Origin of the sequence: Bacillus sp. SW14 (assembly GCF_047608225.1) — a bacterium.
In the GTDB taxonomy this organism is placed as follows: domain Bacteria; phylum Bacillota; class Bacilli; order Bacillales; family Bacillaceae; genus Bacillus; species Bacillus subtilis_G.
The window spans coordinates 3847071-3904278 of record NZ_JBLKRW010000001.1 but is presented as its reverse complement, the minus strand read 5'-3'; the positions used below and the strand labels follow the sequence as shown (position 1 = coordinate 3904278).

Below are 57208 nucleotides of genomic sequence, written 5' to 3'. Positions count from 1 at the left end.
ACAGCACAATCGCTGTGATGTCGAGAGCTGAAGAGCCTGTGTCTTCGGAATCGTCTTCCGTTTTCGTGGCGCCGTGTTCATCTGTCACTTGTTTTGCAGCAGTGATGTTTGTAATGGAATGAGGCGTATCCGCATCCTCGTCACCTGTCCATTCGACAATGCTGCCGTCCTTGTAATATTGGTATGCGTCCCAAGCGGCTTCCTCCGCTTTGTCAGGGTTTTTGGCAACAAAGGTAAACCGCTGGAACTGTCCTTCCTGAATGCCGCCGTCAGTCGCCTCCCATGTGACGGAAACTGATTGATCATCGTGTTTCTGGGTGGATATCTTCCAGCCCGGAATCGGCTCGTACTGTTGGAACTCAACATCCTTCGGCATTTTGAGGACAACCTTTGTTGTCGGCAGGTTTTTTTCAGAAGGAACCTTCATTGTATAGGTTTCCCATGAACCTGCAGCAGATTCAGCGGGCTTTACAGTAACGTGCGCGCTGGCAGGGGCCGTAAAGAATAAAAGTGAGCCGACAATAGCTGGACATAGTGTGAATGCGATTTTTTTTAACAACGTAAAACACTCCTCTAATTGGTTTTTGTAAACATCATATTGATTTCATTAAAGTCACCGGTCAAACCGTGGACTTTAATCTTCCAGTTTCCTTTTTCATTAATGGATAGGTTTTCATCCTGGAAGACGCCCTTTGCTTTCTCTTTTAATTGGAAGGCGTTTTTGTTTTCGCTGCCTGACAGACCTGTTTTATAAACGGTTAACGTGATTTGCTGGATGTTTTTCACCGGGTCGCCGTTATGGTCGGTGACTCGCAGCTCAAATACGTTTTTGCCGGGCTGGTTCGGGCTGATGCTGAGAGAAACGCTTTGCCCGTTCTCAATCGCTTTGGTTTGGTAGAACGGTTCCGGCACCGGCTCAGGCGGGCTCGGCAGGCTGGTAAACACGGCCGCTGTGATCAATACAGCGATGCCGATTGCCCATTCCGCTTTCACGGTCCGGCTGATTCCTGCGCGGTGCTGTTTTCTGGTGAGCAGAAAATGAACCGCGCCTAAGGCCAGCATCAACACAAACAATCCGCTTTTAACTAAAAGAGCTTGGCCGTACGCTGTGCGGAACAGTGAATCCATCGAACGAATGATGAAAAATCCATTAAGCAAACCTGAAAATAAAATGACGCCGACTGCAGTAAGCGCCCACGGCGAGAAGCGGCTTACCGTTTCCCATGCGAGCGTTTTGTCAGGCTGCTTCCATTCGTTTGCGAGCAGCAAAACGAGTGCCGCTATTCCGCCGACCCAGATGGAAGCGGATGATAAATGAAGGAAATCCATCAAAATCCCGACCGCTTTTTCTTCAACGACAGCAGCATGGCCGGTAAACGCTTTGGCAAGCAGGAGACCGAAAAAGAAAATGAGCGGCGCTGTCCAATAGCCAAAGGACGAATAGCGGTTTTTGCGTATCACAGGGATCACAGACAGTGCTAGCAGCACGAACAGCGCGGCCTGTATGATCCAAATGGTGCCACCTGCTGTCTCAAACAGTGTCTCTCTGATATAGATCGGCTGGAAGGCGCTGCCCCAGCCGCCTGCGTTTGCTTTTGTCTGAATCGGAAGCTGAAGCAAAAGCGCCAGGCCCAATGCGGTAATCGAGACGATCAAGATGCGTCTCGTCCGTTTGGCGAGTTGTTCTGAATCCCCTTTATACCAGAAGAGATGGAAGAAAACCGTCCCGATAAACAAAGATAAGGCTGTATACAGCATCGCTCGGTCTGCGGCTGTTTCCGGGTTCAGCGGTGAACCTGCTGCTTTTTGGCTGCTGAATCCGCCTTCCGCTTTCCCGATGCTGAACGGTATGACGCCGGAGACCGGATGCCCGTCCGCGGACACGGCATTCCATTCCGCTCTGTACACATCATGCGGCAGATTCTTTTTCAGCTTCACTGTCATGATGTGATTGTTATCTTTTTTGATTTCAGTCTTGCCGTTATCCACCCGTTCGCCGTTTGAATTATAGACTTTAATGTAATGAAACCCTTCTTCTACCGGTTCATTAAATTCGATTTCTGCATGTGCAGGTGCGCTTTTTAATTCGCTGTTTTCACTAGGTGAAGATTTGACGATATAGGCGTGAGCAAAGCTTGTTTTCGGCAGGAAAACAAGAAAAAGCAGAAAGATGATCCACCATCTGTTTCGCTTCATCACTCAGACACCACCTTCCGCTGTATATGTTGTGTTTAATTCTTGGTGCAGGTGCAGCGCTTTTTTCTGTCCTGAAGCATATCTTCCAGCGCCTGATCGAAGGTGCGGACGGCTCCGCCGAATCCTTTTTGAAACCGTTTGGCATGATCGAGTGTCGCAAACGGAATCGCCTGCGGCTGGCAGCAGTGCAGGTTTAATTCAGCATTTACCACAAAATAAGCCGAACCGGCACTGACGGTTGTGTGTAACAGAAAATCCCGGCAAATCAAGTGTGAAATCTCTTCCGTTTTATCTGCGTAACGCAAAAACGCACAATGTGCGCAGCACAGCTGTTCAATGTCTTGGTTTACCGTAATCAGCTGAACCGAATGGACTTGATTGACCGGTTTTAGGCAATAGCTGCACATATGATCCGCTTGAGGTGTTGGGGCTGGGAGCGTAATGCCGCCGGCCGTTTTGATGACCTGATTTGACTGAACGAGCTGATTGACATCTCTGTATACCGTCATTTCAGAAACGCCGAACCGTGCGCTGATATCAGTAATTTTGAGCGCGCCTTCTTCTTTCAGCCACTTCAGTATGTGTTGCTGTCTATTAATCGGAAGCATTCATACATCCCCTCCATTAAGATCTATTTAAGCGTAGAGGATTTTAGAGACAGAGACAAGTAAGCTGATGATAAAAAATGTGAAAATGTGTTGAACAGCAACAAAACGAAACAGAAGGGACTCTGGTATAATAGACATATGGAATGGAAAGTGAGGAATACCCTATGAAAGAAACTCTATGCCCCAATTGCGGCAAACCTTTGACAGGCGACATGGTCAGATCATCCAATGTGCCTTGCCAATTTCGCTGCGGACACTGCCGGGAACGGCTTTATGAATATAAAGTATCAGCTCCGATGATGCTGGTGTCACTAGCGGTCATCGTGCTGCTCATTTATCTGTTGCTGCTCCTCCGCAATGCGGCAGGATCAATGCTGCCGGCCGTACAGCACGTCCCGATGGCTGTTTTTGCGCTTGTGTGCGCGTATCCTGTTTTTATTGTAAGTGAACGGATGATCGCAAAGTACGTGATTCAAAACGGCAACATTATTTATAGAGGTAAGAGAAAAGGCTCCTGATATCAGGAGCCTTTTTATTTTTAAAAAAATGTCACACCCATGTGCCAAAGTCCTCTTTACTTTCAATTGTATAGGAACTGTAAGCGTTTTAACATAGAGTCAAAGGGAAGCAAAATTCTCTGAATCTATTTTTATAGCTTACAGCGACAACAAGGAGGGTTTATATATGCAGCAAGAACAGCAAGGCGGCATGAAAGTGAAAGTGCAGCGCTTCGGCAGTTATTTGAGCGGAATGATTATGCCGAATATCGGCGCGTTTATCGCGTGGGGCATCATTACCGCGCTGTTTATTCCGGCGGGATGGATTCCGAATGAACAGCTGAATACACTTGTCAGCCCAATGATCACATATTTACTGCCGCTTTTGATAGCGTATACAGGCGGAAAAATGATTTACGACCACCGCGGCGGAGTCGTCGGGGCGACAGCGGCAATCGGGGTGATTGTCGGGTCGGATATTCCAATGTTTTTAGGTGCAATGATCATGGGACCGCTTGGCGGATACCTCATTAAACAGACTGATAAATTGTTCAAGGATAAAGTCAAACAAGGCTTTGAAATGCTGATCAACAACTTTACGGCGGGGATTGTCGGGGCGGCTTTAACGATTCTCGCGTTTTACGCCATCGGTCCGGTTGTCCTGACGTTAAATAAATTGCTGGCGGCAGGTGTGGAAGTCATTGTACACGCTAATTTACTGCCTGTAGCCAGCGTTTTTGTGGAACCGGCGAAAGTGTTGTTCCTCAATAACGCCATTAACCATGGAATCTTAAGTCCAATCGGAATCGAGCAAGCAGCCCAAACGGGAAAATCGATTCTGTTTTTAGTAGAAGCAAACCCTGGGCCAGGGCTCGGCATTTTGCTGGCGTACATGTTCTTTGGAAAAGGTTCTTCAAAATCAACGGCTCCCGGAGCGGCGATCATTCATTTCTTCGGCGGGATTCACGAGATTTACTTCCCATACATTTTGATGAAACCGGCCCTGATTCTGGCGGCCATTGCCGGCGGAGCAAGCGGACTGTTAACATTCACGATCTTTCATGCCGGACTTGTCGCAGCAGCGTCACCGGGCAGCATTATCGCATTGATGGCGATGACGCCAAGAGGCGGCTACTTCGGCGTATTGGCGGGTGTATTGGTCGCAGCAGTTGTTTCGTTCATCGTCTCAGCGGTGATCCTGAAATCTTCAAAAGCAAGCGAAGAAGACCTCGCTGCCGCAACAGAAAAAATGCAGTCCATGAAGGGGAAGAAAAGCCAAGCAGCCGCTGCTTTAGAAGCGGAGCAAACGAAAGCTGAGGAAGCGTCTGAGCTGTCTTCTGAAAGCGTAAACAAAATCATCTTCGCATGTGATGCGGGAATGGGATCAAGCGCGATGGGAGCATCGATTTTAAGAAACAAAGTGAAAAAAGCGGAGCTTGATATCAGTGTGGCCAACACGGCCATTAACAATCTGCCAAGCGATGCGGACATTATCATCACCCACAAAGATTTAACAGATCGCGCGAAAGCGAAGCTGCCGAACGCGACACACATATCAGTGGATAACTTCTTAAACAGTCCAAAATATGACGAGCTTCTTGAAAAGCTTAAAAAGTAATCTTATAGAAAGAGAGTGATACCCATGCAAGTACTCGCAAAGGAAAATATTAAACTCAATCAAACGGCATCATCAAAGGAAGAAGCCATCAAAATGGCAGGCCAGACGCTGATTGATAACGGCTATGTGACAGAAGATTACATTGGCAAAATGTTTGAACGTGAAGAAACATCATCTACTTTTATGGGGAATTTCATAGCCATACCACACGGCACAGAAGAGGCGAAAAACGAGGTGCTTCACTCTGGAATCTCAATCATACAGATTCCAGACGGTGTCGAGTACGGCGCAGGCAACACGGCAAAAGTGGTATTCGGCATTGCGGGCAAAAATAATGAGCATTTAGACATTTTGTCTAACATCGCCATCATTTGCTCAGAAGAAGAAAACATTGAACGCCTGATCTCTGCTAAAAGCGAAGAAGATTTGATCGCCATTTTCAACGAGGTGAACTGACATGATCGCCTTACATTTCGGTGCGGGAAATATCGGAAGAGGGTTTATCGGCGCGCTGCTTCACCACTCCGGTTATGATGTGGTGTTTGCGGATGTGAACGATACGATGGTCAGCCTCCTTAATGAAAAACGGGAATACACAGTGGAGCTGGCAGAAGAGGGCCGCTCATCAGAGGTCATAGGCCCGGTCAGCGCCATTAACAGCGGGAGCCAGGCGGAGGAGCTGTATCGGCTGATTAATGAAGCGTCGCTCATCACAACAGCGGTCGGCCCGAATGTGCTGAAGCTGATTGCTCCGTCTATCGCAGAAGGTTTAAGTCGAAGAAAAGCTGCAAACATACTGAATATCATTGCCTGCGAAAATATGATCGGCGGCAGCAGCTTCCTGAAGAAAGAGATATACAGCCATTTAACGGAAGCAGAGCAAGAGTCCATCAGTGAAACGGTCGGTTTTCCGAATTCGGCTGTTGACCGGATCGTGCCGGTTCAGCATCATGAAGATCCGCTCAAAGTATCGGTTGAACCGTTTTTTGAATGGGTCATTGATGAATCAGGCTTTAAAGGGGATACACCGGCCATAAACGGCGCGCTGTTTGTTGATGATTTAACGCCGTATATCGAACGCAAGCTGTTTACCGTCAATACCGGCCACGCAGTGACCGCCTATGTCGGCTATCAGCGCGGATTAAAAACCGTAAAAGAAGCAATCGATCATCCGGAAATCCGCCGTGTCGTTCATTCGGCGCTGCTTGAAACCGGTGACTATCTCATCAAAACGTATGGCTTTAAGCAAACCGAACACGAACAATATATCAAAAAAATCATTGGACGCTTTGAAAATCCATTCATTACGGACGATGTGACCCGCGTGGCGAGATCGCCTCTCAGAAAGCTGGGAGAGCATGATAGACTCGTAGGCCCTGCAAAGAAAATAAAAGAGCCGAATGCGCTGGCGGAAGGGATTGCCGCAGCGCTGCGCTTCAATTTCACCGGTGACCCTGAAGCGGTGGAACTGCAAGAGCTGATCCAAGAAAAAGGATACAGCGGCGTGCTTCAAGAGGTGTGCGGCATTCAGTCCCATGAACCGCTTCATGCCATTGTTTTAAAGAAACTCAACCAATAACCGACCCGTGACAGCATGTCACGGGCTTTTTTTGCCATCTTGCAATCTAGTATAATAGTAAGCGCTTACGATAATAGGGGGAGGAGAATGACACAATGAAACAATTCGAGATTGCGGCAATACCCGGAGACGGAGTAGGAATAGAGGTTGTGGCGGCTGCGGAAAAAGTGCTTCATACAGCAGCCGAAGTTCACGGAGGTTTGTCATTCTCATTTACGCCTTTTCCATGGAGCTGTGATTATTATATGGAACACGGCGAAATGATGCCTGAAGACGGAATACATACGCTCACTCAATTTGAAGCGGTTTTTTTAGGAGCGGTCGGAAATCCGAAGCTGGTTCCCGATCATATGTCATTATGGGGGCTGCTGCTGAAAATCCGAAGGGAGCTTGAGCTTTCCATTAATATGAGACCTGCCAAACAAATGGCCGGCATTATGTCACCGCTTTTACATCCAAATGATTTTGACCTCGTGGTGATTCGTGAAAACAGTGAAGGCGAATACAGTGAGGTCGGCGGTCGCATTCACAGGGGTGATGATGAAATTGCCATCCAGAATGCCGTGTTTACGAGAAAAGCGACAGAGCGTGTCATGCGTTTTGCCTTTGAATTGGCGAAAAAGCGGCGCGGCCATGTGACGAGTGCAACAAAGTCCAATGGCATTTATCACGCGATGCCGTTCTGGGATGAAGTCTTTCAAAAGACTGCTGCGGATTACAGAGGAATTGACACGTCATCCCAGCACATTGATGCGTTGGCCGCTTTCTTTGTCACACGTCCTGAAACCTTTGACGTCATTGTAGCGAGCAACTTATTCGGTGACATTTTAACAGATATCAGCTCCAGTCTCATGGGGAGCATCGGCATTGCCCCATCTGCAAACATCAACCCGTCCGGCAAGTATCCATCCATGTTCGAACCGGTCCACGGATCAGCTCCCGATATCGCCGGCAAAGGCCTCGCGAACCCAATCGGCCAGATTTGGACAGCAAAGCTGATGCTTGATCATTTCGGAGAGGAAGAACTGGGGGCGAAGATCCTCGATGTGATGGAACAAGTAACGGCAGACGGCGTCAAAACACGCGACATTGGCGGACAAAGCACAACGGCAGAGGTCACGGATGAAATCTGTGCTCGTTTGAGAAAACGTTGACGAAACGGCCGGGGCGGATGGTTGCCCCGGCCAATCAATTTCCTTGCAAAAATATCCGAAAAAAAACTAACCAAGAAGATCCAAATGCTGTATAATAATTTGGGATTCTTAGGAAGGTATTGGGTGAAGGAAGTTGAATGCGAAAAAAATCACATTAAAGAAAAAAAGAAAAACCAAATGGATCGTTGTATTCAGTATCGTTTTGATCGCTGCGCTTATTTTGACGATCAGAATGGCGTTTTACAGGCCCTTTCTCGTTGAAGGCTTGTCAATGGCTCCAACGCTTCAGGACTCAGAAAGAATTTTGGTTGACAAAGCAGCCAAATATACAGGCGGTTTTCACAGAGGCGACATTATCGTCATTCATGACAAAACAAGCGGCCGTTCATCAGTCAAACGTTTAATCGGTTTGCCTGGTGACAGCGTAAAAATGAAGGATGACCAGCTATACATAAACGATAAAAAGGTGGAAGAACCGTACCTAAAGGAACATCAACAAGAAGCCAAAGAAATAGGTGTAAGCTTAACCGGTGACTTCGAAGCTGAGGTTCCTTCCGGCAAATATTTCGTAATGGGAGATAACCGCCTCAATTCGATGGATAGCAGAAACGGAATGGGTATGCCTTCTGATGAAGAAATCGTCGGTACGGAATCTCTCGTCTTTTATCCGTTCGGTGAGATGAGACAAGCAAAATAAAAATCTTATGGAACGAGTCACGGCTGTGGTCACTGACGACCATTTGTGCGCGTTTAAGAACAATCTGATGAAACAGGGCGGGGCGGTTTTTCTGCCTCGTTTTTTATGATGGAAAGCGCTTTGAAGAAGAGTGCCCTGTCGAAAGTATCAGAGTCAGGATTGGCAAAGCCGTGAAGAGCTTTAAATTGATAAATCTCCAAATCGGGATGCTGTTTTTCCCGCAGTTTTTTGATGAGAAGCGTAACATCAAACGACGGTTCAAATGAAGGGAAAAACAATAGGACCGGGCAGACTGGCACGTGATGAAGAGAATCGCGTATCCGGGAACCGTAATAGCAAACAGCTCCGCTCACCTCAGGCATACTGCTGCATTTCCATGCGATCGTTGCGCCCGCGCTGAATCCAACCACAAAGATGCGCCGTCCGGTGTTTTGCCTGATCAAGCTCTGAATGATGGTTTCTCCTGTTTTCAGCCGTTCGTGTTTTGTAAATTGATCGTATGCGATTTTTTCCTCTTGCAATGTGTAGACTTCACCATCCCCGAGCAGGTTAGGCGTCACCACATCATATCCAGCCATTTTTATCAGCCGGGCCATCTTTTTCATATGGCTGTTAACACCGTATATTTCGTGTGCGAGAATGACGAGCGGTTTTGGGGGCATAACGGTCTCCTTTGCGTTTTTTCCATTATATCCTATTGTTCAGCTTTTGGCTGATATATAATAGTCAAAAAAGGAGAAATAGAATGAACTCATTATTTTTGCCTCATCGCTATCCGTTTTTGTTTATTGATGGCGTGACGGAAAGCAAGCCCGGCAAACATGCGGCAGCGTATAAGCTGATCAGTGAGAACGACTGGTTTATCAATGATAAGCAAACAGAAATGCCGTTTTCACTTGTGATTGAAGCACTTGCGCAAACAGCGGCTTTTACAGGAGTTACAGATCAGAACAGCTTGGGTTTATTGTCTTCCGTGAAGAAAGCGGAAAAACTGGGCGCGGCCGAGCCTGGTGACCGGCTTGATCTTACGTTTGAAGTTACGCGCAACCGACGCGGGTTTGTGTTCGGGCATGGCAAGGCGTCAGTGGGCGGACAGCCTGTTGCTGAAGCTGAAATCGGCATTTATATCGAAAAATGAAAAAAACCCTTCACAACGATTTGTGAGGGGTTCTATTACTTCGTATCGTAATCCCGTTCGCTTTGTGAGTCATCTCTTTGCTGCCGTTTGTGTTTTTCATCCTTCATGTTTTCCTTCAGCTCTTCATTCGGAATCGGATCGGTTAAGTCATTGTGTTCAGGATTTTCATTTGGTTTGTTTTGCTGTTTTCTTTCTGTCATCTTTGATCACCTCACCGTTTGTTTTCCTTTTATCAGGACGCCTCAAACATGTGAAATCGCTTTTTTGTTCCGATGGGTATAATGTATTAGAATAGAAAGATGCACAATTAAAAGATAAAGAGAGGTACATATATGTCTGTTCAAAGAGAAAATGTAGATATCAAGCTGATCGCAATTGATATGGATGGAACGCTGCTGAATGACGAGCAGCTGATCTCCGATGAAAACCGTAAAGCCATTCGTGAAGCCGAGGATAAAGGCGTGTACGTGGTGATCAGCACGGGCCGGACGCTGATGACCTGCCGGGAGCTGGCGGAATCGCTGAAGCTGTCATCCTTTTTAATCACGGCAAACGGCAGCGAAATTTGGGATTCGAATTTTAATTTGGTGGAACGCAAGCTGCTCCATACGGATCACATTCAAATGATGTGGGATTTGCGGAATAAGCACAACACTAATTTCTGGGCTTCTACCGTAAATAAAGTATGGAGAGGCGAGTTTCCGGAAAACATTACGGATCATGAATGGCTCAAATTCGGCTTTGACATTGAGGATGACGACATCCGAAACGAAGTGCTGGAGGAGCTGAGGAAAAACAAAGAGCTTGAAATCACCAATTCAAGCCCGACAAACATTGAGGTCAACGCGCTTGGCATCAACAAAGCCGCGGCTCTTGCGAAGGTTTCTGAAAAACTCGGCTTTACGATGGAGAATGTGATGGCGATGGGTGACAGCCTCAATGACATTGCGATGATCAAAGAAGCGGGTCTGGGTGTTGCGATGGGAAATGCGCAAGACGTCGTGAAAGAAACGGCTGATTGGACCACGGATACAAATATTGAGGATGGTGTCGCTAAAGCGATTCGCCATTGGGTACTATAAAAAAGGGAGTCCTAAGATGGACTCTTTTTTTAGTTTGGGAGGTTTTCTTCTGGGACCATGGGAGGTTTTCTGACAAAAGGATTTCACAAACTGATAGGTTTGAATTATAATAAAGCAAAGTTCAAAAATTCGGAATAGTCGTTCCGAATTTCGGAACAATGATAACATAAAGCATATTGTTTGCTTTGGCTGGAGGGATTCTGTGTTTCAGGTTGATTTGAACTGTGATTTAGGAGAAAGCTTCGGAGCCTACACGATTGGCCTTGACCAAGATATTTTAGAGCATGTCACATCAGCGAACATCGCATGCGGATTTCATGCAGGAGACCCCGGTATCATGCGGAAAACCGTCGCGCTTGCGGCAGAAAAAGGCGTAAAAATCGGCGCGCATCCGGGTTTGCCGGATTTACTCGGTTTCGGCCGCCGCAATATGGCAATTTCACCTGAGGAAGCGTATGATCTTGTCGTCTATCAAATTGGCGCGCTCTCTGGTTTTTTAAAAGCAGAAGGACTTCGCATGCAGCACGTCAAGCCGCATGGCGCTTTATACAATATGGCGGCAGTCGATCAAAAGCTGTCTGACGCCATCGCAAAAGCTGTCTGCAAGGTTGATCCCGGCCTGGTTCTTTTCGGTCTTGCTGAGAGCGAGCTCGTAAAAGCGGGAGAACGGATCGAACTGCAAACAGCAAGTGAAGTGTTCGCCGACAGAACATACCAAGCGGACGGCACACTGACGCCGCGATCCCAGCCGGACGCACTCATTGAAAGCGATGATGCCGCCGTCACCCAGGTGATCAAAATGGTGAAAGAAGGGGCGGTCAAATCTCAGCAAGGCCATGATGTGTCATTAAAAGCGGACACGGTTTGCATTCATGGAGACGGAGCCCATGCGCTGACATTTGCGCAGAAAATCAGAAAAGAGCTCAAAGCGGCGGGAATTGAAGTGGCCGCTATTTCAGCACAGAAGTCAACATAAAGGAGGAACAATAGATGGAGCAGCAGAAAAAAACAGCAGGGAAAAAGGCGGGCAGCTGGTCATTGCTGATGGGGGCCGCCTTTTTAATGGCGACATCAGCGGTCGGCCCGGGATTCCTGACACAAACCGCAACTTTCACAAACACACTCGCGGCAAGCTTTGGTTTTGTCATTATCATATCTATTATTTTGGATATTTTCGCCCAAACCAACGTATGGCGCATCATAGCGGTTTCTGGAAAACGCGGTCAGGAAATTGCGAATATGGTGCTTCCGGGATTGGGTTATTTCATCGCCATTCTCGTCGTGCTTGGCGGATTGGCTTTTAATATCGGGAATATCGGAGGTGCCGGACTGGGGCTTCAGGTATTGTTTGGCATTACACCAACAACAGGCGCTTTGATCAGTGCTGCCGTTGCCATTTTAATCTTTTTAATTAAAGAAGCGGGAAAAGCGATGGACCGTTTTACGCAAATTGCCGGTTTTGTCATGATCCTTTTAACTTTGTATGTCGCGATCACGACAGCTCCTCCTGTTGGAGAGGCTGTGGCGAATACGATTGCGCCGGAGCAAATCAGCATTTTTGCTATTGTCACGCTTGTGGGCGGAACCGTCGGCGGTTATATCACATTTGCCGGAGGACACCGCTTGCTGGATGCCGGAATAAAAGGGAAGGAATCCATCCCGCAGGTGACAAAAAGTTCGGTTGTCGGTATTTTAATTACATCTGTCATGCGTATTGCTCTTTTCCTCGCGGTGCTTGGCGTTGTTTCAAAAGGCCTGCATATCGATGAAAGCAACCCGGCGGCTTCTGTTTTCAAGCTGGCTGCTGGAAATGTCGGTTATAAAATTTTCGGATTGATCATGTGGTCTGCGGCCATTACCTCTGTCATCGGAGCAGCTTACACGTCTGTCTCCTTCTTTAAAACCTTTTCTCCGAAAATTGAAAAAAATTCACGGGGCATTATTATCGGGTTTATCGTGATTTCCACGTTAGCTTTTGTCACAATCGGACAGCCTGCGAAAATCCTCGTGCTTGTCGGTTCGCTGAATGGCTTAATTCTGCCGATTGCGCTCGGAACGCTGCTGATTGCCGCATATAAGAAAAAGATTATCGGTGATTATAAGCATCCGCTTTGGCTGACCGTTTCAGGTTCACTTGTGGTGGTCGTAATGGCTGTGATGGGTGTCTACATGTTATTTACACAACTTCCTCAATTGTGGAGCTGATAAAGGTGGAGCAATTAAATAAAATGGCGCCGCAGGATGTGCGCGCCCTGATACGAGAAGGAAAAATAAACGGGCCGACCGCAGGAATGTCCGGAGGCTATGCCCAAGCGAATCTTGTGATCTTGAAGAAAGACCTTGCGTTTGACTTCCTGCTGTTTTGCCAGCGGAATCAAAAGCCATGCCCTGTGCTGGATGTGACAGAAGCGGGTTCGCCTGTGCCATTTCTGGCAGCGCCGGATGCCGATATCAGAACGGACTTTCCGAAATACCGTATTTACAGGCATGGTATCTTGACGGAAGAAGTATCTGATATTACGCCATACTGGGAGGATGACTTTGTCGGCTTTCTGATCGGATGCAGTTTCTCCTTTGAACAGGCGCTGATCAATAATGGAATAGCTGTCCGGCATATTGATGAGGGGACGAACGTTCCGATGTATAAAACGAATATCGATTGTGTTTCAGCGGGGGTGTTTCAAGGAAAGATGGTTGTCAGCATGAGACCCGTTCCAGAACGGCTGGCTGTACGCGCTGCACAAGTGACCTCGCGTTTTCCGGCAGTGCACGGAGGGCCGGTTCATATCGGCAATCCGGGAGCAATCGGCATTGTTGATGCGGACAAACCGGATTTCGGAGATGCCGTTTCCATTCGTGAAGGCGAGGTTCCTGTTTTTTGGGCATGCGGTGTGACCCCGCAAGCCGTGGCTATGAATGTAAAACCTGAAATGGTCATCACACATGCGCCGGGGCATATGCTCATCACAGATATTCGAGACGAGTCGCTTGCGGTGCTGTAACCTCTCGTCCTCCAGATGAATGAGAAATAAAAGAGGTGAGAAAGATGACTGTACGATGTCAAATCGAACAGCTCGGTGATTCTGCAATGATGATCCGATTCGGAGAAGAAATAAACGAACAGGTCAACGGTTTTGTCCATGCTGCGGCCGCTTATATAGAAGAACAGCCATTTCCGGGGTTCATTGAGTGTATCCCGGCTTTTACAAGTCTAACGGTATTTTATGATATGTATGAAGTGTACAAGCATTTGCCTAAAGGCATGAGCTCACCTTTTGAGAAGGTAAAACTTGATGTCGAAGAGGGGCTGAAGGAAATAGCTAAAGACTATGAAAATAGCCGCCGTATTGTAGAAATTCCAGTATGCTATGGCGGTGAATTCGGGCCCGATTTAGAAGAGGTGGCGAAGATCAATCAGCTCTCTCCGGAGGAAGTCATTGAGATTCATACAAGCGGCGAATATGTGGTGTATATGCTTGGTTTTGCTCCTGGTTTTCCTTTTTTAGGCGGGATGTCCAAACGCATTGCCGCTCCAAGAAAATCATCGCCAAGACCTTCGATTCCCGCAGGTTCGGTAGGAATTGCGGGATTGCAGACAGGCGTTTACCCGATTTCGACGCCGGGCGGCTGGCAGCTGATCGGCAAAACGCCGCTGGCTCTTTTCCGGCCGCAGGAAAACCCGCCGACATTACTGCGGGCGGGAGACACTGTGAAATTCGTGCGCATCTCAGAAGAAGACTATCACGCCTATAAGGAGGAGTCCAATTGAGCATGAAAGTGTTAAAGCCCGGACTGCTCACAACGGTTCAGGATATAGGCAGAACGGGTTATCAAAAATACGGTGTACTGGCAAGCGGAGCCATGGACACGGTTTCGCTGCGCATTGCCAATCTGCTGATCGGCAACAGCGAAAATGAAGCCGGTCTTGAAATTACGCTGATGGGGCCCGGTCCGTCGTTTTATTTTACAAAAAAGACGTTGATTGCGGTGACAGGAGCGGACTTCACGCTACGTATTAATGACGAGGAAGCACCTTTATGGAAGCCTGTGCTCGTCAAGGAAAACAGCACAGTCAGTTTTGGTCCCTGTAAACTTGGCAGCCGTGCTTATTTAGCGGCGGCCGGCGGTTTCGATGTGCCTGACGTCATGGAAAGCAAAAGCACGTACGTCAGAGCAGGAATCGGCGGACTTCATGGCAGAGCGCTTCAGAAGGAAGATGAACTGTCCATTGGAGAAATATCATCTCTTTCGCAAACCATCCTTTCCCAATTAAATCTCCAGCTTGGAAAGCGGGAATTTGTAGCACCGAAATGGTCGGTTAGCCGCGGCAGGTTTCTGCCATTAAAAAAGAATCCCATTATCCGTGTACTGGAAGGAAAACAATTCGGCTTTTTCACAGAAGAATCGAAAACACGTTTTTATGCAGAAACGTTTCGGGTCACGCCGCAGTCCGACCGTATGGGTTACAGGCTCAAAGGAGAACCGCTCGAACTGAAGGCGCCGCTTGAGATGGTGTCGGAAGCGGTTTCGTTTGGAACTGTTCAGGTGCCGCCTGACGGCAACCCGATTATCCTGCTTGCAGACCGGCAAACGACCGGCGGCTATCCGAGGATCGCGCATATCATATCCGCTGATCTTCCGATTGTCTCCCAAATTATGCCGGGCGAGCACGTCCAGTTTGAGCCTGTATCCCTTCAAGAAGCGGAAGCGTTTGCGATAGAACGGGAACAGCATATAAAAGAACTGAAAACGAGAATGAAGATGGAATGGCTGACGTAATAAAGGAGATCAATGATGCAGAATAAAAACAAAACCGTAGTCAAATCTATGACTCTGCTTAATTTGTTTTTGCATGAACCAAGCCTTACCTTAAGTGAACTGGTGTCGCTGTCAAAAATGCCGAAAACCTCTGTTCACCGGATGGTCAGCTCTTTGGAGGAAATGGGGTTCCTCAATCGGGATTCGTCCGGCGCTTATTCGCTGGGACTGGTGTTTCTTGAATTTGGACAGCTTGTCGCTGACAGGCTCGATATCAGAAAAATAGCGAAACCGGTGATGGAAGAGCTGTGCCGGGAAGTGGATGAAGCTGTGCAATTGATCATGAGGGACGGCAATGATGCGATATACGTTGAGAAAATCGAAGGAACACAGACTGTACGGCTGTACACGGCGATCGGCAGGCGTTCTCCTCTGTATGCGGGAGCGTGTGCGAGAAGCATTTTGTCCTTTCTTCCCCGTGAAGAAATCGAAACATACATCAAACAAACAGAGTTCATTTCAATTGGGGCCGGGACGATTACCGATCCGGAAAAGCTGCTGAAGGAGATTGATGCCTCCGTGCAGAATGGCTATACCGTCAGCTATTCAGAGCTCGAAAACTATACGGCGGCCATCGGCGCCCCGATCTTTAACCATAAGCGGCAAGTGGCAGCCGGCATCAGCATTGCAGGCTTTGAAGCAAGATTTACAGAAGACAGGCTTCCTTATTTAACAGAAAAGGTGAAGGATGCCGCTATGCAGATTTCCAGAAAAATAGGGTATTCTTGAGTAGCCGATCTTTTCCCCGCTGCGTACATTAACGTATCGACGTTCAGGAGTGGAGGAAAAAACATGGTGCTTCAATATACAGCACTGGGGGATTCTTTGACGACAGGGAGAGGAGCCGGGCTGTTTTCCCCCGGATTCGTCCAACGTCTGGGAGACATGATGGAAGCTGACTTGAAAACAAAAACGGCCATCTCCATCTTTGCCAAATCGGGCCTTAATACAGAAGAAATTCTGGGGCTCCTGTCACATCCCCATGTGCAAAAATGCATTCAAGCTGCTGGCATGATAACGATCACAGGGTGCGGAAATGATCTTATAGATTCAGTCTTTGCTTACCAAACGTCTAAAGATGAAACGACTTTCAGCCGAGCATCCGCTCATTGCCATGAGAATTTTGAAAAGATGATTGCCAAAATCGCCGAAATCAAAGGAGAAAACCCGTCTCCGTACGCCATCCGTGTGTTCAACTTATACAATCCGTTTCCCGGCATTGACATCGCTGGCAAATGGATCACATCTTTTAATTCGCATTTAGAAACACTTGCGGCGGCGCCCCATGTCAAAATCGCGGATGCCTATAGCATTTTCAAAGGAAAAGAGCAGGAATATCTGTCCTTTGACGGTGTCCATCCGAACAGCAAAGGCTATCAAGCAATGGCTCAAGCCGTTCACAAGCTGGGTTATAAAGAATTGCCAGTTTCATAGAAACGCGCCTTATGACAGAGCGCGTTTTTTTATATGTGATTGAAACATTAAAAGAAACTTAAAATTCCCTGTCTCCTGTTCTACAGACAAAAAAAGTGCGCTAGAATAATGGAGGACGTAGGCAAATATAGCCATAACGTTCAATATTTCTTATATAAGGAAGGATGGTCCTTTTGTTTCGGATTTTTAAAATGTCTTTTGCGGTTATCATAATTATTCTGGCGCTCGTTGCTTTTAACTATACGGAACACACCTCTGTTATCCAATCGGTCATGCTTGTCTTTCTTGGCGCAGTCATGTTTATGCAGGGGCTTGAAGAGCGTAAAAAAGAAAACGACGGCTCAGGTGCGTTTAATATTTATACCGCCGTTTTCGTATGGTCTGTCTCTCTCATCGGTTTTACTCTTCATATTATATAAGTCTATTACACATCCTGAAAATGCTCGACCGTCGGGAACGGGGTATAGAACCGATGAAGCAAGGCTTTCCACTCTTGATACTCTGAAGAACCGCGAAAGCCTTCCGTGTGGTCCTCGAGTGTTTCCCACTCCACAAGCAGCAGATATTTATGTGTTTCTTCCATGCATTTTGATAACGAGTGCGTGATATAGCCCTTCATGCCGGAAATAATCGGCGCCGCTTGCCGGAACGCCTCCTCAAACTCTTGTTCAAGCCCCTCTTTAATGTGAAGTATCGCTGCCTCTCTGACCATGTCATCCCTTCTTTCCTTCTTTTCAAATAGTCTACAGCAAACGACAGGAGATTTCTGCAAAATCGGTGAACCTTTTCCTTCATTTTCAAAAAAATCTTGCGCGCACCAATTCATATAAGAGAAAATAACAAGTGGAAGGCAGGGGAAAGTCATGTTAAAAAAGTGTATTCTACTAGTATTTCTATGCGTCGGATTGATTGGGTTAATCGGATGCTCCAAGACAGATTCACCAGAGAATCGCATGGAAGCATTCGTGAAACAGTGGAACGATCAGCAATTCGATGACATGTATCAAAGCCTGGCCAAAGATGTCAAAAAAGAAATCTCCAAAAAAGATTTCGTCAGCAGGTATAAAACCATCTATGAGCAGGCAGGCGTGAAAAATCTGAAAGTCACTGCGGGAGAAGTGGATGAGGGCGACAAAGATAACAAGACGATGAAGCACATCCCGTATAAAGTCAGCATGGACACAAATGCGGGCAAAGTCAGCTTCAAAAATACCGCAGTGCTGAAAAAAGAAAAAACTGATGACGAGAAGTCATGGAATATAGATTGGGACCCATCGTTTATTTTCAAGCAGCTGGCTGATGATAAAACAGTGCAAATCGCCAGCGTTGAACCAAAACGCGGCCAAATCTACGATAAAAACGGGAAAGGTTTAGCCATCAATACAGATGTGCCGGAAATCGGCATTGTTCCCGGAGAGCTTGGCGACAAAAAAGAAAAAGTCATAAAAGAACTCGCGAAAAAACTTGATTTGACTGAAGACGACATCAAGAAAAAGCTGGATCAAGGCTGGGTGAAAGACGATTCGTTTGTGCCGGTCAAAAAGGTCAAGCCGGACCAAGAAAAGTTAGTGTCTGAGGCGACTTCATTAAAAGGTGTAACGAGAACGAATGTCAGCTCCCGCTATTATCCGTATGGCGAAAAGACAGCCCATTTGACAGGCTATGTCCGCGCCATTACTGCGGAAGAGCTGAAGAAAAAGAAAGACGGAGCATACAGCGATACGTCTAACATCGGCATCACCGGACTTGAAAATGTGTATGAAGACAAACTAAGAGGCGCAACTGGATGGAAAATCTACGTTCCGCAAACCGGAGAAGTCATCGCTGAAAAGAAAGCGAAGGACGGCGAGGATCTTCACCTCACCATCAATATCAAGACGCAAACGAAGCTATATGATGAATTGAAGGACGACAGCGGGGCGGCGGTTGCGCTTCAGCCGAAGACAGGCGAAACACTCGCGCTTGTCAGCGCGCCTTCTTACGATCCAAACGGATTTATTTTCGGCTGGAGCGATAAGGAATGGAAAAAACTAAACGAAGATAAGAACAATCCGTTTTCAGCGAAATTCAACAAGACATACGCACCGGGTTCGACAATTAAACCGATTGCCGCTGCCATCGGAATTAAAAACGGCACCCTAAAAGCGGATGAGAAGAAAACAATCAAAGGAAAAGAGTGGCAAAAAGATTCAAGCTGGGGCGGCTATTCAGTGACACGTGTGTCTGAGCGCCTTCAGCAAGTCGATCTGGAAAATGCCCTCATTACGTCAGACAATATTTATTTTGCGCAGAACGCGCTTGATTTGGGAGCAGACAATTTTACAAAAGGGTTGAAAACGTTCGGCTTTTCAGAGGACATTCCGTATGAGTTCCCGATCCAGCAATCGTCTATCGCAAATGACAAGCTCGATTCAGACATTTTGCTTGCGGATACAGGATACGGACAAGGACAAATGCAAATGTCTCCGCTTCACTTGGCAGCTGCTTACACGCCATTTGTCGACAACGGAGATCTCGTCAAACCGACGCTGATCAAACAAGACTCGCAAACAGCTGATGTCTGGCACAAGCAAGTGGTCACGAAGGAAGGAGCGGCAGACATTACGAAAGGTCTGAAAGGCGTTGTGGAAGATGCGCGCGGATCAGCGTACCGGCCTGTCGTGAAAGGAATCACCGTTGCCGGAAAAACAGGAACAGCCGAGCTGAAAACATCAAAAGATGATAAAGACGGCACGGAAAATGGCTGGTTCGTCGGCTACGATTACAAAAACAAAGACCTGCTTGTCGCCATGATGATCCAAAATGTGAAGGACCGCGGCGGCAGCCACTATGTTGTTGAGAAAGCGAAAAAGCAATTTCAATCGAATTAAAATACCCTTCGCGGTAAACACGCTGGCATACAAGTTTGATCAGGATCAGTGGTTCCGCATTTTTACAGCCGCACAGGGTTGCGATATACCTTAACAAAAAGCATCAGCTTAGCAGCTGGTGCTTTTTCAATATTGTCACACCGCTTGATGCCAAATTCCCATTTATAAGTGATTGAATCTCGTTTGAAAGCGTTTTATATTATAAAGAAAACCTCTCTTATTCCTCTCCTGTATCTCCTTGCGACTTCATCCGCACATCACGACTGTCTAGGAGGCCTTTTTGATGTATATGACTGCCAGAGAACAAAAGCTTTTAAAGCACTTATTATTACAAAACCGGTATGTAACCGTAACTGAGCTTGCTGAGCTGATGGAAGTCAGCACGAGAACCATTCACAGGGAGCTCAAATCAATTAAGCCGCTGATGGAACCCGTCGGGCTTACGCTCGATAAACAGCCTGGCAAAGGGTTGAAGGCAGTGGGAAGTCCCGAGAATAAACAAAAGCTGCTTACCGACTTAACATATGAACAGCATGAATACAGCGCGGATGAACGAAAGCTGCTCATTCTCTGTTCGCTATTAGAGTCTCAGGAGCCCGTCAAGCTGTACACGCTTGCCCATGACCTGCAGGTGACGAATGCCACGGTCAGCTATGATTTAGACGAGCTGGAGAAATGGATTTCTCCCTTTAGATTGACACTGATTCGTAAAAGAGGTATTGGCATCCAGCTCATAGGGCCGGAGAATGCGAAACGTAAAATTGTCGGCAACCTGATTGTGAACCGCCTCGACATCCAAATGTTTTTAGAAGCGGTAGAATTAAACATCAAAGGTAAAGCTGATTCTTCAGAGAAAATGTTCGGCGTAGTCAGCAAAGGCGAGCTGTTAAAAATGGAGCGTATCCTATTTCAGCTGAAAGAAGAAATCGCCTTTTCATTGTCCGACAGCTCTTATATAGCACTCGTCGTCCATCTGACGTATGCAATCGAGCGGATCAAGCTTGGGGAAACCATTGCTATGGAGCAAAATGAGCTTGAGGAACTGAAGAATGCGAAGGAATACAGCTCAGCTCTTGAAATCGCGGACGAACTTGAACATGCCTTCGGCGTGACGATTCCGGAGGCGGAGGTGGGCTATATTACAATCCACCTTCGAAGCGCCAATCGAAAGTACAAAACAGAATACAAAGCGCAGGAAATCGAACTGGAAACAGCCCTGCATACAAAGCGGCTCATTGCTTTTATTTCAGACAAAATCAGAATGGATCTTACGAAAAACTATTCTTTATATGAAGGACTGATTGCCCATTTGGAGCCGGCTGTCAGCCGCATAAAAGAAAATATCGAAATATACAATCCGATGAAGGAACAGATCAAACGCGATTATTTTCTGCTTTATATGGCGATCGAAGAAGGCGTGGAAAAGTATTTTCCGGGCATGTCCTTTTCTGATGATGAGATCGCTTTTATCGTCCTTCACTTCGGCTCGGCCCTTGAAATCAAAAAAGAAGAAGCCAAAGTGAAAGCGCTTGTCGTCTGCTCAAGCGGGATCGGGTCTTCGAAAATGCTTGCTTCCAGACTGAAGAAAGAGCTGCCGGAAATTGAATCGTTTGATATGTCATCCTTGATCGAGCTGAAGGGCAGGAAAGTTCAAGCCTATGATATGATTGTTTCCACCGTGCCGATTCCTTACGAAAACATCGATTACATTATGGTTAGTCCGCTTTTAAATGAGGAAGACGCAAATCAGGTAAAACAGTATATCAAGCGGAAAATTCCGCTCATTCTTGAGAAAAAAAGAACGCCTAAGGAAGAGGCGCAGCAAGCTGACGTGCCTGACATGCTGGCAGCATCGGAAAGCATGGGGCGGTACATGGCCGTCATTCAAGATGTTCTGCGCCACTTTACACTTAATCAACTCCAAACAAACTCGGATCATAGCAAGCTTCTGTCAGAGCTTTTTCAACAGCTGAAGGAGGATGGCTTGATCCGTGATCCGAAAAAAGCCGCGGTTTGTCTGGCGGAGCGGGAGAAACAAGGGGGATTGGGAATTCCGGGGACCAACATGGCGCTTTATCATCTCAAAAATGATGAAATCGTCCTGCCTTTTTTCAAAATGTATGATCTCAGCACCTCTTATGAAGTGAATGGCATGGACGGAAATACCCTCAGTATGACACGCATTCTCGTGATGATGGCGCCTGGCTCATTATCTGCTGAAGGATCGGAGATTTTAAGCGCGATCAGTTCCGCCATTATCGAGAGCAGCGAAAGCATGGCGGGGTTTCAGGGAGAGGGAGAACAAGGACTGTATCAACGATTAAACCGCATATTCTTCACATGGATGAAAGAAAAAAACATATTGTAATCCCGCATGGCACACGTCAAAAAATTGGCGTGTGTTTTTATGTGGATGGTGTACAAAATGACAAAATGCGGGACTATTTTATCATTCATTAATGGAATAGTTCCAAAATGAAATAGTTTTACAAGTTATCTTTTTTGGGTTAAAATGGGTGAGGTGAGGAAGAAAACCTAACAAATTATTGAAGATTCAAGAGAATATAGGAGATGACAATATGGAAACATTACAGCATCTGATTCTGCATGACATGCCGAATAGCGAAGAAATAGAGGCTGTAAAAAGCGGAGGCCATACACTGACATATGCAGGTTACCGCAAACGGATTAATCAGCTGGCGAATGCCCTGCTGCAAAAAGGAATTCAAAAAGGCGACCGTGTTGCATTGCTTTGCAAAAACGGACATCCCGCCTCAACTATTATGTTCGCCGCGCTTGAAATAGGCGCTGTTGTCGTACCTGTCAGCTGGCAGCTCAAACCATATGAAATGACAGGCATTTTAAAAGCTAGTGAACCGAAAGCGCTGTTTTACGGAGCGGAGTTTAAAGAGAAACTGGACGAAGTTCTTCCTGAACTGAGCTCATTGTCTGTAACGATGGCAACTGGAACAGCTTACGAAACGTCTGCTGAATTTGAAGCTCTGTTTGCCGGTCCTGATCATTTGCCTGAAACTGAAATGGTTTCCCCTAATGATACAGCGCTTCTGATGTTTACGTCCGGCACAACCGGAAACCCGAAAAGATGCATGATCACACATGGCGGCATATATAGATACGTAACAGGGTCCAAAAGTTCAACAACACGTATGAAGGGCCTGCGTTTTCTCGCGTGCCATCCGATTTATCATACGAGTGCGCTCATTTGCATCATGCTGGGAACTTTTGCAGAAACAACCTTTATTTTTACAAAGGATCAAGATCCTGTTGATATGCTGAAAATCATTGAAGAAGAAAAGGTTCAAACCGTGATGGCTCTTCCCGTGTTTTACACGTATTTGCTTGAAGCATGGGAAACACACCAAACCGACCTATCTTCGCTTGTTATTTTAATGACTGGCGGAACAAAAGTGCCGAGCAGCCTGATTCGCCGCTATCTTGATATCGGCATCCCGCTCGCACACGGCTATGGAAGCACTGAGGCTTGGGGAATCAGCACATGGATGCCTGAAATGGGAATGGATAAAGCCGCATCTGCGGGAAAACCTGTGGCAGGTGTGAAAGTTAAAGTGGAAGATCCTCAGACGGGAGAAGAACTCCCTCAAGGGGAAATCGGCGAAATCGTTGTTCACACGCCATTTTTATTTAAAGGCTATGAAGACAATCCTGAAGCGACAGCGAAAGTGCTGCAAAACGGCTGGTTCAAAACCGGAGATTCAGGCTATGTAGATGAAGATGGTTTTATTTTCATTACTGGACGCTACAAGGATGTCATTATTTTCGGAGGAGACAACGTCTATCCGGATCAGGTTGAAGAAGTCATCCAGCAGGTCCCGGGAATCCTTGAAACAGCGGTGGTCGGTATACCAGACCCGCTGTACGGGGAAAAACCAAAAGCATTTATTGTGGCAAACGGCGGCCAGCGTCTAACGGAAGAGGAAGTTATCGCATATTGTAAAGAACGCCTGTCCGCTTACAAAATACCCGAAGTGGAGTTCGTTAACGAACTGCCGAAAAATAACCTCGGCAAGGTGAAAAAAGACGTCTTGCGCAAGCAGGCCGTGCATTCGTAAAAAAATGCCCGTCACTTATGTGGCGGGCTTCTTTGCTGTTGCACAGACAGAAAGCTCAGGCTTAATGTGTTTAAATTGCAACTCAATGTCTTCGAAGCCGGCTGTTTTGAAGTCGGCAATCATCTGTTTTGCAAATGATTTGGTTCTCTCAGGGCTGGCGTCCGCTTCCCGCGGCTGCATCGTAATCGCTGCTCTGCCCCCGGGCTTTAGCGCCCGATAAATCTGTTTCACGCCTTTTGTCTGGTCATTCCAAATGGTGTAGTTGTTAACAGAAATCACTTTATCATAAAACGAGGCGGTGAGAGGAAATGTCTCGATGCTTCCCTGCATTAAGCGCACACCTTTCGATTTTACTCTGCGGGCGGCCAGCTTCAGCATCGTCTCTGACACATCAATCCCATGGAGCTGAACGTCCTTTTCGCGTTTCAGCATCTGCTGCATGCAGTATCCCGGTCCAAATCCGACTTCTAAAATACTGTCCCCCCGTGTGATTCCCAGCTGATTGATTGTCCACTGATTCAGTGTCTGATTTTCAGCAGCCATGATGTACCCGGCAATCATACCGATTACGCCCTTTGGCCTGCTGAATGTTTTAGAAAGCATGTTCATCATTCAGCAACCTCCTTTGCAAGTTATTTCCTCCTTGCGTTTCATGTGAAACATTTTTCTGATAAAGCAATGTGAAGATGCCAATCCATGTTTATCCAAAGGCTGTCTGAGGTACAAAACAAATAGACATGAAAACAAAGGAGGAGAATCATCATGGCCAATTATCCAAAAGAACTGCCGGCACAAACCCAAAATCGCCAGCCGGGGATTGAAAGTGAAATGAATCCAAGTCCGGTGTATGAGTACGAGGATTATAAAGGAGCGGATAAATTAAAAGGAAAAACAGCGCTCATTACAGGCGGCGACAGCGGGATCGGGCGCGCGGTATCCGTCGCTTACGCAAAGGAAGGCGCTGACATCGCCATTGTGTATAAGGATGAGCATGGGGACGCCGAAGAGACGAAGAAGCGTGTAGAACAAGAAGGCGTAAAATGCCTGCTGATCGCTGGTGATGTAGGCGAAGAGGATTTCTGCAATGAAGCGGTTGAAAAAACGGCCAAAGAACTTGGCGGCCTTGACATCCTTGTAAACAATGCCGGTGAACAGCATCCGAAGGAAAGCATCAAAGAGATTACGAGCGAACAGCTTCACCGCACATTCAAAACAAACTTTTATTCTCAATTTTATTTGACTAAAAAAGCAATTGATTACTTGAAATCGGGCAGCGCTATCATCAACACGACATCCATCAACCCATATCGGGGGAACCCGTCGCTGATTGATTATACAGCGACAAAAGGGGCGATCAATGCCTTTACAAGAACAATGGCGCAGGCGCTTGTCAAAGACGGCATTCGCGTCAATGCAGTCGCACCGGGTCCAATCTGGACACCGTTAATCCCATCTACGTTCTCTGAAGATAAAGTCGCTCAATTTGGACAAAATACGCCGATGGGCCGTCCGGGTCAGCCTGTTGAGCATGTCGGCTGTTATGTGCTGCTGGCTTCAGATGAGTCATCTTACATGACAGGCCAGACGCTGCATGTCAACGGCGGAGATTTTGTGACGACGTAAGAGGGAGTGAGACACATGAGCATCACGAAAGAGGAAGTGAACAGCTATTATCAAAAAGCCGGTATTGTATTAACGGATGAGGAAGTAGACCAAATCCAGCTAATGGACTACGGCTTAGGCAAAGAAAGAAAAGTCGGGCTCCAGCTCTTCGTCTACGTCAATACAGACCGTTATTGCTCAAAAGAACTGGTGCTGTTTCCTGAACAGACTTGCCCGGAACACCGCCATCCGCCGGTCGACGGCCAAGAAGGCAAGCAGGAGACATTCCGCTGCCGCTACGGAAAAGTGTATCTTTACGTAGAAGGCGAAAAAACGCAACTTCCAAAGGTTCTTCCGCCGCATGAGGACAGTGAACACTATACGGTCTGGCACGAAATTGAACTTGAACCGGGCGGGCAATACACGATTCCGCCGAACACAAAGCATTGGTTCCAAGCCGGGGAAGAAGGTGCCGTGGTGACGGAAATGTCTTCGACGAGCACAGATAAACATGATATCTTTACCGATCCAAGAATATAAGGATGAGGCTTAACAGCCCATCCTTTTTTGTATTGAAAAAAACGGAATCATCGTTATAATGGGTAAAAAAGGAAAGAGGGCGAGGGAATGTTCACCTGCAAGGTAAATGAGCGCATCACCATCCGATTATTGGAGCCAAAGGATGCGGAGCGGCTTGCCGAACTCATTATCCAAAATCAGGAGAGGCTTAGCAAGTGGCTGTTTTTTGCGGAAAATCCAAGCAGCGCTGAAACGTACAGAGAAACGATCATTCCAGATTGGCGGCGCCAGTATGCCGACCTGAACGGCATTGAGGCGGGGCTCCTTTATAACGGCAGCCTATGCGGCATGATCGGCCTGCATAACCTTGATCAAGTAAATCGAAAAGCGGAAATCGGATACTGGATTGCCAAAGAATATGAAGGCAAAGGCATCGTTACCGCTGCTTGCCGAACACTCATCACGTACGCTTTTGATGAGCTTGAGCTGAATCGCGTTGCTCTCTGTGCGGCTGTCGGAAACCAAAAAAGCAGAGCGGTCCCTAAGCGGCTCGGCTTTCAAGAGGAAGGAACGGCACGGGATGGCTTATTCATTGAAGGCAGGTATCATGACCTTGTTTATTACAGCTTGCTGAAGCGTGAATGGAAAGGATTAAAATAAAGGCGCATTTTCTTGTTTAAATCTTCCCCGGATGTGGAAAAGTAACAGCGGAGACGTTAAAAAGGAGTGATTCATGATGAATCAGCAAGACATTAAACAAAAGGTGCTTGATGTTCTAGATCATCACAAAGTAGGCTCGCTCGCAACGGTTCAAAAGGGCAAGCCGCATTCCCGCTACATGACTTTTTTCCATGATGGGCTGAAGATTTACACACCCACAAGCAAGGAAACACATAAAGCGGAAGAAATTGAGAACAACCCCAATGTCCATATTTTATTAGGCTATGATTGTGAAGGCTTTGGCGACGCGTATGTCGAAGTTGCCGGAAAAGCCAAAATCAACAATTCGGCAGAACTGAAGGACAAAATATGGAATCCTAAGCTAGAGCGTTGGTTTGACGGCAAGGATGACCCGAATCTGGTGATTCTTGAAATTGAACCGGAGGATATCAGATTAATGAATGCCGGAGAGAAAACGCCAGTCTCACTTGATTTATAAAAAGTTGTAATTGCAGGGGCGATATGTTATCATGAATAGCTAAGCAAGAAATAAGCAAATAAAAAAGAAAGTAAACTTCTTTTTTCTGTTTTGAGAGAGAAGCTTTACCGCTTCCCAAGCAGCACATCAGCTGCCCTTATTCTTTTCCTTCATAACAAATCGCCCCTAACGATGAGATGGAAAAAAGACTTTTTTGTTTTACAATTCACACCGGCGCGGCTTCGGAGCCGCAGTGACGATTGAGAGGTAGGGCTTTCGTTGTCTTGTGTTCAAGAAAATTCCATGGTGTTTACTTTCCAGAATGATTCTACGGAACAATGCTTCATGAATCTAACCGCCCGATTTGGCGGATCATATAATCTTTATTTGCCTATAGAAAAGAATAAGACAAACCGCTCGGCGTACGCCGGCGGTTTTTTTATTGTGAAAAGCACATCGCATTGAAACCTGCTCGTCTTCTTTCCAGTCTTATCTCTAGGATGAAATTGGAGGAAGAATAACGTGCATGTCATGACAACACAAGTGCTTTTTATTTTCTGTTTTTTATTACTGATTCACTCGATAGAAACCTTAGCCTACGCCACCAGGCTTTCCGGAGCCCGCGTTGGATTTATTGCGTCCGCGCTTTCCCTGTTTAATGTCATGGTCATCGTGTCCAGAATGTCGAACATGGTGCAGCAGCCCTTTACCGGACATTTAATTGATGATGCGGGAAAAAACGCACTGGCGATTGTCGCCGGGCAGTTCCGCTTCTTGATATTCGGATCGACAGTCGGCACCCTTCTGGGCATTATCCTGCTCCCGTCTTTTGTCGCTTTATTTTCACGGGCGATTATTCACTTGGCGAGCGGCGGCGGCTCTGTTTTGCAAGTGTTCCAAAAGGGATTCTCGAAGCAAGGTTTCAAAAATGCCCTTTCCTATTTGCGTCTGCCGTCTCTTTCGTATGTAAAAGGATTTCATATCCGCTTGATACCGAAGCGATTGTTTGTTATCAACATGCTGATCACATCCATATATACGATCGGTGTGCTTTCGGCTTTGTACGCAGGCCTTCTGGCTCCGGAACGCAGCACGACAGCCGTCATGGCATCGGGTTTAATCAACGGAATTGCGACGATGTTGCTGGCGGTTTTTGTTGACCCAAAGGTATCCGTTCTTGCCGATGATGTGGCAAAAGGAAAACGAAGCTATACGTATTTAAAATGGACCTCTGTCACGATGGTCACATCAAGAGTGGCGGGGACACTCCTCGCCCAGCTGATGTTTATTCCGGGCGCCTACTATATCGCGTGGCTGACAAAGTGGTTGTAATAAGAAAGGCTGGACCATATAGATCCAGCCTTTTGTTATTTATATTTTCTTAACCCGCGGTCGTACAAAAAGTTTCCGAATGGGACAAAAGCGGCGATAAAGCCGGCGGCTGACCATTTCAGCGGCCATTTGACAGAGAAGGCCGCATACGCCAAGACAAGCAAATACAAAATGAACAATCCGCCGTGAACCGAACCGACAATGGTCACCGCAAGCGGAAGGCCTGCCCAATATTTCAGCGGCATGGCGATGAACAGCAGGATTAAGAGTGACATTCCTTCAATAAAACCCATCGTGCGAAGTCTTCCGATCGGTGTTTGCAGCATAAATCGCCCTCCTTGTGGACACGTTTTCATACTATATGATAAACAATCCGGAGAGCCATATGGCGGCTTTCAGAAAATGTTCGAAAAACATTCATTTTTATCCTACTTGTCGTCTGACAAATCTTTATTTTTAAGGAAAGATCTGCGAAGGCTTAAAAAGTTGAGCATAAAATAAAAGAAGAAAAATAGAACTGTGAGTATGAGAGCGTCCAGCCACTCGTTAAGAGTACGAGGAACGTCTGTAAACAAGATAGTGATGATGAAAAATATCACACCTGATGTAACACTCACTGCTATTATTTCTTTTCTTTTTTTTCGGTAGGCTGCTTTAGTGGCAATATCGGGGTGCTCAAGCCCTGATAATAGATAGCGAATGAGGATATATCCTGCGAAGAGGGCAAATCCTATTCCACTTACCATGTACTCTATCGGTTCACGGTGAAGAATAAAACCTCTGATAATGAGATCTGCCAGCATTAAGGCGGCCAGTAAAAATCCTGCTTCTCCATAAAATTGTTTCATTTTTCTTTCGATATATTCATCTCTAAAATTGAAAAATAAATGCTTCATTAATGGCCATCTCCTTCCCAAAATAACTGATCCAGTGTCTTATCGAGCGCTTGTGCAATAGCAATGCAGAGCTGTAGTGTCGGATTGTACTTGCCTTTTTCAATTAATCCGATGGTTTGTCTGGTTACTTTAATCTGTTGTGCTAATTGAGCTTGGGTCCACCCCTTTTCCACCCGTGCTAGTTTTACCCGATTTGTCATCTGTCCACCTCTATGCAATTTATATATTACTAAATGTAAATTATATATTACAATTTGTTTTGTATATAGTCAATAAAAACCAAATCTTTTACTTGTCATTTACAAAAATACCCGAGATAATGTGAACAAAATCATAAAAGAAGGATGTTGACATGAAACTTGATCAGGTTGATCTGAAAATCATTGAGGAGCTGAAAAAGGACAGCCGTTTGTCGATGAGGGAATTAGGCAGGAAAATTAAGCTGTCGCCGCCATCCGTGACAGAACGGGTGAGGCAGCTTGAATCGTTCGGCGTCATTAAGCAATACACACTAGAGGTCGATCAGAAAAAACTGGGGCTCCCCGTTTCCTGCATTGTGGAAGCAACCGTCAAAAACGCGGATTACGAGCGGTTCAAAAGCTATATTCAAACATTGCCGAATATCGAATTTTGTTACCGGATTGCCGGCGCGGCCTGCTATATGCTGAAAATCAACGCTGAAAGCCTTGAAGCGGTAGAAGATTTTATAAACAAAACATCGCCATACGCGCAAACCGTCACTCACGTTATTTTCTCGGAAATCGACACGAAAAACGGGCGCGGTTAGAGAGTGCTTGTTCAAGTCTGTTATAATAAAAGGATGAGCGTGAAAGAAAGAGAAGTGATCAAGCATGTCAAAAACAGTTGTATTAGCTGAAAAACCTTCAGTCGGCCGGGATTTGGCCCGGGTGCTGAAGTGCCATAAAAAAGGAAACGGTTATCTCGAAGGCGATCAATATATTGTTACATGGGCTTTAGGCCACTTGGTAACACTTGCTGATCCGGAAGGCTATGGAAAAGAATTTCAATCATGGCGTCTGGAGGATCTGCCGATTATCCCTGAGCCCCTAAAGCTTGTGGTGATCAAAAAAACCGGAAAACAGTTCAATGCGGTCAAATCCCAGCTTATCCGTAAAGACGTCAATCATATTGTCATCGCGACTGATGCAGGCCGGGAAGGGGAGCTTGTTGCGCGCTGGATCATTGAAAAAGCGAATGTCAAAAAGCCGATCAAGCGGCTGTGGATTTCATCTGTGACAGATAAAGCGATCAAGGAAGGCTTTCAAAAGCTGCGCAACGGCAAAGAATATGAAAATCTGTATCATTCTGCCGTCGCCAGAGCGGAAGCGGATTGGATTGTGGGAATTAACGCGACCCGTGCGCTCACCACAAAATTCAATGCCCAGCTCTCCTGCGGCCGTGTGCAGACACCGACGCTTGCCATGATTGCAAAGCGTGAAGCCGACATTCAAGCGTTTACGCCGGTTCCATACTACGGCATCCGCGCGGCGGTTGATGGCATGACGCTGACCTGGCAGGATCAAAAAACAAAGCAGACGAGAACGTTCAATCAAGACGTAACAAGCCGGTTGCTAAAAGACCTCGACGGAAAGCAAGCGGTCATTGCTGAGCTGAAAAAAACAGCGAAAAAAAGCTTCGCGCCTGCGCTCTATGATTTAACGGAGCTGCAGCGCGACGCCCACAAACGCTTCGGATTTTCCGCCAAAGAAACGCTTTCTGTGCTGCAAAAGCTGTATGAGCAGCATAAGCTCGTCACATATCCGCGGACAGACTCAAGATTTTTATCCAGTGATATCGTTCCGACGTTAAAAGACCGTCTGGAAGGTATGGAAGTAAGACCGTATGCCCAATATGTCAATCAAATTAAAAAACGCGGCATCAAATCCCACAAAGGCTACGTCAATGACGCGAAGGTGTCAGACCACCACGCGATTATCCCGACCGAGGAGCCGCTCGTTCTCAGCAGTCTAAGCGATAAAGAACGAAAGCTGTACGACCTGATTGCGAAACGTTTCCTTGCTGTGTTAATGCCGGCATTCGAATATGAGGAAACAAAGGTCATCGCAGAAATCGGCGGAGAAACTTTTACGGCGAAAGGTAAAACCGTACAGTCGCAAGGGTGGAAAGCCGTTTATGATATGGCGGATGAAGATGACGAGCAGGAGGATGACAGAGATCAGACACTCCCTGCACTTCAAAAAGGCGATTCTCTTGCCGTGCGCGCCTTAACTGAAACAAGCGGCCAAACGAAGCCGCCTGCCCGCTTCAACGAAGGGACCCTGCTGTCAGCGATGGAAAACCCAAGCGCCTTTATGCAGGGAGAAGAAAAAGGCCTCGTCAAAATGCTTGGTGAAACAGGCGGCCTCGGCACGGTGGCAACGCGTGCCGATATTATTGAAAAACTGTTCAACAGCTTTTTAATAGAGAAAAAAGACAAAGATATTTTTATTACTTCTAAAGGAAAACAGCTCCTGCAGCTTGTTCCGGAGGATTTGAAATCACCTGCCTTAACGGGTGAATGGGAGCAAAAGCTGTCAGCGATCGCCGCCGGGAAATTGAAATCGGCTGTCTTTATTAAAGACATGAAGGCTTACGCTAACCAAACAGTAAAAGAAATCAAAAACAGCAGCCAGACTTTCAGACACGACAACATCACGGGAACCGCATGTCCGGAATGCGGCAAAATGATGCTGAAAGTAAACGGCAAACGCGGCACGATGCTTGTGTGCCAAGACCGTGAATGCGGAAGCAGAAAAACGGTTGCCCGAAAAACAAACGCGCGCTGCCCGAACTGCCATAAAAAAATGGAGCTTCGCGGCCAAGGCGAGGGCCAGACCTTCGCGTGTGTCTGCGGTCACCGTGAGAAACTGTCCGTATTCGAAAAACGAAAAAACAAAGATAAAGGACGCGCTTCCAAACGGGACGTTTCCTCTTATATGAAAAAACAAAATAATAAAGATGAGCCGATTAACAACGCGCTGGCAGAACAGCTGAAGAAACTCGGTTTGGATAAATAACCGAAAAACCTGTGCATACCGCACAGGTTTTTCTATTAGACTTAGGTCCTGATTTTTAAATGTTTAAAAAGGAAAAAAAAAGCTAGCAATCCGCATTTTTTTCTTTTATAGTAAATGTAATTTGTAACATGGCAGTCATACTTTCGTCTATATATATTTGTGAGCGTCTGATTCGCTTCAGGCGACAAAGGGGGATTTGCCTGTGAGGCATTTGTTAATAGCTGTCATCTTATTCTTTTTATCTATCGGACTTTCCGCAGGGTGTGCCGAGGCTGGAAATAAGACCCAAAATCTGTCGGCGGCAGAAGTGAACGCCAGTCCGCTTCAGCCGGCGGAGTATTTCATTTATCACAATCTAATGAATGGCCAAGGGCTGATCAAAACCGATTTTTCGGACCAGCCTTCTTATTTATCAGAATCACTCGGCCTGTGGATGGCGTTTTTGGTCAGCAAAAATGACGCCCCGCATTTTCAGGAGCAATATCAGCATCTGACTGATTCATTTCTGATGAGCAATCACTTGGTGACGTGGAAGATTCAAAATGGCCAAGCGAGCGGAACGAATGCGCTGATAGATGATATGAGAATTATGCTGTCCCTTGACCAAGCCGCCGCCAAATGGGGCCGCAGCGACTACGCGCAAACGGCCCGGGATATCGGCACGGCTTTGAAGACATACAATATGAACAACGGGTTATTTACAGACTTTTACGACTCACAGGCCGCTTCAAAGGATGTGACGCTTTCATACGTCATGCCCGATGCGTTAGCTGTCTTAAAGAAGAATGGAATTATAGACGAGGGAACAGAACAGCGGAATGCCAATGTTCTCTATTCGGCTCCTTTAAAAAATGGCTTTCTGCCAAAGGTATACAGCTCGGAGACAAAGGAATACACATATGATAGTGAGATCAATCTGATAGATCAGCTGTACGCTGCTTGGCACTTGCCGGAAGGGGATGAAAAAGCCGCTGTTTTAGCGGCCTGGATCAAGCAGGAATTTCAGACACACGGAAAGCTGTACGGACGATATTCGGCAGATACGAAGGAGCCTGCCGTCAAATATGAGTCGCCATCCGTATACGCATTAGCCGTATTGTTTTTAACAAAACAATATGAAGACAGTTCAGTCACCAAAGCCATATATGACAGAATGAATGACTTTGAAATTCTTGATCCGGTGAAATCGTATTATGGAGGCTATATGAGCGGCGCTCAGACGCATTCTTTTGACAATCTGCTGCCGCTGTTAGCCGAAAGGAAGCTTTTTAATGAAAATATCATTCAATGAATCACAAAAATTATTTGCTTATTTTTCAGGGCTCGTCGCAGCCCTGTCTCTGTTTATTTATTATGTGTCAGCCCAGCAATCGGAAGGCGCTCTGATCCTTTGCATCACGTTTGTTGTCATCGCCGCAGGCATATGGTTCGGCCCGATTTACGCGCTGGCGGTGACCTTAATCGTCCTCTTTGTTCTCGGCACCTTAATGATGTTTTTCCAGACTGGACAGGCTGCGCTGTTTCCGGCTGAGGAAGGGCTGCGAATACTTATCGTGTGGGGAATCGCTCTTTTGTTGTTTTCTTTTATATCGGGAAGAATTCATGATATTGCCGCAGAGCTAAGGCATTCAGTTGCACGGCTTCAAGCCGAAATCAAAAGCTTTGTCGCTGTTGACAGAGTGACCGGATTTGATAACAAGCAGAGGATGAAGCTGGAACTTTCAGAAGAAATCAAGCGGGCGGAGCGCTACGGCAACTCTTTCGTGTTTTTGCTGCTTCATATGCATTACTTCAAAGAGTTTAAGTCTTTGTACGGTGAAAAAGAAACGGACCGCCTTTTCCAATATGTCAGTCAGCAAATTAGGACAAGCGTCCGGGAAACGGATAAGAAGTTCCGCCCCTCTGACGAGCGTATCGGGATTGTGCTGACGCACACGCCCGCTGAACATATGCCGGCCGTCCTGACAAAGCTGAAAAAACAATTGGACACGTATCAGCTGGAAAATGGAAAGTATGTGTCGCTCACGTTCCATGTCTGTCATTTGCCTTACCGCAAAGATATCAAAACAGCCGATCACTTTTTAGAAGAACTGGAAAACGAGATGATGATGAATGAACTATAAAGGAATCACGCTGCTCTGCATCACAATGCTTCTGCTTACAGCTATTGCGTCCTTTCCCGTTTCCGTACAAGCGAAGGAGCGGGATGCCGGCATTCTCATCATCTATTCAACCTTGGACGGCAAAGAGTCGTCTCAAGTCAAAATGCTCGATTTGCTTGCGGGCCACTTTACATCCCATGTGACAGTCAAAAAAGATTCGGATGTGAAAGCGTCCGATTTCAAAGGCAAAGACCATGTGATGTATTACGGCCAAACGAAAAGAAAGCTCAGCAAAAAACTGGTGTCTCTGATCAGCAGCGTTAAAACACCTGTTGTGGCCATCGGCTATAACGCAGGCCAAATCAGCCAATTTTCCGGGCTTTCATTAATCAGCAAAGAACATGTATATCAGGTTCACAGCAGGTCGGAAAAGGCCGATGTGTCTCTGGAGAGCGGGCTTAACGTGCTGAGCGTATCAGGCCTGAAAGGAAAGTCGCTTTATACCTTTAAAGCCGATGACGGCAAAACGCATTCTTTTATATGGAAAACAAAAAAAGCGAATGTGTACATTGGATTAACGAATTTGTTAAATGACAATTTGATCGTGGCGAAACAGCTCAGAGAAGCTTTCGGAGAGGAGGCGGGGACAACGTTATTGTATTTGCGTCTCGAGGATATCAGCCCGATGTCTGATGAAAAATTGCTGCTTCAAGCCGGTACATATCTGCATAAGAGGCATGTTCCTTTTATCCTGGCAGTGATTCCGGTTTACTTGAATCCGGAAACTGGCGACAAAGTGTATTTGTCTGATAAACCGGAGATGGTCAAGGTGCTGAAAAAGCTGCAAAGCATGGGCGGCAGTATCATTGTCCACGGCTATACACACGCCTACCGCTACAGTGAAACGGGAGAGGGCTTTGAATTCTGGGATGCAAAGGCGGATCAGCCGATTACATCTGGAAATGCCGAAGCCACCCCATCCATTCTGGAAAAAGAACGGGACTTTCCGAGCGAACAAGCTTATAACAGCTATTTAAAACCATTTCGTGAAAAGGAAGAAACGTATACAAAGCAAAAACTGACGCGTGCGATTGAGAATTTGACATCATCGGGTCTCTACCCGCTGGCGTTTGAAGCGCCGCATTACACGATGTCCGAATATGGCTATCAAATCGCCTCGCAGTATTTTACAAGCATTTTCGGGCAGGTCCAGCTCAGCGGCACAACGTGGAAAACATCCGGTGCGTCTCCATATGTGACAACTCCTTCAATGCTGCACGGTATGACACTGTATCCGGAAACGATCGGCTTTGTCGATACATCAAAACAAAACCCGCTCGGCGATATGGAGGAGCACATCGCCCAGATGATTGATTTTGAAGGCGGAGTAGCCGGCGGGTTTTATCACCCGTATCTTGGAATGAAATATCTGCCGGAGCTGGTTGATCAGATGGAACGCATTCCAGACAGTGAATGGCTGGATTTAAAGAAAACGAAACAAACCGTCAAAACAGACAAAGTTGAAATTCATACAAGCGGTGACGGAACGATTCAGGTCCAAAACGGCGTAAGCGCCATTGACGAGTTTTTCGATCATCATCGGCAAACTCCTCTGGAAAAGGCGTTATGGATTCTCTCCGCGATTGTGCTCTTATTTGTCGTCATGTTTGTCAGTTATACGTTTTACTTGAGAGCCACATTGAAAAAACGAATTTTTAAGGAGAGAAGAAGCCTTGGGTAATACGCTGTTCTTTATCTCACTAAGTTTAATTTGGGTCATGCTTCTCTACCACATGTTTCTCATGCAGGGCGGGTTCCGCCACTATATGACCTTCGAGCGGAATATCCCGAAGTGGAGAGAAAACATGAAGGAGCTGCCAAAGGTCAGTGTCCTTATCCCGGCGCATAACGAAGAGGTTGTGATTCGGAAGACGCTGAAGGCGATGGTCAACCTTTATTATCCGAAGGACCGGCTGGAGATCATCGTCGTTAATGATAATTCATCAGACCGGACGGGTGATATCGTCAATGAATTTTCCGAGACGTACGATTTCATCAAAATGGTGATCACGAAGCCGCCAAACGCAGGAAAAGGCAAATCCTCCGCGCTTAACTCTGGTTTTGCCGAATCGAACGGCGATGTGATCTGTGTATATGACGCCGACAACACGCCTGAGAAAATGGCCGTGTATTACCTCGTTCTCGGCCTGATGAATGACGAAAAGGCAGGCGCCGTGGTTGGGAAATTCCGCGTCATTAATGCGGCAAAAACGCTGCTGACGAAGTTTATTAATATCGAAACGATCTGTTTTCAGTGGATGGCCCAAGGAGGCAGATGGAAGTGGTTCAAAATCGCCACGATCCCGGGCACCAACTTCGCGATCCGCAGAAGCATTATCGAAAAGCTCGGGGGCTGGGATGACAAAGCGCTTGCTGAGGATACCGAGCTGACCATCCGGGTGTATAATCTCGGCTATCACATCCGCTTTTTCCCTGCCGCCATCACTTGGGAGCAGGAGCCGGAAACGTGGAAGGTGTGGTGGCGCCAGCGCACCAGATGGGCACGCGGCAATCAATATGTCGTACTGAAATTTTTGGCGCAGTTTTTCAAACTGAAACGAAAACGGATTATCTTTGATTTGTTTTATTTTTTCTTTACGTACTTCCTGTTTTTCTTTGGCGTGATCATGTCAAATACGATATTTGTCGTCAATTTGTTTTATGATTTGCATTTATCGGTCGGTTTTTTGGCCATGGTCCTCTGGATCTTGGCGTTCTTCTTATTTATGACAGAGGTCATGATTACGTTGAGCATTGAAAAAACAGAAATGAACAGGCAAAACTTTTTTATCGTATTTCTCATGTACTTTACATACTCGCAGGCATGGATTGTGCTCGTTATCTATTCTTTATTCGTAGAAATCAAGCACCGTTTATTCAAGCAGGAGGTCAAATGGTACAAAACAGAACGATACAATCAACATAAAAGCGGGTGACCTTTTTGAAACAAATAATGATTTTTCTCACAAGCTTCATGCTTCTGGCGATGACCGGACAAGCGGCTTTAGCCAAAGAGGTGCAGGTCAGCGGTTCGCTTCTCGGAAAAAGCAGCCAAGAACAAGCCAAACAGCAGGTGCTGACAAGCGACCTGATGACACTGTACGGATCAAAAGACAGCGCGGAGCTGACGTATCAGATTCCGGCAGGCGCCTCTTCCGGCAATCAGCAATTGGTGATTGAATACGAGGCTTCAAATCTTTTAATTTCTCCATCATCGTTAACGGCTGTCATTGACGACGAACCAGTCAAAACGGTAAAGCTTAATGGTGATTCAAAACGGAAAACATTGAAGCTGAACCTGACTAAAAGCCAGTCTGCCCAAGGCTATCACAACGTATCGCTGAAATTTTACGGTGTAATGAAAGAGGGCGTCTGCGTCAGACAGGATACGTCCGGAAACTGGATCAAAATTTACCCGGACAGCCGCCTGACGCTGGCGGACAGCAGTGAAGCGAAGGGAACGACGCTGGACCATTATCCATATCCTTTCGCCCAATCGGGAAATACAGCCGAGGAAACCGCCATCGTCATTCCGGACGACCCAAGTTCGGCGGAAATTGAAGCAGCAGTGAAAACAGAAGGCTATTTGAAAACGGCCGACAGCAGTGTCACCATTTCGTATGTCACGGAATCTGAACTGAAGAAAATCGACAAGCCGACGATTTTCATCGGAGTGGACAAGCATTGGAACGGAAAGGTGAAAAAGCTGATGAAACAAGCCGGCTTACAGGCAAAAGGAGAAAAACTCCTGCTTGCGGAGCGGGTGCTGAAAGCAGAGAGCAAGCAGCAGCCGGTTCTGTTTGCGCAAGCCGCATCCGATGACGTGCTCACTGAAAAAATCAGTGTCATTACGGATCAGACTTATACAGGCCAGCTCAGCGGCGATACACTCTCAATCAGCAAGCTTAAGCAGGCTGAAAAAAAAGAAAGCAATAGGCTGACCCTCAAGAATTTTGGAGTGGATGATATCACAATTGGAGCTGACAAAACATCTTCAGCACATTACTTTTATCCTGCAGCGGCGGTTTTAGATGAAAACCAATCAGCGAAGCTGTCGCTTAAGCTGAAAAAGTCCGAAACGATTCAAGCTTCAACGGCCGAAAACGAATCGGCTGCTCAGGCTGCAGAGCTGAAGGTCATGATCAACGGCCAGCCGCACTCGGTCCGGCTTGATGATTTAGGAAAAGAAGATAAAAACGGATTCTATCATGCCATGGTAAAAGTGGATCCTAAGCTGCTGCAGAAAAACCGATACATTGATATTCAATTCGTCACAACTGGGCTAAAGGAAAATAATCCTTGCAACACCGCTGACGAAGAAAAGTGGGTCTTTATCGATAAAAACAGTACATTGTCTTACACCGTCAAAGGCATGTCTCCGTCAGCGGATTTTCAAGAGTGGCCGCTTCCTTACGCCGGAAATCAGGAACAGGCAACGTTGATCGTGATTCCTGACGCCGTGAGCCAATCGAAGCTAGAGGAGCTTTCTCTCGTAACAGAGTCCTTTGGCAGCGAAGCGCAGCATTCATATTCGGTGAAGAAATCATCCGATGTAACAGCGAATGATACAAAAGGACGGAATCTTATTTTCATCGGAAGCATCAATCAATTTTCTCTTCTGAAGGAGAAATCTTCAGAATTGCTTGTGCCGCAAGTGAAGAACGGCTCGTTTGATGTATCAGGATTTGAGATGCTGAATGAGACAACAAAACAAGTGGCGTTTACCCAAGCATCTCTTTGGGATACAAGCTACACAATGGCTGTCTTTGCACCGTCAAAAGGAAAAGGCGCGGCCGTCACGAAAGAAATCATCAACTATCTCAACAGCACCGATGACTCGGCAACCGTCGTCAATGAAACAACCAGCCAGCAGGTGTTTACTAATCACCAGCAGCTCAAATCAGAAGCAAACAGTGCCAGTGAAGAACAGCTATCACAAGAGAATGGCCAGAAATGGCTGTATATTGGTGTGCTGGCACTCATTATGATGATTGCGGCAGTGTTCATTTGGATTGCCGTACGACGCAGAAAAAGAAAGACAGACAGGGGATAGCACATGAAGAATGATGTCCCTAATAGTCATTCATTTGGATACAACACTCATACAGAGTGTTGTATTTTTTTAGGGCCTATACATGAAAACAGAAAATACCGCCATCCTAAAGCGTAAAGATGAATTGGAGGGATATAGATGTTTTTCCATGTGAAAGAGTTACAATATAATGCCAAACCTGACCGGCCAGACCCCGTTTACGCGAAAAAATTGCAAGAAATATTAGGCGGACAGTTCGGTGAAATTTCTGTCATGATGCAGTATTTATTTCAAGGCTGGAACTGCAGAGCTGATCAAAAATACCGTGACATGCTTCTTGATATCGGCACAGAAGAAATTGCCCATGTGGAAATGCTGGCAACGATGATAGCTCAGCTGCTTGATAAAGCGCCAATTGAAGAACAAGAGCAAATGGCTAAAGATCCCGTCATTGGAGCTGTAATGGGAGGGATGAATCCCCAGCATGCCATCGTAGGAGGTTTAGGGGCTAAACCAGATGATAGTGTGGGATACCCTTGGACAGCCCGATATACCATTGCAAGCGGAAATCTGCTCGCCGATTTCCGTGCAAACCTTAATGCTGAATCGCAAGGCAGGCTGCAAGCTGTCCGTCTATATGAAATGACAGATGATAAAGGTGTGAGGGATATGCTGTCCTTCTTGATCGCGAGGGACACGATGCATCAAAATCAATGGCTGGCGGCCATTCAAGAATTAGAGGAACGTGAAGGCGTAGTTGTCCCAAGTACATTTAATCGTGAATACGAAAAACAAGAAGTTTCCTATTCATTCATGGACTGCTCTAAAGGAACTGAAAGCCAAAGCGGCCGCTGGGCGTCAGGGACTAGTATGGATGGAAAAGGGAATTTCGAATATGTTGGGGAGCCTGAGGCTATGGGCCAAAAACCAGTGCTCAAGCCGGCGCCTCCGTACGTTCACGGCACAATGCCGGCCGACGGCGCATCATCGCTGGAACATTAACGAAACATTATTGGCTGCCAACCATGTCTTGGCAGCTGGTTATTGCTAACGTGATGATTGAAAAAACGGGCCGGCATACCATCCTTTACAGCCAATCGGCCTTCTTTCTCAGAGTCCGCTGTTGTGAAAAAAAGGACATAATGATTGCCGCACTGCCGTATCATTTTAAAAAGGAAAGCAACTATGACCAAGGGGAAAACGACCTTGGTCTTTTTTGCGTGAAAAGGAGAATTGGCAATGTATACGCAAGGTTCGTTTGTCATTGTATCGAATGAAAAACATCAGATTCTGCTGGTGAAACGAAAGGACGTCCCTTTATGGGATCTGCCGGGCGGCAGGGTCGATCGATCCCGGGGAAACGGCTGAGGCAGCGGCAGTCCGGGAGGTGTTGGAAGAGACGGGATACAACGCAGCGCTTTCTGCGAAAATAGGTGTCTACCAAAGGCCGAAGTTTCAAGATGAACAGCACGTGTTTACCGGACACATAACAGGCGGACAAGCGATAACGAGCGGCATGGAGACAGCGGATTTGAAGTGGTTTTCTCCGCAGCGTTTGCCGCTATTTATAGTGCCGAACCGAAAAAGGCAAATCAAAGATTTTATGAGCGGCTCTCTAGACGCAGCCGTCACTCTCAAGGACAGCGGCATGCTTGCGGCGATTGGCATGTTGAAAAGAAGACTGGGCAAGTGATAAAGGTCTCCGGGTTTTAAAGAAGCTCTCCTGTGGTATTGAAAATAGGAAAAAGGAGGATACGTCATGGCACACAAAACTGCAGGACAAGCAATGACAGAACTGCTTGAACAATGGGGAGTTGATCATGTATACGGCATCCCCGGAGACAGTATCAATGAGTTTATTGAAGAATTAAGGCACGAAAGAAATCAATTGAAATTCATTCAAACCCGCCATGAAGAGGTGGCTGCGCTGGCTGCCGCGGCTGAGGCAAAACTCACCGGCAAAATCGGCGTCTGCCTGTCGATCGCAGGGCCGGGGGCGGTGCACTTATTAAATGGTTTATATGATGCCAAAGCGGACGGCGCCCCTGTGCTGGCGATTGCAGGACAGGTTTCATCAGGCGAAGTCGGACGGGATTATTTTCAGGAAATCAAGCTTGAGCAAATGTTTGAAGACGTGGCAGTATTCAACAGAGAGGTACATAGCGCGGAATCACTGCCGGATCTCTTGAATCAGGCGATCCGCACCGCCTGCAGCAAAAAAGGCGTTGCGGTATTGAGCGTGTCAGATGATTTGTTCGCGGAGAAAATCAAACGCGAGCCCGTATACACGTCACCAGTGTATATTGAAGGGAACCTTGAACCGAAAAAAGAACAGCTCATCACTTGCGCGCAATATATAAATAACGCCAAGAAGCCGATTATTTTGGCGGGGCAGGGAATGAAAAAGGCGAAACGTGAGCTGCTGGAATTTGCGGACAAAGCCGCGGCCCCGATCGTTGTCACGCTCCCGGCAAAAGGCGTTGTTCCCGATAAGCACCCGCATTTTCTCGGCAACCTCGGGCAGATCGGCACAAAGCCGGCTTACGAGGCAATGGAGGAATGTGATTTATTAATCATGCTCGGAACTTCATTCCCATATCGCGATTATTTGCCTGATGACACGCCGGCGATCCAGCTTGATTCAGATCCGGCGAAAATCGGAAAACGCTATCCGGTAACAGCGGGTCTTGTCTGCGATTCGGTTCACGGCCTGCGCGAATTGACAGAGTTTATTGAACGGAAGGAAGACAGAAGGTTTCTGGAAGCCTGCACTGAACATATGCAGCATTGGTGGAACGAAATTGAAAAAGATGAGACAGAGGCGGCAACACCGCTCAAACCCCAGCAGGTCGTGGCGCGTCTTGAGGAAGCGGCAGCCGATGATGCGGTGCTTTCTGTAGATGTCGGCACTGTGACAGTCTGGATGGCGCGTCATTTCAAAATGAAAGCAAACCAGGATTTCATCGTTTCCAGTTGGCTTGCGACAATGGGCTGCGGCCTGCCGGGAGCAATCGCGTCAAGCTTGTCGGAACCGGAGCGCCAGGCGATCGCCGTCTGCGGGGACGGGGGCTTTTCCATGGTCATGCAGGATCTCCCGACCGCCGTCAAATACAAACTCCCGCTCACCGTTGTCATTTTAAACAACGAAAATCTCGGCATGATCGAGTACGAGCAGCAGGTGAAGGGCAATATCGACTATGTCACCAAACTTCAAAATGTCGACTATGCCGCATTTGCAGAAAGCTGCGGAGCAAAGGGCATCAAGGTGACTAAAGCGGAAGAGCTTGCGCCCGCTTTCCATGAAGCGTTACACGCTGGCCAGCCGGTCGTAGTGGACGTCATGATCGGAAACGAACCGCCGCTGCCTGGCAAAATCACCTACGGGCAGGCAAAAGGCTTCAGCAAATACATGCTGAAAAATTTCTTCGAAAACCAAAAAATCGAAATGCCGTCACTGAAGAAAAGTTTAAAACGGTTATTCTAAAAAAACAGGGGCCTCGTGAGACCCCTGTTTTTTAGGTGTTGGAAATAAATGGACTGTAAGTTATCATAGCATTATATTGAATGATAGGAGGAAAGCATGTTTGAATCCATAAAATTAGTGATGTACGTATTGGGATCTCTAGGAATGATCTATGCAGCCTGTCACGATATTCGCCATGCTCAAAACGGACAAAAGGACAAATGCATCTTCTTTCAAAACAAAAAGATCAGCGCATTTGTCCTTGTATGTTTCATATGTTTATTTTTATCAAATCTTACAGCGTTCATGTCTCTATGAGTTTATTTCTCTTTCTTCTTAAGCCCAAAAAAGAAAGGAAAAGCAGAACCAACCAATAACGTTCCGAATAAAAACATTCCGCCGATAAACACGTGGAAATTGGTGTGTCCGGCCGTAAACGCGGTGACCAAGGAAATGATACTGAGCACGATCATGGCGATGCCGGGCGCGACTCTCATTTTCCCCTTGGATTTATAGGCAACAGCAGAACATAAAATGCCGATTACAATAGGAACAATCCACAAATAAAACAGAATAAATAATGACATCATCAAAACTCCGATTTTTTCTTCTATCATAACAAATTTCTGGCAAAAAGGGTATCAATGAGCTTTTGCGCAATATGAAAAACCGGCTTAGCGGCCGGTTTTTTCTAACGAAACGTATCAACAATTAAAAACACGTTCAAAGCGACGATCAATACAGCGATCAGCCAAGAAACCACTGTGACCCATTTGGCGTTGATCAAGGCGCCCATAATCCGTTTATTGCTTGTAAACATAATAAGCGGGATTAAGGCGAAGGCGATCCCGAAGGACAGCACGACCTGGCTCATGACGAGAGCTGTTGTCGGATTGACGCCTGATGCGATAATCAAGATCGGCGGAATGATCGTGATAAAACGCCGCACATACAGCGGAATGCGGTAGTTGATAAAACCTGCCATAATCACGTCGCCTGAAAGCGTGCCGACTGACGAACTGGACAGACCGGCAACGAGCAGTCCGATCCCGAATAAAACGGCTGACATTGGGCTGACAAGATGTCCGAATTGCTGAAAGGCGACATCAAGATCCTCGACAAACAGCCCGTTTTTGAAGAATAATGCGGCAGCCACGATCAGCATGCTCGCATTAATCGCACCTGCGATCAGCATCGCTATTAAAATATCAATAAATTCAAATCTGAAGATTTTTTTTCGCTCAGCATCAGTTTTGCCAACCACCCGCCGCTGTGTAAGGGCTGAGTGTAAATAAATGGCGTGCGGCATAACGGTTGCGCCGAGAATACCAGCTGCGAGAAGCACACTATCAGTGCCTTGAAACGCCGGAACAAAAAGGCCCTTCATCACTGAGACGGCATCAGGCTTGGCGAAAAAGGTCTGCAGCGCAAAGGCGATGACCACCACAAACAGCATGCCGGTAATGCCGGCTTCAAGTGAGCGATATCCGCGGCGCTGAAGCTCTAATATCGCGAAAGAGCCGATCGCCGCTATAATAGACGCTTCAAGCATCGGGATGCCGAACAGCAAATACAGTCCCAGTGCCGCTCCGATAAATTCCGCCAGATCAGTTGCGATAATGACCAGCTCGCCCTGAATCCATAAACCGATGGAAACAGGCTTAGGGAATTCTTCGCGGGCAATCTCTGGCAGGTTTTTGCCTGTCGCGATGCCGAGTTTAGCGGAGAGTGATTGGATTAAAAGCGCCATAATATTAGAAAATAAAATCACCCATAGCAGCATATATCCGTATTTAGAACCCGCTGATATATTCGTGGCGAAGTTGCCGGGATCAATATAGGCGATGGCTGCTATAAATGCAGGGCCCAGAAAAGGGAGCAGCCCTCTGAACCCTTTGATTTTCCCGTCAAGCGCCTCTTGGACTGCTTTGGAACGGGGAGATTGTGCTGTGATGTCCTTGTTCATCATGTCTCACCTGAATTCTGATTGTTTTTTGCCATACAACAAAGAGTTTCCTTAACGCAAATTATTTTATCTACATCATATGACCATCCCGGTTTCTTGTCAACCGAAAACGTTCATTCACTTTCAAATTTTCCCCTGTTATGTCACATGATATGTAAAGATTCAAATAAGGTCCCACATAAAAAGACATCGTTTCAGTTCGAAACGATGCCTCCTGTATCAAAATGAGTCTAGGCTTCCTTCCGCAGCCCGCGGAATACGAGGCTCAGCAAGAACACGAGGATGGCAGCCCCGATAATTGCCGGGATAATGGCAAAGCCGCCGAGGCTAGGTCCCCAAGTGCCAAAGAGTCCGTGTCCGATCCAAGCGCCGGCCAGCCCGGCAATCATAGAGCCGAAAATTCCTCCCGGCATCCGGTTCCCCACAATGGCGCTTCCGATTAAGCCGATTAGGATAGCTACAACTAATGAAACCAAAAAGCTAAGCATCATGCTCACCCCTCTTAAATGATTTATCAATCAATAACCGCTCATGCCAAACCCGAAACACCGAATAGCATATCGCTTTATGATCCTGTTTTGATCTTTCTCTGCACGCTGCCATCAGCTAAATGAACAATCACTTCAGTGCCTTTATGCGCTGCGATCTCCTTTGCCCGTTCAATTGCTTCTTTCTTTGTACCCTTGATCTCAGATACACGTTTAGCATCCTCGGCTTTGACCGCCCAGCCGTTTTTATGCTTGATGACATGTTCTGCTTTATCCATGAGCTCAGAACCTTTGCCGCTGCTTGGATCTTCATCGTGTTCTGTCTCATCGCCATTCTTGAGGAAATCATCAATTTCTTTTTTCGAGGCGTTTTCCGCCCATTCCTTTGCCTTGCTTGTCGCAATCGGAATTGCGCGGCCGTCCTCGTAACCCTCATCAATCATTGCATTTGCAATGTCAATCGCTTTTTTCTTCACCGGGTTCTCAAGATTTTTCAATGAAGCGGGATAATTCTTCATCGACCAAGGCATGTCCATCACTCCTTTTCCTTTTATAAAAATGGTACCCGCAGGTGAAAAATAAAAACGTTTCCGGAAAATGAAGGTATACTATACAGTAGAAAAACAGAAGGGAAGTGCGGGTTGGGTGACAACAGAACGAAAAGAAGACTTGCATCAGCAATTAAAAGAAATAGAGAAATGGGAAAAAGATCAGCAAAAAGTCTGGTTTTGGGAAAAACTCAGCCGTCTCCCGTTTCAGCTGCTGGACAAGCTGACACCGGAATTCATCCAGAAAAAGATCGGCAAGCTCTTGGATGAGCTCGGCAGCTTTGTCCAAACAGGAGGGCAGTATCTGACATCTGAAAAACAGATTATCAAGATGTTTCAAAAGAAACTGCCGGAGGAGACCTTCGAATCACTCGAAGACGTACAACAAGCCCCTCTTCCTATCATGGATGAAATTGCGGAAGGAATGGGCAAAAACAGAATTAACGCCGCAACAGTTCAAGGCGCGACAACGGGTGTGGGCGGCGTGTTTACGCTGGCGGCAGACATTCCGGCCGTGCTTGGCCTGTCGTTAAAAACGTTGCAGGATATCGCGGTTGCTTACGGCTTTGACCCAAAGGAGAAAAAGGAGCGGGTCTTCATCGTAAAATGTATGCAGCTGACTTCGGCTGATGTTGTCGGCAAAAAATCGATTTTGAATGAATTAAAAGACTACGATCAAGATCGTACATATAAGAATGTCGCTTCTCAAATCCAAGGCTGGCGTGAAGTTGTTTTAGGCTATCGCGACACGTTTGGCTGGAAAAAGCTTTTTCAACTGGTACCGGTCGCGGGAATGGTCTTTGGTGCGTCAGCCAATCGCTCGACATTAAACGACATTACCGAAACGGGCATGATGTTGTATAAAAAGCGCCGCATTCTTGAGCGGCTGAAAGAAAAAGAATTAGAGATGGAATAACAAAAAAAGCAGACGGACACCGCGCTCCGCCTGCTTTTTTTAGTGGAAACACACCCAATGTGTTTTGTTTGTTTAAAAGGATGGATAGCGGGAATACAACAACCAACACCAATTAAAGGAGGAATTCAAAATGGCAGACGATAACAAAATGAGCAGAGAAGAAGCAGGTAGAAAAGGCGGAGAAACAACAAGCAAAAACCATGATAAAGAATTCTATCAAGAGATTGGTCAAAAAGGCGGAGAAGCCACTAGCGAAAACCATGACAAAGAATTCTACCAAGAAATCGGTGAAAAAGGCGGAGAAGCCACTAGCCAAAACCATGACAAAGAATTCTATCAAGAAATCGGCGAAAAAGGCGGAGAAGCCACTAGCGAAAATCATGACAAAGAATTCTATCAAGAAATCGGCCGTAAAGGCGGAGAGGCAACAAGCAAAAATCATGATAAAGAATTCTACCAAGAAATTGGCTCAAAAGGCGGAAACGCCCGCAACAACGACTAATCAAAAGCATGAAGGCAGACAACCTGCAGAAGATAAAAAGCGATCCGGCGAAACAGCTGGATCGCTTTTTTATTTTGGAAATAACTTGATCTAAGCCGGTGCTGCGATACAATAAATGAAAAAGGGGTTTTCGCTAATGTCTGAGATGCAAAACCTGCTCGCCATTGCCAATGAAGTCAAAGAAAAACACGCTAATTTCTCCATTTCAGAGGTCAACGACCATTGTATACGGCTCGCTGTGTTTACAGGAGAATATGACTGGCACCATCATCCTGACTCAGATGAATTGTTCATTGTTCTTGAAGGTGAGCTGCTGATTGATTTTAAGGACAAAGAAACTGCGGTACTCAAAGCGAATGACAGCCTGCTCATCACGAAAGGAACGGTTCACCGCACGCGCTCTTACGTCAGAACGGTGAATCTCTGTGTCGAGCATACACAGGCGAAAACAGTCATCATAGAGGAATTGCCATGCTAATCAAAAAGATTGTATGTGAAGTAGATGCTGCAAACGCCGAAGCATTTTCAAAAGCGCAGTCACAGTGGGGGGCATTGTCACATGTGGCCGGCTTTGTCAAACAGGCCGGCGGCTGGCGAACATCAGCAGACAGGCCGCTTACCGCAGAGATCATCAGCGTTTGGGAGGACAGAGAAGTTTATGAGGCTTTTATGGAGAACGAACATGACGTTATCTATGAAGAAATCGGGCAAAAGGCTACGTTATATTCAATAGAAGTGACGTTTACTCAGGCTGATGCAGAGGAGGCCGCTTGCATGTTTGACAACCGGGAAATTGAATACGAGCCTGGATGGACCGTGACAAAAGCTTAGTTATGGGAAGTCGTTTTAAAAAAGATGATAAGCTGATTTTATCACTCATTATAACAATGTAGATATTCTCCTATTATTTTGATTGAATTAAAATGAAGAAAATGGAATTCAATTGGGGAATCAGGGGGATTGATTTAGATGACTTTTCATTTTAAGGGAATTGATCATATTCAGCTTGCGGCTCCTAAAGGCTGTGAAACTGCTGCAAGACAATTTTACGTCGGCATATTAGGCTTTCGGGAAATTGAAAAACCTGATGAGTTAAAAGCCCGAGGCGGGGTCTGGTTCACTTTTGGGAATAGACAATTGCATATCGGGATAGAAGAACCTTTTGTACCCGCTAAAAAAGCACACCCCGCCTTTGAGGTTATGGATATAGAAGGCTTAAAAGAACATTTGGAATTAAATGGAATTGGAATTGTTGAGGACAATAAACTTCCGGGAGCGGACAGATTCTATGTTTTAGATCCATTTGGCAATCGTCTTGAGATGCTTGAGTGGCAGAAAACGCGCAAAAAAGGATAGATCACAGTTGATGATGATCTATCCTTTTTATGCTTGTATCTTTACTCACGTCCCGGAAGCGTATCATGAACAAAAGGCGGTGCTGGTTTTAATTCCGGTTTTTCTCCAAACGCTTTCGCTTCTTTTACATATTCAAAGGCTTCTCCGTCCGGCGCTTTTTCGTTCAGCCAAGTTTGCTCGGCGCTTTCTTCGCCTTCAGAGAAATTAATAAGCTGATGCGAGAACTCTTGCTTTTCGAGTGCTTTCGGAAATGTTCCCGGCACAATCGGGCCTTCTTGTGCTTCTAATTCTTTAATGGCGGCGAGCCATTGATTTTGGTGCATCGTGTCACGCGCCAGCAGGAAGCTGAGCATATCTTTAACGCCTTTGTCATCTGTCATTTCAAACAGGCGTGCGACCTGCAGACGGCCTTGTGATTCCGCATTCAGATTGGCGCGGAAGTCTGCCAGCAGGTTTCCGCTTGCAACGATATAGCCGCCGCTCCAAGGGACGCCTGTACTGTTTTCCGGCATGGCGCCAAGTCCTGATACAATCGCGTGGTGAGGGTTCATGCCGCCCAGAATGGAGCCGATGACCGGATCTTCAGCGGCTTTTTCCTGCTGATCGAGCGGGGCATCCTCAAGAAGTCTGGCGATCATCGTGGCGATCATTTCAACATGCCCGAGTTCCTCAGTTGCCGTATCCATCAGCAAATCCTTGTATTTTTCATTTCCTCTTGTATTCCAGCCTTGAAATAAGTACTGCATGGCAACAGAAATTTCTCCAAATTGCCCGCCTAAAATTTCTTGCATTTTTTTCGCGAATAATGGATTTGGACGATCTGGTTTAGCAGGATGCTGCAGCATTTTCGTGTGCTTAAACATGTTCCCATCTCCTTTTTTCGTTTATCCCTTTTTATATTTCCGATCAATTGAAAGATAAACGAAAAACAGCGTATCGAGTTGGGGACTACGAATCACCTCGCAGCTCCAAAAGCTCCTGAATCAGCTTCCGGCCGAAGATAGGCTCGTACTGCCGGTAAACAGGATCGAGGCGCTTCATCCATTCTTTTTTCTCTTTATCTGACAGCTCGTAGATGTGAATAGAAGAACTCATTTTGATGACTTCCAGCTGCTCCTTGTTCATTTGCTCGGCATGCATTTCATTCCACTCTGTCGTTTCCTTCATCGCTTCCGTTAAAATGCGCCGTGTTTCCGGCGTTTGCGCGTTCCAGAAGTGCTCATCCGTCATGACGGCATAGCCGAGATAACCGTGGCTGCTTATTGTCAAATGGTCCTGAACATTATAAAATTTTTTAGAATAGATGTTTGAGATGGTATTTTCTTCGCCATCGACTGTATTGTTTTCTAGCAGCTGAAAGGTAGAATTGAAGGATTCCTGATGAGGCGTTGCACCAAGCAGCTTGAACTGATCCTCTATCACATCGCTTTGCATAATGCGGAGATCTTGACCTTTTAAATCATCCGGGGTTTTGACCGGCCCTTCATTTGTCGTGATTTGTTTAAAGCCGTTCGTCCAATAGGCGAGGCCTTTTAATTGATTTTTCTTTAGGGAATCAAACAGCTGTGTGCCGATGCTGCCGTGCAGCCCTTTTTTGACGGCATTGTAATCTGTAAATGCATACGGCAGATCCAGCACGCACCATTCAGGCGAGAGCATGCCGAGCTTCGATGTGGAGGGGGCGATAAACTGAACATCGCCGTTTTGCAATGCTTCAATTTCTTCAATGTCCGAATACAGGCTTCCATTCGGAAACACTTCAATTTTTATTTTTCCGCCTGATTTCTCGTTTACCAGCTCGGCGAATTTATTGGCGGCCAGCCCTTTCGGCGTGTTTTCGGCAACCACATGGCTGAATGTAAACACGATTTGATCCTGTAAGCCTTCCTGGTCGTCATCATAAACGATCTCTTCACTGCCGGAACGATCATGGAATCCGATAAATAAAGCGGTTGCAATTCCGGCGATCATCAGTGCGAGACATGCAAGCAAACTCTTCATGAAAAGCCCTCCCCTATGTTTTAAGGATAATGGGGGCCATGCCATTCGTAAAGACCTGAAAGGAGAAGCTGATGAACAAAAAGAAGCTCTCAATCCGTTGGAAAATCACGATCTTATCCTATATACTCGTCATTTTCTCCTTTTTGATCGGCGGCATTGTGCTTATCGGCAATATCCAGCATACAGAGGAGCGGGAGCTGAAAAAACGTTTGATGAATACGGCCCGGACGGTATCGGAGATGACAGAAGTAAAAGAGGCCTTGGCGCGAAAAAAACAAACAGAAGCTGTTCGCCATGCGGTTGAAGAGATCAGGATGATTAATGAAGCAGACTATATTGTTGTCATGGATATGAATCACATCCGCTACACGCATCCTGTCAGTACAAGTATCGGCAAGAAATCCAAGGGTGCAGACGAAGAGGCGGCGTTTGCGGAGCATATTTATTTCTCAGAAGCAAAGGGAGAGATCGGCACGGCGGTCCGCGCTTTTTATCCGGTGAAGGATCACGAGCTGAACCAGATCGGCGTGGTGCTTGTCGGGAAAACACTGCCGGGGATTACCGACATATTGCTTCAGTTAAAACACGATATCACATTCATCGTTGTACTGACACTCGGCTTCGGCCTTGCAGGTTCCTTTCTGCTGGCCCGCCATATCAAAAAACAAATGTTTCAGCTTGAGCCTCATGAGATTGTCCGAATGTATGAAGAACGGACAGCGACGTTTCATTCCATGAACGAAGGCGTGATTGCCATCGACAACCGGCTTATCATTACGATTTTTAATGAAAAAGCGAAACAGATCTTTGAGGTGCAAGGGGATCTGGTCGGAAAGGTGATCTGGGAGGTTCTTAAGGATTCGCGCCTGCCCGAAATCGTGGAGCGGAACAAAGCGGTTTATAATGAAGAAATTCGCGTCAGCGGAAAAGTGATTATGAGCAGCAGAATTCCGATCGTCATGAAGAAAAAAGTCATCGGCGCCGTCGCGATTTTTCAGGACAGAACGGAAGCGGCTAAGATGGCGGAGGAGTTGACTGGCGTCAAAAACTTTGTAGAGGCGCTTCGCGTCCAAAACCATGAGCATATGAATAAGCTGCATACGATCGCCGGCCTCATCCAGTTGGGGAAATCTGAAAAAGCCTTGCAGCTTGCATTCCGGGCGTCAACTGAGCAGGAAAATGTGACTGAATTTCTTCATCGCTCGATTCAAAATGACGCTGCGGCTGGCCTTCTATTAAGTAAAATCAGAAGAGGAAGGGAGCTCGGCATTGCTGTTCATATTGATGAAAACAGCAGCCTTCAGCAATTTCCCGAGCATGTTGATCAGCATGATATCGTTGTGCTTCTTGGCAACCTGATTGAAAATGCCTTCGGTTCATTTGAAACGGTTCAATCTAATGACAAACGGATTGACATCAGCATCGAACAAACGGATGATATCCTGGCAATTTTAATAGAAGATAACGGCTGCGGGATTGAATCGGCACATATGCCGCACCTTTACGACAAAGGATTTACAGTCAATAAAACAGGCGGCACAGGCTATGGCCTGTATCTAGTCAAACAAATAACAGACAAAGGATCGGGCACGGTAGAAGTGGATTCACACGCAGGGCAAGGATCAGCTTTTTCTATCGTTTTTCCAATGAAGGGGGAGGAAGCACAGCATGGCTCTTAAAGAATGGAAGGTTCTGCTCATTGAAGATGATCCGATGGTTCAAGAGGTAAACAAGGATTTCATCACAACTGTCAGCGGCTTTATTGTCTGTGCAACAGCGGGAAACGGAGAAGAAGGCATCAAGCTAATTAAAGAAAAACAGCCCGACCTCGTTATTCTCGATGTGTACATGCCGAAAAAAGACGGGATCAAAACGTTGCAGGAGATCAGAAAGCAAAAGCTTGAAGTGGATATCATTGTCGTTTCCGCTGCAAAAGACAAAGAAACGATCTCCCTTATGCTGCAAAATGGAGCGGCTGACTATATCTTAAAACCATTTAAGCTTGAGCGAATGAGACAGGCACTTGAAAAGTACAAGCAATATAAACAAAAAATAGAAGCGAACGATACGCTGTCCCAGGAACAGCTCGATGCGATCCTGAATATTCCGCAGCAGGCCGTACAGGATCTGCCAAAAGGATTGAATCATTTTACGATGAATGAAGTCACTGCTATTTTGAAGCGGCAAACCGCATCTCTTTCTGCAGAAGAGGTCGCCAAGGCGCTCGGTATCGCCAGAGTGACAGCGAGGCGATACCTTGATTATCTAGAAAAAAACGGAACCATTAAGCTGGACGTTCAATACGGCGGAATCGGCCGTCCTGTCAACCGCTACGTGTTTAAAGGATAAACCTGAGACCAAAAAGACCAAAATGTCCGTTATGATCATAAACTTCCCCACCTTATATGAAAACGCTATCATTCTAGTAAGAAAGACACAAAGGCGAATAGGACAGGGGGATGCAGAATATGAAACTGTTTAAAAATTTAACAGTTCAGGTCATAACTGCGGTCATCATTGGGGTCATTGTCGGGCTGGTCTGGCCTGATATCGGAAAAGAAATGAAACCGCTTGGCGATACATTTATCAACGCTGTTAAAATGGTGATCGCTCCAATCATTTTTTTCACTATCGTTCTCGGGATTGCAAAAATGGGCGATATGAAGAAGGTTGGAAAAGTAGGGGGAAAAGCGTTTATTTATTTCGAGGTTGTCACAACTCTCGCACTCATTATCGGTTTGTTCGTCGTTAATATTATAAAGCCGGGATCGGGGCTTGATTACAGCAAGCTTGAAAAGGGTGATGTATCACAATACACGCAAAATGGGGGTCAGGGAATCGACTGGATTGAATTTGTCACACACATTGTTCCGTCCAACATGGTTGATGCCTTTGCAAAAGGGGACATTTTGCAGGTCTTATTCTTTTCGATTCTTTTCGGAGTCGGTCTTGCGGCATTAGGTGAAAAAGGGAAAAGCGTCATTGATTTCTTCGACAAGATTTCTCACGTCTTTTTCAAAATCATCGGCTATATCATGCGCGCGGCGCCAATCGGGGCATTCGGGGCGATGGCGTATACGATCGGGCACTTCGGTCTCGATTCCATCAAGCCTCTGGCAAGTTTAATGATGTCTGTTTATATTACGATGTTCCTGTTCGTATTTGTAGCTTTAAATATCATCTGCAAGCTTTACGGATTCAGTCTGTGGAATTACCTGCGCTTTATTAAAGATGAGCTTCTCATCGTGCTTGGCACAAGCTCTTCAGAATCGGTGCTTCCGCGTATGATGGATAAAATGGAGCGTTACGGCTGTTCAAAATCCGTTGTCGGGCTTGTCATTCCGACGGGCTATTCGTTTAACCTTGACGGCACATCGATTTATTTATCAATGGCGACGGTTTTTCTGGCACAGGTGTTTGGAGTGGACCTCAGCATTGGTCAGCAAATTACAATTATCCTCGTTCTGATGCTGACATCGAAGGGAGCGGCCGGTGTGACGGGAAGCGGATTTATCGTCCTTGCCTCAACACTGTCAGCGCTTCAGGTCATTCCGCTGGAGGGTCTTGCACTCCTGCTTGGGGTTGACCGTTTCATGAGTGAAGGAAGAGCGATTGTGAACCTGATCGGAAACGGAATCGCCACGATCATTGTTGCAAAAAGCGAAAATGAATTCGATGAAGCAAAAAGCATAGAGGCTGTTGAAGACATGAAAAAAATGAAAACAGCAGTTTAAGAAATGAGCGGCTCATCCATGGGGCCGTTTTTTTAATTGTTTAAGAATTATTAAGGTAATGACAGAGACCTCAGCATTTTTTTGTTATATAATTTACAGATGGATACTATATTGAATTAAGGACGTTTGTCCTAACAGGGGTGTATAAATGGCCGCTTTAGTTAAATTTTTTCAGCACCCGGGAGTAAGGCGTTTTTCCGTCTTTGTCGTGTTAACTGGTGTGTTATATCTATTTAAGAGCATGATCAACTTAATATTGCTTACCTTCATTTTCACCTTTCTAATGGATCGTTTGGAGTTTGTCGTACGGCAGTTCGCAAGTCGATTCTTCCGCGTGAGCCAGCGGGTTGTCATTACGTTTCTTTACGTGTTGCTGGCTGTTTTGCTTACAGTTGGGGGATTTGTTTTTTATCCGATCGTCGCGGCGCAGATTCAGCAGCTGGCTAAGCAGATTAAACATATTGCGTATCACCCGGACACCATCCCTTTCTTTGATGAGATCACCAGTGTTTTCGGAGATATTAATATCAGTTCATATGTCAAAGAGGGTTTCAATGTGGTGTATACGTATCTGGCCGATATCAGCACATTTGGCTTGCAGGTCGTAATGGCGCTCGTTCTCAGCATGTTTTTCTTATTTGAGAAAAAACGGCTTTCAGAATTTATGGGGAAATTTAAAACGAGCAAACTGGCGGTCTTTTATGAGGAAATTGCTTTCTTCGGAAGAAAATTTGCAAGAACGTTCGGCAAAGTGCTTGAGGCTCAATTTATCATTGCGCTCGTCAACTGTGTTCTGACGTTTATCGCGCTTTGGATTATGCATTTCCCGCAGCTGTTTGGGCTTTCTATTATGGTTTTTTTCCTTGGATTAATTCCTGTAGCAGGCGTTGTCATTTCTTTGATTCCGCTCAGTATTATCGCTTACAGCACAGGCGGTGGAATGTATGTGCTCTACATTGTGCTTGTCATATTCGCCATACATGCGATTGAAACCTATTTCTTAAATCCGAAGCTGATGTCTGCGAAAACAGAACTGCCGATCTTTTTCACTTTCATAGTACTCATTTTCTCTGAGCACTTTTTAGGCATTTGGGGTTTAATTATCGGGATTCCGATCTTTGTGTTTCTCCTTGATATCCTTGATGTGACCAATAAGGAAGATGGACCCAAAAGATTCCAAGAGAAAAGTAACAAAAAATAGTTTACAAAATTGGTTCTTTTCTGTATAAATAAACTATCATACAATAGTAAGCCACACGCTTAATCCTTTTAACTAAGGAGTGGGGGACCCGATCTTTTGGGGTTAATTTTTCGTCAGAAAAACGGACATCTCTTCGTCCGAACCCGTCAGCTAACCTCATCAGCGTGAAGAGAGAATCCAGTGGTTTGATGTTATAGCCAAAGCCCACGGGAGTCTCTCGCGGGCTTTTTTTCAAAAAAGGGAGGAATGCTGATGAAGCTGGCTACAAAGATAATCATTGCATTGGTGCTGGGAGCGGTGACGGGAATTATTCTTAACCTGACATCACCTGAATTATTTGAAAATTTGAATAAGTTTGTATTCGGTCCGCTTGGTACGATCTTTTTAAACCTTATCAAAATGCTTGTCGTTCCGATTGTCTTTTTTTCACTGACACTGGGAGTAGCTGGACTGGGCGATCCTAAGAAGCTTGGCAGAATCGGTGTAAAGGCGATTTCTTATTTTCTCGTCACAACTGCAGTGGCGATTACCATTGCCATCATTTTAGCTCTTGTCATCAAACCGGGAGAGTTTGGAACATATGATACATCGTCTGCCGAATTCACTGCTGAAAAAGCGCCAAGTATTGCGGACACCCTGTTAAACATTATTCCGACCAATCCTGTTCAAGCGATGACCGAGGGGAATATGCTGCAGATTATCGCTTTTGCCATTTTTGTCGGGCTTGGGATTACAATGCTCGGTAAAAAAGCGGATATGCTTCTCAAAGTTGTTGAGCAAGGAAATGAATTGATGATGTACCTAGTGAATCTGGTCATGAAGTTTGCTCCGTATGGCACATTCGGTTTGATTGCGACAGCCGTAGGAAGCCAAGGGTTCAGTGCAATGAAAGCGATGGGCTTGTACATGCTTGTAGTAACCATTGCATTATTGATACATGCAGTCGTAACCTACGGATCTACGGTAGCGCTTATCGCCAAAAGAAATCCGATTACGTTCTTTAAAGATTTCTCAGAGGTTATGGTCGTCGCGTTCAGTACTTCCAGCAGCAATGCGACTCTGCCGGTTTCCATGGATGTGGCACAAAGAAAACTAAAGGTGCCTGAGCCGATCAGCAGCTTTGTCCAGCCGCTGGGCGCTACAATTAATATGGACGGAACAGCCATTATGCAAGGGGTAGCCACCGTCTTCATTGCGCAGGTATTCGGGCATGATCTGACACTCACGCAGCTGCTGATGGTCGTACTGACGGCTGTATTAGCAAGTGTCGGAACCGCGGGTGTTCCGGGAGTCGGTTTGATTATGCTTGCTATGGTGCTTCAATCTGTCGGTCTGCCTGTCGAGGGAATCGGATTGATCCTTGGAATTGACCGCTTGCTTGATATGCTTCGTACAGTTGTAAATACAACAGGAGACGCGGCCTGCGCTGTCATTGTGACAGAAACAGAGAAGAACAAACAGCCTGAGCAAACGTCTCTATCGGTTTAACCAAACATTTGGAAGCAACAAATGCTATAATACAAACAGTGCCT

The 57208-nt window shown here is 46.3% G+C and carries 59 protein-coding genes, 2 pseudogenes and 1 riboswitch (1 of these 62 running past the window's edge); of the genes and pseudogenes, 45 read left to right on the top strand and 16 right to left on the bottom strand.

Annotation, left to right across the window (positions count from 1 at the left end; translation table 11 throughout):
* The 3 genes in view from ACMX2I_RS19810 to ycnK are tightly spaced (at most 35 nt apart) and all read right to left on the bottom strand, a layout consistent with a single transcriptional unit that may run on beyond the window.
* Positions 1–559 carry the 5' portion of a YcnI family protein gene (locus ACMX2I_RS19810; RefSeq protein WP_087993023.1) on the bottom strand. Its footprint begins 56 nt before the window's first position, so 559 of the gene's 615 nt are visible here — the first part of the coding sequence; it begins with the start codon at positions 557–559; its stop codon lies beyond the left edge, outside the window.
* Positions 560–573: 14 nt separating this feature from the next.
* Entirely contained in the window at positions 574–2196 is a 1623-nt protein-coding gene (locus tag ACMX2I_RS19805) for a copper resistance CopC/CopD family protein (RefSeq protein ID WP_414958099.1), read from the bottom strand.
* A 35-nt stretch (positions 2197–2231) separates the two neighbouring features.
* Positions 2232–2804 (bottom strand): copper uptake transcriptional regulator YcnK, encoded by a 573-nt coding sequence (gene ycnK, locus ACMX2I_RS19800; protein WP_414958098.1) that lies wholly within the window; start codon positions 2802–2804, stop codon positions 2232–2234.
* A 164-nt stretch (positions 2805–2968) separates the two neighbouring features.
* On the opposite strand from ycnK, the gene ACMX2I_RS19795 reads away from it, so the two are divergent.
* The 6 genes from ACMX2I_RS19795 (at position 2969) to sipU (ending at position 8349) form a co-directional block, all read left to right on the top strand.
* Positions 2969–3322: a hypothetical protein gene (locus ACMX2I_RS19795; protein WP_289346471.1), complete on the top strand. Its 354-nt coding sequence runs from the start codon at positions 2969–2971 to the stop codon at positions 3320–3322.
* A gap of 166 nt (positions 3323–3488) precedes the next feature.
* Positions 3489–4919 (top strand): PTS mannitol transporter subunit IICB, encoded by a 1431-nt coding sequence (locus tag ACMX2I_RS19790; RefSeq protein WP_414958097.1) that lies wholly within the window; start codon positions 3489–3491, stop codon positions 4917–4919.
* 24 nt (positions 4920–4943) lie between these two features.
* Positions 4944–5375, top strand: coding sequence for a PTS sugar transporter subunit IIA (locus tag ACMX2I_RS19785; protein ID WP_414958096.1), 432 nt, complete (start codon positions 4944–4946; stop codon positions 5373–5375).
* Between the two features lies 1 nt (position 5376).
* Positions 5377–6498: a mannitol-1-phosphate 5-dehydrogenase gene (locus ACMX2I_RS19780; protein ID WP_414958095.1), complete on the top strand. Its 1122-nt coding sequence runs from the start codon at positions 5377–5379 to the stop codon at positions 6496–6498.
* A gap of 95 nt (positions 6499–6593) precedes the next feature.
* Entirely contained in the window at positions 6594–7652 is a 1059-nt protein-coding gene (locus ACMX2I_RS19775) for a tartrate dehydrogenase (RefSeq protein ID WP_414958094.1), read from the top strand.
* Between the two features lie 133 nt (positions 7653–7785).
* The gene (gene sipU, locus ACMX2I_RS19770) at positions 7786–8349 is read left to right on the top strand and encodes a signal peptidase I sipU (RefSeq protein ID WP_414958093.1); all 564 of its coding nucleotides are present in this window, start codon (positions 7786–7788) and stop codon (positions 8347–8349) included.
* Between the two features lie 53 nt (positions 8350–8402).
* On the opposite strand, the gene ACMX2I_RS19765 is transcribed toward sipU, so the two are convergent.
* Positions 8403–9011 carry a dienelactone hydrolase family protein gene (locus ACMX2I_RS19765; RefSeq protein ID WP_414958092.1) on the bottom strand — a complete coding sequence of 203 codons (609 nt, stop codon included), beginning with the start codon at positions 9009–9011 and terminating at the stop codon, positions 8403–8405.
* Between the two features lie 83 nt (positions 9012–9094).
* Here ACMX2I_RS19765 and ACMX2I_RS19760 point away from each other — a divergent pair, with 83 nt between their 5' ends.
* Positions 9095–9487, top strand: coding sequence for a 3-hydroxyacyl-ACP dehydratase FabZ family protein (locus ACMX2I_RS19760; protein ID WP_394716835.1), 393 nt, complete (start codon positions 9095–9097; stop codon positions 9485–9487).
* 35 nt (positions 9488–9522) lie between these two features.
* On the opposite strand, the gene ACMX2I_RS19755 is transcribed toward ACMX2I_RS19760, so the two are convergent.
* A complete protein-coding gene (locus tag ACMX2I_RS19755) occupies positions 9523–9687 on the bottom strand; it encodes a hypothetical protein (protein ID WP_087993013.1) in 165 nt (54 codons plus the stop codon).
* A gap of 132 nt (positions 9688–9819) precedes the next feature.
* Here ACMX2I_RS19755 and ACMX2I_RS19750 point away from each other — a divergent pair, with 132 nt between their 5' ends.
* The 9 genes from ACMX2I_RS19750 (at position 9820) to ACMX2I_RS19710 (ending at position 17240) form a co-directional block, all read left to right on the top strand.
* Complete coding sequence (locus ACMX2I_RS19750; protein ID WP_087993012.1) at positions 9820–10569, top strand: Cof-type HAD-IIB family hydrolase; 750 nt, start codon at positions 9820–9822, stop codon at positions 10567–10569.
* 202 nt (positions 10570–10771) lie between these two features.
* Entirely contained in the window at positions 10772–11545 is a 774-nt protein-coding gene (locus ACMX2I_RS19745) for a 5-oxoprolinase subunit PxpA (protein WP_414958091.1), read from the top strand.
* A gap of 14 nt (positions 11546–11559) precedes the next feature.
* Positions 11560–12774, top strand: coding sequence for an NRAMP family divalent metal transporter (locus ACMX2I_RS19740; RefSeq protein ID WP_087993010.1), 1215 nt, complete (start codon positions 11560–11562; stop codon positions 12772–12774).
* A 5-nt stretch (positions 12775–12779) separates the two neighbouring features.
* Positions 12780–13571 carry a putative hydro-lyase gene (locus ACMX2I_RS19735; protein WP_394716832.1) on the top strand — a complete coding sequence of 264 codons (792 nt, stop codon included), beginning with the start codon at positions 12780–12782 and terminating at the stop codon, positions 13569–13571.
* Positions 13572–13615: 44 nt separating this feature from the next.
* Positions 13616–14338, top strand: a complete 723-nt coding sequence (pxpB, locus tag ACMX2I_RS19730; RefSeq protein WP_202328911.1) for a 5-oxoprolinase subunit PxpB — start codon at positions 13616–13618, stop codon at positions 14336–14338.
* A gap of 2 nt (positions 14339–14340) precedes the next feature.
* The gene (locus ACMX2I_RS19725) at positions 14341–15348 is read left to right on the top strand and encodes a biotin-dependent carboxyltransferase family protein (protein WP_414958365.1); all 1008 of its coding nucleotides are present in this window, start codon (positions 14341–14343) and stop codon (positions 15346–15348) included.
* A gap of 15 nt (positions 15349–15363) precedes the next feature.
* Complete coding sequence (locus ACMX2I_RS19720) at positions 15364–16116, top strand: IclR family transcriptional regulator (protein ID WP_414958090.1); 753 nt, start codon at positions 15364–15366, stop codon at positions 16114–16116.
* Between the two features lie 63 nt (positions 16117–16179).
* The gene (locus ACMX2I_RS19715) at positions 16180–16821 is read left to right on the top strand and encodes a GDSL-type esterase/lipase family protein (RefSeq protein ID WP_414958089.1); all 642 of its coding nucleotides are present in this window, start codon (positions 16180–16182) and stop codon (positions 16819–16821) included.
* Between the two features lie 173 nt (positions 16822–16994).
* The gene (locus ACMX2I_RS19710; RefSeq protein WP_087993006.1) at positions 16995–17240 is read left to right on the top strand and encodes a YczI family protein; all 246 of its coding nucleotides are present in this window, start codon (positions 16995–16997) and stop codon (positions 17238–17240) included.
* 5 nt (positions 17241–17245) lie between these two features.
* Here the strand turns inward: ACMX2I_RS19710 and ACMX2I_RS19705 are convergent, their stop codons facing one another.
* Positions 17246–17533: an antibiotic biosynthesis monooxygenase family protein gene (locus ACMX2I_RS19705; protein WP_087993005.1), complete on the bottom strand. Its 288-nt coding sequence runs from the start codon at positions 17531–17533 to the stop codon at positions 17246–17248.
* 151 nt (positions 17534–17684) lie between these two features.
* On the opposite strand from ACMX2I_RS19705, the gene pbpC reads away from it, so the two are divergent.
* The 4 genes and pseudogenes from pbpC (at position 17685) to ACMX2I_RS19685 (ending at position 23782) form a co-directional block, all read left to right on the top strand.
* Positions 17685–19691: a penicillin-binding protein 3 gene (pbpC, locus tag ACMX2I_RS19700; protein WP_414958088.1), complete on the top strand. Its 2007-nt coding sequence runs from the start codon at positions 17685–17687 to the stop codon at positions 19689–19691.
* Positions 19684–19785 (top strand): annotated as a pseudogene (locus ACMX2I_RS19695) (oxidoreductase); the annotation flags it as partial. The gene pbpC and the pseudogene ACMX2I_RS19695, both read left to right, overlap by 8 nt.
* 189 nt (positions 19786–19974) lie before the next feature.
* A complete protein-coding gene (gene mtlR / locus ACMX2I_RS19690) occupies positions 19975–22059 on the top strand; it encodes a mannitol operon transcriptional activator MtlR (protein WP_414958087.1) in 2085 nt (694 codons plus the stop codon).
* A gap of 211 nt (positions 22060–22270) precedes the next feature.
* Positions 22271–23782 (top strand): class I adenylate-forming enzyme family protein, encoded by a 1512-nt coding sequence (locus ACMX2I_RS19685; protein ID WP_414958086.1) that lies wholly within the window; start codon positions 22271–22273, stop codon positions 23780–23782.
* Between the two features lie 15 nt (positions 23783–23797).
* Here the strand turns inward: ACMX2I_RS19685 and ACMX2I_RS19680 are convergent, their stop codons facing one another.
* A complete protein-coding gene (locus ACMX2I_RS19680; RefSeq protein WP_414958085.1) occupies positions 23798–24394 on the bottom strand; it encodes a class I SAM-dependent methyltransferase in 597 nt (198 codons plus the stop codon).
* Positions 24395–24544: 150 nt separating this feature from the next.
* On the opposite strand from ACMX2I_RS19680, the gene ACMX2I_RS19675 reads away from it, so the two are divergent.
* The 5 genes from ACMX2I_RS19675 to amj all read left to right on the top strand — a co-directional run bounded on the left by ACMX2I_RS19675 (position 24545) and on the right by amj (position 28373).
* Complete coding sequence (locus ACMX2I_RS19675; protein WP_414958084.1) at positions 24545–25405, top strand: SDR family oxidoreductase; 861 nt, start codon at positions 24545–24547, stop codon at positions 25403–25405.
* A 15-nt stretch (positions 25406–25420) separates the two neighbouring features.
* Positions 25421–25924, top strand: a complete 504-nt coding sequence (gene lyxE / locus ACMX2I_RS19670; protein ID WP_087993000.1) for a D-lyxose ketol-isomerase — start codon at positions 25421–25423, stop codon at positions 25922–25924.
* 87 nt (positions 25925–26011) lie between these two features.
* On the top strand, positions 26012–26563 hold the full coding sequence (locus ACMX2I_RS19665; protein WP_394716824.1) for a GNAT family N-acetyltransferase: 552 nt from the start codon (positions 26012–26014) through the stop codon (positions 26561–26563).
* 76 nt (positions 26564–26639) lie between these two features.
* On the top strand, positions 26640–27062 hold the full coding sequence (locus tag ACMX2I_RS19660; protein ID WP_394716823.1) for a pyridoxamine 5'-phosphate oxidase family protein: 423 nt from the start codon (positions 26640–26642) through the stop codon (positions 27060–27062).
* A gap of 501 nt (positions 27063–27563) precedes the next feature.
* Positions 27564–28373: a lipid II flippase Amj gene (amj, locus tag ACMX2I_RS19655; RefSeq protein WP_414958083.1), complete on the top strand. Its 810-nt coding sequence runs from the start codon at positions 27564–27566 to the stop codon at positions 28371–28373.
* Positions 28374–28408: 35 nt separating this feature from the next.
* Here the strand turns inward: amj and ACMX2I_RS19650 are convergent, their stop codons facing one another.
* The 3 genes from ACMX2I_RS19650 to ACMX2I_RS19640 all read right to left on the bottom strand — a co-directional run bounded on the left by ACMX2I_RS19650 (position 28409) and on the right by ACMX2I_RS19640 (position 29469).
* On the bottom strand, positions 28409–28699 hold the full coding sequence (locus ACMX2I_RS19650; RefSeq protein WP_019257503.1) for a DUF3817 domain-containing protein: 291 nt from the start codon (positions 28697–28699) through the stop codon (positions 28409–28411).
* A 102-nt stretch (positions 28700–28801) separates the two neighbouring features.
* Positions 28802–29269 (bottom strand): DUF6773 family protein, encoded by a 468-nt coding sequence (locus ACMX2I_RS19645; protein ID WP_414958082.1) that lies wholly within the window; start codon positions 29267–29269, stop codon positions 28802–28804.
* Positions 29269–29469, bottom strand: a complete 201-nt coding sequence (locus ACMX2I_RS19640) for a helix-turn-helix transcriptional regulator (RefSeq protein WP_414958081.1) — start codon at positions 29467–29469, stop codon at positions 29269–29271. The genes ACMX2I_RS19645 and ACMX2I_RS19640 overlap by 1 nt, the downstream gene beginning before the upstream one ends.
* A 152-nt stretch (positions 29470–29621) precedes the next feature.
* Here ACMX2I_RS19640 and lrpC point away from each other — a divergent pair, with 152 nt between their 5' ends.
* The 10 genes and pseudogenes from lrpC to ACMX2I_RS19590 all read left to right on the top strand — a co-directional run bounded on the left by lrpC (position 29622) and on the right by ACMX2I_RS19590 (position 42985).
* Positions 29622–30056 carry a transcriptional regulator LrpC gene (gene lrpC, locus ACMX2I_RS19635; protein ID WP_394717015.1) on the top strand — a complete coding sequence of 145 codons (435 nt, stop codon included), beginning with the start codon at positions 29622–29624 and terminating at the stop codon, positions 30054–30056.
* Between the two features lie 64 nt (positions 30057–30120).
* Positions 30121–32307 carry a DNA topoisomerase III gene (locus tag ACMX2I_RS19630; RefSeq protein WP_414958080.1) on the top strand — a complete coding sequence of 729 codons (2187 nt, stop codon included), beginning with the start codon at positions 30121–30123 and terminating at the stop codon, positions 32305–32307.
* 202 nt (positions 32308–32509) lie between these two features.
* Positions 32510–33598, top strand: a complete 1089-nt coding sequence (locus ACMX2I_RS19625) for a lipoprotein YdaJ (protein WP_414958079.1) — start codon at positions 32510–32512, stop codon at positions 33596–33598.
* Complete coding sequence (locus tag ACMX2I_RS19620) at positions 33579–34430, top strand: diguanylate cyclase domain-containing protein (protein ID WP_414958078.1); 852 nt, start codon at positions 33579–33581, stop codon at positions 34428–34430. Before ACMX2I_RS19625 ends, ACMX2I_RS19620 begins: the two co-directional genes overlap by 20 nt.
* Before the next feature lie 10 nt (positions 34431–34440).
* Entirely contained in the window at positions 34441–36150 is a 1710-nt protein-coding gene (locus tag ACMX2I_RS19615; protein ID WP_414958364.1) for a DUF2334 domain-containing protein, read from the top strand.
* The gene (locus ACMX2I_RS19610) at positions 36143–37405 is read left to right on the top strand and encodes a glycosyltransferase family 2 protein (protein ID WP_414958077.1); all 1263 of its coding nucleotides are present in this window, start codon (positions 36143–36145) and stop codon (positions 37403–37405) included. The genes ACMX2I_RS19615 and ACMX2I_RS19610 overlap by 8 nt, the downstream gene beginning before the upstream one ends.
* Positions 37406–37410: 5 nt before the next feature.
* Positions 37411–39522, top strand: a complete 2112-nt coding sequence (locus ACMX2I_RS19605) for a cellulose biosynthesis cyclic di-GMP-binding regulatory protein BcsB (RefSeq protein WP_414958076.1) — start codon at positions 37411–37413, stop codon at positions 39520–39522.
* Between the two features lie 138 nt (positions 39523–39660).
* Positions 39661–40503: a manganese catalase family protein gene (locus ACMX2I_RS19600; RefSeq protein ID WP_394717023.1), complete on the top strand. Its 843-nt coding sequence runs from the start codon at positions 39661–39663 to the stop codon at positions 40501–40503.
* Between the two features lie 237 nt (positions 40504–40740).
* Positions 40741–41194 (top strand): annotated as a pseudogene (locus ACMX2I_RS19595) (NUDIX hydrolase).
* A 66-nt stretch (positions 41195–41260) separates the two neighbouring features.
* Positions 41261–42985, top strand: coding sequence for a pyruvate oxidase (locus ACMX2I_RS19590; protein WP_414958075.1), 1725 nt, complete (start codon positions 41261–41263; stop codon positions 42983–42985).
* A 299-nt stretch (positions 42986–43284) separates the two neighbouring features.
* On the opposite strand, the gene ACMX2I_RS19585 is transcribed toward ACMX2I_RS19590, so the two are convergent.
* The 4 genes from ACMX2I_RS19585 to ACMX2I_RS19570 form a co-directional block, all read right to left on the bottom strand.
* Entirely contained in the window at positions 43285–43551 is a 267-nt protein-coding gene (locus tag ACMX2I_RS19585) for a hypothetical protein (RefSeq protein ID WP_087993072.1), read from the bottom strand.
* Positions 43552–43655: 104 nt separating this feature from the next.
* Positions 43656–44933, bottom strand: coding sequence for an Nramp family divalent metal transporter (locus ACMX2I_RS19580; protein WP_414958074.1), 1278 nt, complete (start codon positions 44931–44933; stop codon positions 43656–43658).
* 227 nt (positions 44934–45160) lie between these two features.
* On the bottom strand, positions 45161–45418 hold the full coding sequence (locus ACMX2I_RS19575) for a GlsB/YeaQ/YmgE family stress response membrane protein (RefSeq protein WP_087993071.1): 258 nt from the start codon (positions 45416–45418) through the stop codon (positions 45161–45163).
* A gap of 77 nt (positions 45419–45495) precedes the next feature.
* Complete coding sequence (locus ACMX2I_RS19570) at positions 45496–45948, bottom strand: DUF2188 domain-containing protein (RefSeq protein ID WP_414958073.1); 453 nt, start codon at positions 45946–45948, stop codon at positions 45496–45498.
* Positions 45949–46063: 115 nt separating this feature from the next.
* Here ACMX2I_RS19570 and ACMX2I_RS19565 point away from each other — a divergent pair, with 115 nt between their 5' ends.
* The 5 genes from ACMX2I_RS19565 (at position 46064) to ACMX2I_RS19545 (ending at position 48740) form a co-directional block, all read left to right on the top strand.
* Positions 46064–46882, top strand: coding sequence for an EcsC family protein (locus ACMX2I_RS19565; protein ID WP_148963039.1), 819 nt, complete (start codon positions 46064–46066; stop codon positions 46880–46882).
* Positions 46883–47012: 130 nt separating this feature from the next.
* Positions 47013–47384, top strand: coding sequence for a glucose starvation-inducible protein GsiB (gene gsiB, locus ACMX2I_RS19560; RefSeq protein WP_252687358.1), 372 nt, complete (start codon positions 47013–47015; stop codon positions 47382–47384).
* 136 nt (positions 47385–47520) lie between these two features.
* A complete protein-coding gene (locus ACMX2I_RS19555; protein ID WP_414958072.1) occupies positions 47521–47862 on the top strand; it encodes a cupin domain-containing protein in 342 nt (113 codons plus the stop codon).
* Positions 47856–48215, top strand: a complete 360-nt coding sequence (locus ACMX2I_RS19550; RefSeq protein ID WP_367387175.1) for a YdbC family protein — start codon at positions 47856–47858, stop codon at positions 48213–48215. The genes ACMX2I_RS19555 and ACMX2I_RS19550 overlap by 7 nt, the downstream gene beginning before the upstream one ends.
* Before the next feature lie 138 nt (positions 48216–48353).
* Positions 48354–48740: a VOC family protein gene (locus tag ACMX2I_RS19545; RefSeq protein ID WP_414958071.1), complete on the top strand. Its 387-nt coding sequence runs from the start codon at positions 48354–48356 to the stop codon at positions 48738–48740.
* 41 nt (positions 48741–48781) lie between these two features.
* Here ACMX2I_RS19545 and ACMX2I_RS19540 read toward each other — a convergent pair whose 3' ends face one another.
* Positions 48782–49603 carry a manganese catalase family protein gene (locus ACMX2I_RS19540; RefSeq protein ID WP_394717034.1) on the bottom strand — a complete coding sequence of 274 codons (822 nt, stop codon included), beginning with the start codon at positions 49601–49603 and terminating at the stop codon, positions 48782–48784.
* An 85-nt stretch (positions 49604–49688) separates the two neighbouring features.
* The gene (locus tag ACMX2I_RS19535; protein ID WP_414958070.1) at positions 49689–50741 is read right to left on the bottom strand and encodes a TRAP transporter substrate-binding protein; all 1053 of its coding nucleotides are present in this window, start codon (positions 50739–50741) and stop codon (positions 49689–49691) included.
* A 71-nt stretch (positions 50742–50812) separates the two neighbouring features.
* Between ACMX2I_RS19535 and dctS the strand changes: the two genes are divergently transcribed.
* The 5 genes from dctS to ACMX2I_RS19510 all read left to right on the top strand — a co-directional run bounded on the left by dctS (position 50813) and on the right by ACMX2I_RS19510 (position 57164).
* Positions 50813–52420, top strand: a complete 1608-nt coding sequence (gene dctS / locus ACMX2I_RS19530) for a two-component system sensor histidine kinase DctS (RefSeq protein WP_414958069.1) — start codon at positions 50813–50815, stop codon at positions 52418–52420.
* Entirely contained in the window at positions 52410–53090 is a 681-nt protein-coding gene (locus ACMX2I_RS19525; protein WP_087992977.1) for a response regulator, read from the top strand. The genes dctS and ACMX2I_RS19525 overlap by 11 nt, the downstream gene beginning before the upstream one ends.
* A gap of 119 nt (positions 53091–53209) precedes the next feature.
* Positions 53210–54475, top strand: coding sequence for a C4-dicarboxylate transporter DctP (gene dctP / locus ACMX2I_RS19520; protein WP_087992976.1), 1266 nt, complete (start codon positions 53210–53212; stop codon positions 54473–54475).
* 148 nt (positions 54476–54623) lie between these two features.
* Complete coding sequence (locus ACMX2I_RS19515; RefSeq protein WP_087992975.1) at positions 54624–55676, top strand: AI-2E family transporter; 1053 nt, start codon at positions 54624–54626, stop codon at positions 55674–55676.
* 46 nt (positions 55677–55722) lie between these two features.
* A riboswitch (cyclic di-AMP (ydaO/yuaA leader) is annotated at positions 55723–55855 on the top strand.
* A gap of 73 nt (positions 55856–55928) precedes the next feature.
* Positions 55929–57164: a dicarboxylate/amino acid:cation symporter gene (locus ACMX2I_RS19510; RefSeq protein WP_394717038.1), complete on the top strand. Its 1236-nt coding sequence runs from the start codon at positions 55929–55931 to the stop codon at positions 57162–57164.
* Positions 57165–57208 lie beyond the last annotated feature (44 nt).

Coding starts and splice junctions, on each gene's coding strand:
- ACMX2I_RS19765 (WP_414958092.1), bottom strand. CDS start 9,011: ATGCCCCCAAAACCGCTCGTCATTCTCGCACACGAAATATACGGTGTT.
- ACMX2I_RS19590 (WP_414958075.1), top strand. CDS start 41,261: ATGGCACACAAAACTGCAGGACAAGCAATGACAGAACTGCTTGAACAA.
- ACMX2I_RS19760 (WP_394716835.1), top strand. CDS start 9,095: ATGAACTCATTATTTTTGCCTCATCGCTATCCGTTTTTGTTTATTGAT.
- ACMX2I_RS19630 (WP_414958080.1), top strand. CDS start 30,121: ATGTCAAAAACAGTTGTATTAGCTGAAAAACCTTCAGTCGGCCGGGAT.
- ACMX2I_RS19790 (WP_414958097.1), top strand. CDS start 3,489: ATGCAGCAAGAACAGCAAGGCGGCATGAAAGTGAAAGTGCAGCGCTTC.
- ACMX2I_RS19660 (WP_394716823.1), top strand. CDS start 26,640: ATGAATCAGCAAGACATTAAACAAAAGGTGCTTGATGTTCTAGATCAT.
- pbpC (WP_414958088.1), top strand. CDS start 17,685: ATGTTAAAAAAGTGTATTCTACTAGTATTTCTATGCGTCGGATTGATT.
- ACMX2I_RS19785 (WP_414958096.1), top strand. CDS start 4,944: ATGCAAGTACTCGCAAAGGAAAATATTAAACTCAATCAAACGGCATCA.
- ACMX2I_RS19550 (WP_367387175.1), top strand. CDS start 47,856: ATGCTAATCAAAAAGATTGTATGTGAAGTAGATGCTGCAAACGCCGAA.
- ACMX2I_RS19680 (WP_414958085.1), bottom strand. CDS start 24,394: ATGATGAACATGCTTTCTAAAACATTCAGCAGGCCAAAGGGCGTAATC.
- dctS (WP_414958069.1), top strand. CDS start 50,813: ATGAACAAAAAGAAGCTCTCAATCCGTTGGAAAATCACGATCTTATCC.
- lrpC (WP_394717015.1), top strand. CDS start 29,622: ATGAAACTTGATCAGGTTGATCTGAAAATCATTGAGGAGCTGAAAAAG.
- ACMX2I_RS19580 (WP_414958074.1), bottom strand. CDS start 44,933: ATGATGAACAAGGACATCACAGCACAATCTCCCCGTTCCAAAGCAGTC.
- ACMX2I_RS19620 (WP_414958078.1), top strand. CDS start 33,579: ATGAAAATATCATTCAATGAATCACAAAAATTATTTGCTTATTTTTCA.
- ACMX2I_RS19665 (WP_394716824.1), top strand. CDS start 26,012: ATGTTCACCTGCAAGGTAAATGAGCGCATCACCATCCGATTATTGGAG.
- ACMX2I_RS19685 (WP_414958086.1), top strand. CDS start 22,271: ATGGAAACATTACAGCATCTGATTCTGCATGACATGCCGAATAGCGAA.
- ACMX2I_RS19705 (WP_087993005.1), bottom strand. CDS start 17,533: ATGGTCAGAGAGGCAGCGATACTTCACATTAAAGAGGGGCTTGAACAA.
- ACMX2I_RS19545 (WP_414958071.1), top strand. CDS start 48,354: ATGACTTTTCATTTTAAGGGAATTGATCATATTCAGCTTGCGGCTCCT.
- ACMX2I_RS19540 (WP_394717034.1), bottom strand. CDS start 49,603: ATGTTTAAGCACACGAAAATGCTGCAGCATCCTGCTAAACCAGATCGT.
- ACMX2I_RS19775 (WP_414958094.1), top strand. CDS start 6,594: ATGAAACAATTCGAGATTGCGGCAATACCCGGAGACGGAGTAGGAATA.
- ACMX2I_RS19740 (WP_087993010.1), top strand. CDS start 11,560: ATGGAGCAGCAGAAAAAAACAGCAGGGAAAAAGGCGGGCAGCTGGTCA.
- lyxE (WP_087993000.1), top strand. CDS start 25,421: ATGAGCATCACGAAAGAGGAAGTGAACAGCTATTATCAAAAAGCCGGT.
- ycnK (WP_414958098.1), bottom strand. CDS start 2,804: ATGCTTCCGATTAATAGACAGCAACACATACTGAAGTGGCTGAAAGAA.
- ACMX2I_RS19570 (WP_414958073.1), bottom strand. CDS start 45,948: ATGCCTTGGTCGATGAAGAATTATCCCGCTTCATTGAAAAATCTTGAG.
- gsiB (WP_252687358.1), top strand. CDS start 47,013: ATGGCAGACGATAACAAAATGAGCAGAGAAGAAGCAGGTAGAAAAGGC.
- ACMX2I_RS19645 (WP_414958082.1), bottom strand. CDS start 29,269: ATGAAGCATTTATTTTTCAATTTTAGAGATGAATATATCGAAAGAAAA.
- ACMX2I_RS19535 (WP_414958070.1), bottom strand. CDS start 50,741: ATGAAGAGTTTGCTTGCATGTCTCGCACTGATGATCGCCGGAATTGCA.
- ACMX2I_RS19675 (WP_414958084.1), top strand. CDS start 24,545: ATGGCCAATTATCCAAAAGAACTGCCGGCACAAACCCAAAATCGCCAG.
- ACMX2I_RS19515 (WP_087992975.1), top strand. CDS start 54,624: ATGGCCGCTTTAGTTAAATTTTTTCAGCACCCGGGAGTAAGGCGTTTT.
- ACMX2I_RS19640 (WP_414958081.1), bottom strand. CDS start 29,469: ATGACAAATCGGGTAAAACTAGCACGGGTGGAAAAGGGGTGGACCCAA.
- ACMX2I_RS19600 (WP_394717023.1), top strand. CDS start 39,661: ATGTTTTTCCATGTGAAAGAGTTACAATATAATGCCAAACCTGACCGG.
- ACMX2I_RS19585 (WP_087993072.1), bottom strand. CDS start 43,551: ATGTCATTATTTATTCTGTTTTATTTGTGGATTGTTCCTATTGTAATC.
- ACMX2I_RS19750 (WP_087993012.1), top strand. CDS start 9,820: ATGTCTGTTCAAAGAGAAAATGTAGATATCAAGCTGATCGCAATTGAT.
- ACMX2I_RS19725 (WP_414958365.1), top strand. CDS start 14,341: ATGAAAGTGTTAAAGCCCGGACTGCTCACAACGGTTCAGGATATAGGC.
- ACMX2I_RS19780 (WP_414958095.1), top strand. CDS start 5,377: ATGATCGCCTTACATTTCGGTGCGGGAAATATCGGAAGAGGGTTTATC.
- ACMX2I_RS19715 (WP_414958089.1), top strand. CDS start 16,180: ATGGTGCTTCAATATACAGCACTGGGGGATTCTTTGACGACAGGGAGA.
- ACMX2I_RS19805 (WP_414958099.1), bottom strand. CDS start 2,196: ATGAAGCGAAACAGATGGTGGATCATCTTTCTGCTTTTTCTTGTTTTC.
- dctP (WP_087992976.1), top strand. CDS start 53,210: ATGAAACTGTTTAAAAATTTAACAGTTCAGGTCATAACTGCGGTCATC.
- ACMX2I_RS19755 (WP_087993013.1), bottom strand. CDS start 9,687: ATGACAGAAAGAAAACAGCAAAACAAACCAAATGAAAATCCTGAACAC.
- ACMX2I_RS19795 (WP_289346471.1), top strand. CDS start 2,969: ATGAAAGAAACTCTATGCCCCAATTGCGGCAAACCTTTGACAGGCGAC.
- ACMX2I_RS19525 (WP_087992977.1), top strand. CDS start 52,410: ATGGCTCTTAAAGAATGGAAGGTTCTGCTCATTGAAGATGATCCGATG.
- ACMX2I_RS19720 (WP_414958090.1), top strand. CDS start 15,364: ATGCAGAATAAAAACAAAACCGTAGTCAAATCTATGACTCTGCTTAAT.
- mtlR (WP_414958087.1), top strand. CDS start 19,975: ATGTATATGACTGCCAGAGAACAAAAGCTTTTAAAGCACTTATTATTA.
- ACMX2I_RS19575 (WP_087993071.1), bottom strand. CDS start 45,418: ATGCTTAGCTTTTTGGTTTCATTAGTTGTAGCTATCCTAATCGGCTTA.
- ACMX2I_RS19650 (WP_019257503.1), bottom strand. CDS start 28,699: ATGCTGCAAACACCGATCGGAAGACTTCGCACGATGGGTTTTATTGAA.
- ACMX2I_RS19510 (WP_394717038.1), top strand. CDS start 55,929: ATGAAGCTGGCTACAAAGATAATCATTGCATTGGTGCTGGGAGCGGTG.
- pxpB (WP_202328911.1), top strand. CDS start 13,616: ATGACTGTACGATGTCAAATCGAACAGCTCGGTGATTCTGCAATGATG.
- ACMX2I_RS19555 (WP_414958072.1), top strand. CDS start 47,521: ATGTCTGAGATGCAAAACCTGCTCGCCATTGCCAATGAAGTCAAAGAA.